The sequence below is a fragment of the Lactobacillus kefiranofaciens genome, from assembly GCF_900103655.1.
Taxonomy (GTDB): Bacteria; Bacillota; Bacilli; order Lactobacillales; family Lactobacillaceae; genus Lactobacillus; species Lactobacillus kefiranofaciens.
This window is the reverse complement of sequence record NZ_FMXC01000019.1, coordinates 1-42,001: the sequence shown is the minus strand read 5'-3', so window position 1 is coordinate 42,001 and position 42,001 is coordinate 1. Positions and strand designations below refer to the sequence as shown.

At 39.9% G+C, this 42,001-nt stretch carries 34 protein-coding genes, 2 tRNA genes, 3 pseudogenes and 1 riboswitch; of the genes and pseudogenes, 32 read left to right on the top strand and 7 right to left on the bottom strand.

What is annotated here, in order from left to right; translation table 11 throughout:
- The first annotated feature begins 587 nt into the window (after positions 1-587).
- The 3 genes from BLP58_RS07725 to BLP58_RS07715 all read left to right on the top strand — a co-directional run bounded on the left by BLP58_RS07725 (position 588) and on the right by BLP58_RS07715 (position 4,826).
- Complete coding sequence (locus BLP58_RS07725) at positions 588-1,802, top strand: SLAP domain-containing protein (RefSeq protein ID WP_013855238.1); 1,215 nt, start codon at positions 588-590, stop codon at positions 1,800-1,802.
- 70 nt (positions 1,803-1,872) lie between these two features.
- The gene (locus tag BLP58_RS07720) at positions 1,873-2,913 is read left to right on the top strand and encodes an SLAP domain-containing protein (RefSeq protein ID WP_013855239.1); all 1,041 of its coding nucleotides are present in this window, start codon (positions 1,873-1,875) and stop codon (positions 2,911-2,913) included.
- A gap of 77 nt (positions 2,914-2,990) precedes the next feature.
- Complete coding sequence (locus tag BLP58_RS07715; RefSeq protein WP_013855240.1) at positions 2,991-4,826, top strand: monovalent cation:proton antiporter family protein; 1,836 nt, start codon at positions 2,991-2,993, stop codon at positions 4,824-4,826.
- Between the two features lie 41 nt (positions 4,827-4,867).
- Here BLP58_RS07715 and BLP58_RS07710 read toward each other — a convergent pair whose 3' ends face one another.
- The 3 genes from BLP58_RS07710 to BLP58_RS07700 all read right to left on the bottom strand — a co-directional run bounded on the left by BLP58_RS07710 (position 4,868) and on the right by BLP58_RS07700 (position 7,467).
- Positions 4,868-5,833, bottom strand: a complete 966-nt coding sequence (locus BLP58_RS07710) for a Gfo/Idh/MocA family protein (RefSeq protein WP_013855241.1) — start codon at positions 5,831-5,833, stop codon at positions 4,868-4,870.
- 12 nt (positions 5,834-5,845) lie between these two features.
- Positions 5,846-6,637, bottom strand: coding sequence for a DUF6612 family protein (locus BLP58_RS07705; protein ID WP_013855242.1), 792 nt, complete (start codon positions 6,635-6,637; stop codon positions 5,846-5,848).
- Positions 6,638-6,717: 80 nt separating this feature from the next.
- The gene (locus BLP58_RS07700) at positions 6,718-7,467 is read right to left on the bottom strand and encodes a DUF6612 family protein (protein WP_013855243.1); all 750 of its coding nucleotides are present in this window, start codon (positions 7,465-7,467) and stop codon (positions 6,718-6,720) included.
- Positions 7,468-7,633: 166 nt separating this feature from the next.
- Here BLP58_RS07700 and BLP58_RS07695 point away from each other — a divergent pair, with 166 nt between their 5' ends.
- The 18 genes and pseudogenes from BLP58_RS07695 to BLP58_RS07610 all read left to right on the top strand — a co-directional run bounded on the left by BLP58_RS07695 (position 7,634) and on the right by BLP58_RS07610 (position 28,074).
- Complete coding sequence (locus BLP58_RS07695; protein ID WP_013855244.1) at positions 7,634-8,326, top strand: 2,3-diphosphoglycerate-dependent phosphoglycerate mutase; 693 nt, start codon at positions 7,634-7,636, stop codon at positions 8,324-8,326.
- Between the two features lie 211 nt (positions 8,327-8,537).
- Entirely contained in the window at positions 8,538-9,140 is a 603-nt protein-coding gene (pcp, locus tag BLP58_RS07690) for a pyroglutamyl-peptidase I (protein WP_013855245.1), read from the top strand.
- A 62-nt stretch (positions 9,141-9,202) separates the two neighbouring features.
- Positions 9,203-9,763, top strand: coding sequence for an aldose epimerase family protein (locus BLP58_RS07685; RefSeq protein ID WP_013855246.1), 561 nt, complete (start codon positions 9,203-9,205; stop codon positions 9,761-9,763).
- Between the two features lie 99 nt (positions 9,764-9,862).
- Entirely contained in the window at positions 9,863-10,969 is a 1,107-nt protein-coding gene (locus tag BLP58_RS07680; RefSeq protein WP_013855247.1) for an LCP family glycopolymer transferase, read from the top strand.
- A pseudogene (locus tag BLP58_RS07675) lies at positions 10,969-11,576 on the top strand (glycerol-3-phosphate acyltransferase). Before BLP58_RS07680 ends, BLP58_RS07675 begins: the two are co-directional and overlap by 1 nt.
- Before the next feature lie 42 nt (positions 11,577-11,618).
- Positions 11,619-14,606: an LTA synthase family protein gene (locus BLP58_RS07670; protein ID WP_025084209.1), complete on the top strand. Its 2,988-nt coding sequence runs from the start codon at positions 11,619-11,621 to the stop codon at positions 14,604-14,606.
- 260 nt (positions 14,607-14,866) lie between these two features.
- Positions 14,867-16,129, top strand: coding sequence for a tyrosine--tRNA ligase (tyrS, locus tag BLP58_RS07665; protein WP_013855249.1), 1,263 nt, complete (start codon positions 14,867-14,869; stop codon positions 16,127-16,129).
- A gap of 394 nt (positions 16,130-16,523) precedes the next feature.
- Complete coding sequence (locus tag BLP58_RS07660; protein ID WP_025084210.1) at positions 16,524-16,880, top strand: hypothetical protein; 357 nt, start codon at positions 16,524-16,526, stop codon at positions 16,878-16,880.
- A gap of 119 nt (positions 16,881-16,999) precedes the next feature.
- Positions 17,000-17,072: transfer RNA gene (locus BLP58_RS07655), tRNA-Thr, on the top strand.
- A gap of 59 nt (positions 17,073-17,131) precedes the next feature.
- Positions 17,132-18,445 carry a C1 family peptidase gene (locus BLP58_RS07650; protein ID WP_013855251.1) on the top strand — a complete coding sequence of 438 codons (1,314 nt, stop codon included), beginning with the start codon at positions 17,132-17,134 and terminating at the stop codon, positions 18,443-18,445.
- A complete protein-coding gene (locus tag BLP58_RS07645; RefSeq protein WP_013855252.1) occupies positions 18,445-19,098 on the top strand; it encodes an HD domain-containing protein in 654 nt (217 codons plus the stop codon). Before BLP58_RS07650 ends, BLP58_RS07645 begins: the two co-directional genes overlap by 1 nt.
- A gap of 170 nt (positions 19,099-19,268) precedes the next feature.
- Positions 19,269-20,900: a peptide ABC transporter substrate-binding protein gene (locus BLP58_RS07640; RefSeq protein WP_013855253.1), complete on the top strand. Its 1,632-nt coding sequence runs from the start codon at positions 19,269-19,271 to the stop codon at positions 20,898-20,900.
- 75 nt (positions 20,901-20,975) lie between these two features.
- Positions 20,976-22,610: a peptide ABC transporter substrate-binding protein gene (locus BLP58_RS07635; RefSeq protein ID WP_013855254.1), complete on the top strand. Its 1,635-nt coding sequence runs from the start codon at positions 20,976-20,978 to the stop codon at positions 22,608-22,610.
- A 150-nt stretch (positions 22,611-22,760) separates the two neighbouring features.
- Positions 22,761-23,903 (top strand): IMP dehydrogenase, encoded by a 1,143-nt coding sequence (guaB, locus tag BLP58_RS07630; RefSeq protein ID WP_013855256.1) that lies wholly within the window; start codon positions 22,761-22,763, stop codon positions 23,901-23,903.
- Positions 23,904-24,071: 168 nt separating this feature from the next.
- The gene (gene opp3b / locus BLP58_RS07625) at positions 24,072-25,001 is read left to right on the top strand and encodes an oligopeptide ABC transporter permease (RefSeq protein WP_025084211.1); all 930 of its coding nucleotides are present in this window, start codon (positions 24,072-24,074) and stop codon (positions 24,999-25,001) included.
- Positions 25,002-25,009: 8 nt separating this feature from the next.
- Positions 25,010-26,041: an ABC transporter permease gene (locus BLP58_RS07620; RefSeq protein ID WP_013855258.1), complete on the top strand. Its 1,032-nt coding sequence runs from the start codon at positions 25,010-25,012 to the stop codon at positions 26,039-26,041.
- A gap of 15 nt (positions 26,042-26,056) precedes the next feature.
- Complete coding sequence (locus tag BLP58_RS07615) at positions 26,057-27,112, top strand: ABC transporter ATP-binding protein (RefSeq protein WP_013855259.1); 1,056 nt, start codon at positions 26,057-26,059, stop codon at positions 27,110-27,112.
- Between the two features lie 20 nt (positions 27,113-27,132).
- A complete protein-coding gene (locus BLP58_RS07610; RefSeq protein WP_013855260.1) occupies positions 27,133-28,074 on the top strand; it encodes an ABC transporter ATP-binding protein in 942 nt (313 codons plus the stop codon).
- An 81-nt stretch (positions 28,075-28,155) separates the two neighbouring features.
- Here the strand turns inward: BLP58_RS07610 and BLP58_RS07605 are convergent, their stop codons facing one another.
- Together BLP58_RS07605 and BLP58_RS07600 are read right to left on the bottom strand one after the other, a co-directional pair.
- Positions 28,156-29,472 (bottom strand): C1 family peptidase, encoded by a 1,317-nt coding sequence (locus BLP58_RS07605; protein WP_013855261.1) that lies wholly within the window; start codon positions 29,470-29,472, stop codon positions 28,156-28,158.
- A 139-nt stretch (positions 29,473-29,611) separates the two neighbouring features.
- Complete coding sequence (locus BLP58_RS07600) at positions 29,612-30,037, bottom strand: Hsp20/alpha crystallin family protein (protein WP_013855262.1); 426 nt, start codon at positions 30,035-30,037, stop codon at positions 29,612-29,614.
- A 221-nt stretch (positions 30,038-30,258) separates the two neighbouring features.
- Here BLP58_RS07600 and greA point away from each other — a divergent pair, with 221 nt between their 5' ends.
- Both greA and BLP58_RS07590 read left to right on the top strand, forming a co-directional pair.
- On the top strand, positions 30,259-30,720 hold the full coding sequence (greA, locus tag BLP58_RS07595; protein WP_013855263.1) for a transcription elongation factor GreA: 462 nt from the start codon (positions 30,259-30,261) through the stop codon (positions 30,718-30,720).
- A 78-nt stretch (positions 30,721-30,798) separates the two neighbouring features.
- Complete coding sequence (locus tag BLP58_RS07590) at positions 30,799-31,461, top strand: CPBP family intramembrane glutamic endopeptidase (RefSeq protein ID WP_013855264.1); 663 nt, start codon at positions 30,799-30,801, stop codon at positions 31,459-31,461.
- Positions 31,462-31,521: 60 nt separating this feature from the next.
- On the opposite strand, the gene BLP58_RS07585 is transcribed toward BLP58_RS07590, so the two are convergent.
- Both BLP58_RS07585 and BLP58_RS07580 read right to left on the bottom strand, forming a co-directional pair.
- A tRNA-Gly gene (locus BLP58_RS07585) sits at positions 31,522-31,592 on the bottom strand.
- Between the two features lie 42 nt (positions 31,593-31,634).
- Positions 31,635-32,231, bottom strand: a complete 597-nt coding sequence (locus BLP58_RS07580; RefSeq protein WP_013855265.1) for an SOS response-associated peptidase family protein — start codon at positions 32,229-32,231, stop codon at positions 31,635-31,637.
- A 118-nt stretch (positions 32,232-32,349) separates the two neighbouring features.
- Between BLP58_RS07580 and trpS the strand changes: the two genes are divergently transcribed.
- The 9 genes and pseudogenes from trpS to BLP58_RS11925 form a co-directional block, all read left to right on the top strand.
- Positions 32,350-33,372, top strand: coding sequence for a tryptophan--tRNA ligase (trpS, locus tag BLP58_RS07575; protein WP_013855266.1), 1,023 nt, complete (start codon positions 32,350-32,352; stop codon positions 33,370-33,372).
- Positions 33,373-33,392: 20 nt separating this feature from the next.
- Positions 33,393-33,872 (top strand): deoxycytidylate deaminase, encoded by a 480-nt coding sequence (locus tag BLP58_RS07570; protein WP_013855267.1) that lies wholly within the window; start codon positions 33,393-33,395, stop codon positions 33,870-33,872.
- Positions 33,829-34,470: a TPM domain-containing protein gene (locus tag BLP58_RS07565; protein WP_013855268.1), complete on the top strand. Its 642-nt coding sequence runs from the start codon at positions 33,829-33,831 to the stop codon at positions 34,468-34,470. Before BLP58_RS07570 ends, BLP58_RS07565 begins: the two co-directional genes overlap by 44 nt.
- 51 nt (positions 34,471-34,521) lie before the next feature.
- A riboswitch (M-box (ykoK) riboswitch) is annotated at positions 34,522-34,685 on the top strand.
- Between the two features lie 83 nt (positions 34,686-34,768).
- On the top strand, positions 34,769-37,432 hold the full coding sequence (gene mgtA, locus BLP58_RS07560) for a magnesium-translocating P-type ATPase (RefSeq protein WP_056956887.1): 2,664 nt from the start codon (positions 34,769-34,771) through the stop codon (positions 37,430-37,432).
- 97 nt (positions 37,433-37,529) lie between these two features.
- Positions 37,530-39,506 carry a methionine--tRNA ligase gene (gene metG, locus BLP58_RS07555; RefSeq protein WP_013855271.1) on the top strand — a complete coding sequence of 659 codons (1,977 nt, stop codon included), beginning with the start codon at positions 37,530-37,532 and terminating at the stop codon, positions 39,504-39,506.
- Positions 39,506-40,275, top strand: a pseudogene (locus BLP58_RS07550) (TatD family hydrolase). Before metG ends, BLP58_RS07550 begins: the two are co-directional and overlap by 1 nt.
- Positions 40,262-40,828: a ribonuclease M5 gene (rnmV, locus tag BLP58_RS07545; RefSeq protein ID WP_013855273.1), complete on the top strand. Its 567-nt coding sequence runs from the start codon at positions 40,262-40,264 to the stop codon at positions 40,826-40,828. The pseudogene BLP58_RS07550 and the gene rnmV overlap by 14 nt, the downstream one beginning before the upstream one ends.
- Positions 40,818-41,702 carry a 16S rRNA (adenine(1518)-N(6)/adenine(1519)-N(6))-dimethyltransferase RsmA gene (rsmA, locus tag BLP58_RS07540; RefSeq protein WP_013855274.1) on the top strand — a complete coding sequence of 295 codons (885 nt, stop codon included), beginning with the start codon at positions 40,818-40,820 and terminating at the stop codon, positions 41,700-41,702. Before rnmV ends, rsmA begins: the two co-directional genes overlap by 11 nt.
- Before the next feature lie 139 nt (positions 41,703-41,841).
- A pseudogene (locus BLP58_RS11925) lies at positions 41,842-42,001 on the top strand (ISLre2 family transposase); the annotation flags it as partial.

Genomic DNA, 42,001 nt, shown 5'->3' with positions numbered 1-42,001 from the left:
GGATATTAACGGAGCCTTGCAGATAATCAGAAAAGTATTCCCTAAATTTTCATTAGATGAAGGGATAGCGGATGCAGTGTTGCATCCAGTCAAATGGTCGCCTCTCATTTGAGCGTCCACTTGACAAACGAAAATAGCTTGGCGGCTGGCTTTAGCTGGGTTGACGCTGTTGTAAAGTTGTCCTTATAGCTTCGGTTATCATCATAGATAAACGGAGTGTTTTAAAAAGGTTGACGGCAGATATTGGCTAAAAAAAGTTGCATTCTTAGGAAAATAGGGTCATTTGAAGCAAAATGACTGTATTGACCTAATATTTTCTAACATTCCTCATTTCTTAGTTTTGACTACTGAAGCAGCCCCTCTATTATTTATTACGCAAAAAAGACCTATTTTTTTCTTTAGATTTAAACTCTTCCAAATTTTTCTTTCAAAATCAGTTCTCTATTTTCAGAATTACAAAAATATGCATTTTCACATAAAAATGCAGTAATAGGAATATTACTTTTTGCCTACAAATACGCTAGAAAGCTTGTTTAACGCGGAATTCGCATATACAATAGAAAGTGTTATATTTAGGAGGAAAATTCATGAAGAAGAGACTTTTGACTAGCATTGCTTGTGCAGCAGTGTTGACTTCCACTGTGCTGCCAGCTGCTAATTATGTTGTTCAGCCTCAAAGCCAAAAGGTTTCTGCGGCGACTTTGGATCAGAATGCTTTCTTGAAAAAAGCCGCTAAACAAGCTGAAAAAGCTGCTAAGAAATATGGTACATATCCATCAGTAATGATTGCTCAAGCCATTGTTGAATCTGGCTGGGGTCAATCAGGCTTAGCCGTTAATACCAACAATCTTTTTGGTGTGAAGGCTGATGCCAGCTGGGTTGAACCAACTTACTCTGCCAGAACTCGCGAAGAGAAGAATGGCAAGAGCTATTACATTAACGCCAAGTTTAGAAAATATAATTCTTTTGAAGAATCATTCGAAGATAATGGTAAGAAGTTGCGTGAAGGCGTATCCTGGCAACCATTACGCTACAAGGGTGCTTGGATTGAAAATGCCAACACTTACGCTGAAGCAACTAAGTCTCTTACTGGAACTTATGCGACAGCCAGCAACTATGATGTTGCCCTTAATTCCAGAATTACCAGCCACAATCTGAACAAGTACGATCCAGTGATTTCTAGAACCGCTAAGAACTACACAGTAAGCAAGTCTGGTTCTACTTACAACTGGCCAACTGATCACTCAATTGCCAAGGCAATTGGCTCTGTAAAGGCTGGCGAGAAGGTCATTGTTACTAAGACCATCACTTACCGCAACGGTTCAACCAGAATGTACATTAACGGCAAGGGTTGGATCAACGGTACTTCTTTAGGTCACAGCACTAAGACTACCGAACCAATCACTCAGGCACCTAAGGGCGCAGCCAAGGTAGAGAAGAACTTAATGCACAATGCTTATGTTTATAACGAAAAGGGCAAGCGTGTTAAGGGCAAGATGTACAAGGTCAGCGATGACGAAGGCAGCAAGTTGATTGCTACCTACGGCACCAAGACCATTAACAAGAAGATCTACTACCGTGTGGGTGAGAATGAATACATCGCTGCCGGCAATATTGACGGTACCTTGAGATTCTTGAAGCACAATGCTTATGTCTATAACCAATTTGGCAATCGTGACAACAACTTGAAGCACAAGAAGAACCAGCAACTCGCAACTTACGGCAGTGCTGTGAAGATTAACGGCAAGAAGTACTACAGAATCGGTATTCGTCAATACGTCAAGAAGTCGAACTTCATGTAACATAAGGAGGGCCTTACGTGAACATAAAAAAACCTCTATTACCTTAATTACAATAATTAGTCTATTAGGAGTGGCGTTTAATTTTAAAATTGATCACGTTCAGGCCGCTTCAATTAATTCCATCGCTAAGAAGTACAAGTATAGTGGGGTAACCTATCTATACAAGATGCTTAAGCTAGAAGGGATTAAGTATAATAAATTCCCTGGAGTTGAATATCAAAGTGGCAAGCCTGAGGGCATCGTCGTGCATGAGACCGATGACCCAGGTGCTACCGCCCATGATGAGGCAATTTATTTCAACCGGGAATGGATGAACATCAATGCTTACGTGCATGCCTTTGTTGATAGCAAGCAAGTTATCCAGATGCGGTCACCTGACAGGGGTACTTGGGGAGCTGGTCCTCAAGCTAACGATCGTTTCATTCAGATTGAGCTGTGTGAAGAAGATAGTCGGGATGCTTTTGCTAAGTCGATCAACAATGACGCAATCTATATTGCCAAATTGCTCCATCGTTATGATCTGAAGCCTGACAATGCCTGCGAAGATGGCGAAGGGACAATCTGGTCGCACCATGCGGTTAGCACCTTCTTAGGTGGCACTGACCACGTTGACCCTGATGGCTATTTTGCCAAGTGGGGCTACAGCATGGATCAGTTCTATTCCTTGATTAAGTATTACTATGACTTGCAAGACAAGAATAGTGACAAGAAGACCAAGGATCCGAACAAGACTAAGGAAGAATTGCCGGTAGTTCAAGGTGCGGTTACTCTCGGCCATGACGCTTATGTCTATAACAGCAAGGGCAAACGGACTAAGACGCTCAAGAAGGCTGGCAGTCCGGTAGTGGTTCGCGGCTACAAGTTGATCAACAAGAAGAAGTACTACGAGATTGGCAAGAACCAGTACGTTGTAGCTTCTAACATTGACGCAACCGCTAGAGTCGTGAACAAAGATACCTACTTACGCACGCGCTTAGGCCGCATCGAAAAAGAGAATCTTGTTAAGAAGGGCAGGCGAGTATTAACTTACGGCAGTCAAATCAAGATTAAAGGTCAAAAGTACTATGCATTGAATGCTACACAATATGTGTTGGCCAGTGACATTGATTAATCAGAATGCGTCTTATTCTAAATAATAGGAATAGGACGTATTTTTTTGTATAATTGCACTGATGAAAGGGGAGTATAATGGCACAATTATCGCTATTTTTAGTCGTCTTATTAGCATTGGTGATACCAATCTTGATGGCGCGTTTTCAAATTAGTAATGTTCCAACCGCTGTGGCCGAGATCATTGTCGGCATTATCATGGGGTCCAGCGGTTTTAATCTGGTTTCTGCAACCCATGATTTAACTTTTTTGTCGAATCTGGGTGTGATCTTGCTGATGTTTCTGTCAGGGATGGAGATCAATTTTGATTTATTAACTAGGAAGAATAATCCTAAGGGAAAGTCGCAGTCGGGGAAGACGGTCGATCCGTTAAAGACTGCGGTAACGGCATTTATTAGCATTGTGGTAACAGCCGTGGTACTGGCTTTCGTCTTGAAGCTAGTTGGCCTCTTCAGCGAGGTAATGCTAGCTGCGATTATCTTAATGACCGTGGCCCTTGGAGTAGTTATCGCGACCTTAAAGGAAAAGGATATTCTAGGGCGGCCGATTGGGCAAACAATTTTGCTTACCGCCGTCATGGGCGAAGTTATTCCGTTGATGTTATTAACAATTTATGCCTCAATTAATGGAGGCAACGAGGAACAACTGTGGCTGATTATCTTGCTATTCATCGCTGCTATTTTTTTATTGCGGCGCTTCAAGCAGCCATATTTGTGGTTTGCCAAGGTGACGAAAGCCACGACGCAGCTGGATATTCGATTAGCCTTTTTCCTTATTTTTGCTTTAGTGACAGTCGCTGAAAGTGTGGGTGCCGAAAATATCTTGGGTGCCTTTTTAGCCGGTATGGTGATGAAACTGTTAGAGCCCAGTGAATCAACCAAGGACAAGTTGACCTCGATTGGCTACGGCTTCTTTATTCCAATTTTCTTCATTATGACTGGCGTTGGCTTGAACTTGCGGTCATTATTTGCTCATCCAGCATCCTTAATGCTCTTACCGGTCTTGGTAATCTTTTTGTTCTTAGCAAAAGTGCCAGTAGTCTTGGTGTATATGAAATATTTCTGCAAGAGAAATGCCTTTGCTGGTGGATTTTTGACTGCAACAACGATTACGATTGTTTTGCCAACTTTGCAAGTAGCCCGCAAACTGCACGCGATTACTTCTACACAGTCAGATGCTTTTATTCTGGCAGCGGTTATTGTTTGCATCCTTAGTCCGATTGTCTTTAACAAGAATTTTGTCTTGACTAAGGAAGACAAGATCAAGAAGCGGGTTGTAATTATTGGTGCAAATGTCTTCACGGTACCCGTAGCGCATGATTTGCATGCTAATTGGTACTCAGTCAAGATGTTTACTGATAAGAAGGACCAATATGAGACTTATGATAGCCGCGTGAAGAATTTAACCTTTTTGCCAGATCTGAAGCAAGCAACCTTGGAAAAGGCTGGTGCCTTTGATTGTGATATCTTGGTAGCCTCTAACCATGCCGATGAAGACAATATCAAGATTGCTAAGATTGCTAAGTATGAAGGCGTAAATCGCGTGATTGCGCGGTTAAGCGAAGTGACGAGCGATACTTTAGCTGAACTTAAGGCAAAAGGTATTGAGATCTTCAACTTTACCAATGTTCATGCTGCCTTGATGCGGGCGATGATTGAGTCGCCAACGGTTTACCGAATCATGACGGATACCAAAAATGTGCTGTATTCTGTTCAGGTGAAGAACACGTCTTATACGGGACGGCAGTTAATGGATCTGGAATTCATTGATCAGATTACGGTTAGTCGTATTCGTCGTGGGGATGAATGGTTGACGCCGCATGGTAATACAGTGATTGAACCAAACGACATTTTAGTCTTCTCAGGTGAATTCAAGGCCGCTGATCGTGTGCGCGACTTGTTAAGTTGTGGATAGAAAATAAAAACACCCAGGAATTATTTCCCGGGTGTTAATTTTTATTCCATTGAATTCCGTGCTGCTACTAAAATTTGCATAGTTTCTAGCGTATTAACGAAGGCCGCGTCAGCTTTACGCGTGTCATGTTGATCAATCATTTGGCTAAAAGCGTTGAATTCACTAGCCATTCGGTGCGGATATTTGTTTAAGTTGTAACGCTTAGGTTGCTGGTTACGCATTTCGATCGTGAGGTTATCCAGCGTTCCGGTTGAGCCATCGAAGTAGATGCTGCCTTTTTCTCCTTCGATAAAGGAGCGTGGCGTTACGTAGCTATCTTTGCTGGCGGTGAGGGATGCCTGCTTGTCGTTATAAGAAAGATGCAAGGTACCAGAAGTATCAACGCCTTTTTGCATATTGGCATAATACTTCGCTTCATCGGGCAAGCCAAATAGTGCTGCTGCCAGGTGAATGTTATAGATATTCAGATCCATCAAGGCACCACCGTCTTTTTTAGGATCAAAGACTGGGGCAATTTCACCTTTTAAAAAGGCGTCATAACGGCTAGAATATTGCGTGTAATTCAAGTTTACGATGTGAATCGGCGCGATCTTAGGCAACTCTTCTTGAATACGTTTGAAATTCTCTAAATAGAGATTGGTAATTGCTTCAACGATGATTAAATCATGCTCGTCAGCAATTTGTTTTAATTTCTTGGCTTGATCTACGCTTAAGACAAAAGGCTTTTCACAGATAACATTTTTGCCATGCTCTAATGCGGCTTTGGCTACTTCATAATGCAAGAAGTTTGGCACTGCCACATAGACTGTGTCAACAGCAGGATCTGCCATCATCTTTTCATTATCTGTATAAACTTTTTGAATATTATATTTTTTAGCTAATTCCTGGGCAATATGTTCACTACGCTTGGTAGTTGAGATTGCTGCTAATTCTAAGTTGTTAATTTGATCAGCGGTAGTTAAAAAATCGTGAACGATCATGCCACTGCCGACAATTCCTAATTTCATTATTTTAAAACCTTATTTCTTTTTGTTAGTAATTGGTAAATCCTTGGCATTCGTAGCATCTGATGGAACTTTTAAGAAGTCGTGGCTGCCGAAGTTGCCGTAGCTTTGTCCAACCTTAACGTGCATTAATTTACCTAATTTCATGTTGATGAAGACGGTGAAGGTAGATAATTTATCATTCTTAACGACTGCCTTAACCGACATGTCTTGATATTTGCCTAGCTTTTGAATTTGCTTGAAGACTTTGGCCTGAGCCGTGCTTTGTGGAGTAGTGTTAAAGATTGGCGCAGCGGCTTTCTTCATCAGCTTCTTATCTGTCAATTTAGCGGTAAGAGTGTAAGTTCCCTTATTGCGCTTCAGCTTGTAGGCGTCGACCAGTTTCTCACTTGGGTTGGTAATTAAGTGATTGTTCATGATGGCGTCTGTTAAGTCAGCGTAATTATGCCCAGTTAATTTTTCTAGGTCGGCCTTGTACCAAGTGTCTTGGCCATTGATATAGACGTTGTTTAAATTAACCCATTCTTCACTAGAGCGAGTTTTGCCCTTGCTAGTAGTTTGATTAGTGATGTGATAAACGGTTGAGTCACCACCAAAGTTCGTGTTGGCTAAGGCCACTTGCTTTGACGTATCAGTGCCTAAAGTAACAGACTGAATTACTTGTCCGCTCTTGAAGTTCTGTTTAACTTTTTTAACAACCTGGGTCTTAGTTAAAGCCGGCTTAGCTTTTTTCTGTTGCTTGCTGCAGCCACCTAATAAGAATAAAGCGGCTAAAGAAATACCAATAAGTGTTTTTTTGAATTTCATAATTTTTCTCCTATATTTTGCTATGTCCATTATAACGAAAAGTCCGATCCCATTGACAGAATCGGGCTTATTTTGGTTAATTATTTTTTGTCTAGCTTGCCTAAATCAACAGCAGATTTCTTAATATTATTAGGAACAGATAGCTGTTTAATCTGATTGATTTGGTCGGCATTCATGGTGAAGGTCTTAATCTTGCCATCGTCTTTATAGGTGGAAGCAACTTTCACATTGTTAACGCTGTAATTGTGATCGACATCGATCTTGATATTATGCTTAATTGGCTTGACGTCATCTAAGTCAATACCAATTAGAGAAGTAATGGCAGAGTCTGAAATAATGGCATTCCAGATTTTCTTGCTGTTGCCTTGGTAGATTAAAACATAATTGGTGCCGGCCCGCTTAACCTTAAAGATTTTAGCAATGTCGGTAAAGGGCACGAGCATATTGTTTAAGTTGTCTGTAATTACAGAATAAGAGCTGTTCTTACTGAGCTTGGTCTTGAACCAGCGATTGGTGCTAGTTCCCTTCATTTGAATATAATTATTCTTGCCTTCAATCCACATCTTGTAGTGATTTCCCGTCGTTGAGACGTTAGTGTAGACCACCGTGGGATTTTTAACATATTGTGCCTCGGCTTTTTGCATTATCTTACCGCTGCTTTTTTCCGCCCAATTGGCATGCATGGACTTGAATTTGGTCTTTTGCGCGTTGGTTAGGATAGTTTTAGCAGAAGGCAACGTATTTTGCTTCTTTTGACTTGAATGAGCACACCCTGCCAAAAATAGAGCCAAGAAACCGACTAACGCAACTAAAAATTTTTTATTTTTCATTTTTACCACTTCTTGTATTAGATATTTCTGTTCTAAATTAGCACAAAAAAGCAAATAATGGAAAGATAGTTCAAATTTTGCTGTTTTTTTGCTCATATCTCTATGAAAAAAACGGTGAAATGTGTAAAATATGGATGAAACATTGAATATTAAAAGGAGATATTTCATGTCAAAATTAGTTTTAATTCGTCACGGACAAAGTGAATGGAACCTTTCAAACCAATTTACTGGTTGGGTTGACGTTAACCTTTCAGAAAAAGGTGTTGAAGAAGCTAAGAAGGCTGGTCGTTTAATCAAGGAACACGGTCTTGAATTTGATCAAGCTTACACTTCATTATTAACTCGTGCTATCAAGACTTTGCACTACGCATTGGAAGAAAGTGGCCAACTTTGGATTCCAGAAATGAAGACCTGGAGACTTAACGAACGTCACTACGGTGCTTTACAAGGTTTGAACAAGAAGAAGACTGCTGAAAAGTACGGTGATGAACAAGTTCACATTTGGCGTCGTTCATACGATATTTTGCCACCAGCTATTGATGATGACAACGAATTCAGTCAAGCACATGACCGTCGTTACGCAAACTTGGACCCACACATCGTGCCTAAGTGCGAAAACTTGCATGTATGTCTTGACCGTGTAATGCCATTCTGGGAAGATCACATTGCTCCAGACTTACTTGACGGCAAGAACGTAATTATCGCAGCTCACGGTAACTCACTTCGTGCTTTGACCAAGTACATCGAAAACATTTCTGACGACGACATCATGAACCTTGAAATGAAGACCGGTGAACCAGTTGTTTACACCTTCGACGAGAACTTAGATGTTGTTAAGAAGGAAAAGTTAGACGACTAATTAAATATAGTAGTTATTCACACTAAAAGAACTTCGATTAATTTCGAAGTTTTTTTGTACAGAAAAAAGACGTCCATTCAGGACGTCCTAATCTGTCAACTTGCTCCAAAAACTATAATTCTAAATTTTTATTTTCATAATTTTGGAACAAGTCTATTATATTATAAATAAAGAAATTCTGCCATTTTTTTCTAAGAAAGAAGCTAGAAAAATGAAAATTTTAGTTACTGGATTCGATCCATTTGGCGGTGAAAAGGTTAATCCTGCGATTGAGGCAGTGAAGAAATTACCGGATGCAATCGATGGAAATGAAATTATTAAGCTAGAAGTTCCTACTATTTTTTACCAAAGCGCGCAAGTGGTTAAAGCCAAAATCGAGCAGGAAAAGCCAGATATGGTAATCAATGTGGGTCAAGCCGGTGGCCGGAGCGCGATTACGCCAGAAAGAATCGCCATTAACTTTCAAGCTGGCTCTACGCCTGATAATTCGGGCAAGGGACCAAAAGAAGGCAAAATTGAAACAGACGGTGCAGACGGCTATTTTACTCAATTGCCGATTAAACAGATGGTAACCGCGATTCGTCAAGTAGGCATTCCAGCCATGGTATCTAATTCCGCGGGCACTTATGTCTGCAATCACTTATTCTATGAAGTGCAATACATGCGCGTGCACGAGTTCCCTGATTTGAAAGCAGGTTTCATTCACATCCCGTTTTTGCCTAATCAAGTTAAGAATGGTCGCCGGCCTTCAATGAGTTTGAACGATATGGTTACCGGCTTGACTGCAGCTATTAAGGAAGCAATTCATGACTAAAAATTGACAGTTACCCCTTGTAAGTGCTATTTTTGTCGTAAGAGTAAAGTTGGGAGAAAAATATGCAAACAATTGATAATTCTCTCTTGCAAGTCTCTATTGACGAGAATGGGGCCCGGATGGCTCATCTTGTGTCTGAAAGCGATAATTATGATTATCTCAATGATCAAGAGGCAAAAGAGGGTATGGCAATTGCTTTTCCAGTGATTGATGGCGACAACAACTGGGCCAGCAAGCTGCCTTGGACAGTCGTTGATAAGGGCGATACGCGAGTGAGTTTGACTTTAATTGATACGCCGGAGAGCTATCAGAGTTTTCCCTATCATTTTGAAGTAATGACGACCTATTCCTTGGAGGGGAATCAGGTGAAGGTATCCTTTTATCTCAAGAATTCTTCACATAAGGAGTTGCCATTTTCCTTAGGCTTTGTTTTTCCAATTGCTTGGTCAAGCCAAAGCAGCGTGAATAAAATTAGCTTAATTGGTGAAGAGCATGCAATTGATGTGGCTTCGACTGATTTTAAGCTGAATGCAGAGGATGGCAAGGTTACTGCTTTTACGAATAAGGTTGAATTAGAGGCTGAAAAAATCCGCGAATTTGTTTTAACCTTGACTTTAAAGTAAAAATTAGTAACGATTTTAATAAGATATTGAAAGCAGGTCAGCGATGATTTGCTTTTTTTGTTATAATACACTCAATGTGAATTTACATAGGAATAATTTATGAGAAGTAGAAGAGAAGAAAGAGAAGCACATCCGAGTGCAACTCGAGTGCAAAACCATCAATATAAAAATCATCATGTATGGGCATGGGTGACAGGCGTTATTGCTTTAATTGCGGTAATTGCAGTGGCTGGCTACTTCGCCTCAATTTATTTCAAGACGAAAAAGGCCGTTGATCAGACCTATGATCCCCATAACGCAGTCAAGACGACCGGTGAATTCAATGGCAAAAAGCGTTTTGCCGTTTTACTAATGGGGACAGACACGGGAGCCTTGAAGAGAACGGAGAAGCGCGGACGAACGGATACCATGATTCTGGCTGTCGTTAATCCGGCCAAGAAGCATTATACCTTGGTCTCGATTCTGCGAGATACGATGGCGCAGATGATTGGTGAGACGCCGACTAGAATTGAGAAGATCAATGCCGCTTATGAACTAGGCGGAGCTAAGATGTCAATGGCTTCGGTTTCTGAGTTAATCAATGTGCCGATCAAGTATTACGCTGTCGTTAATATGGGCGGAATCATGAAGATGATTCGCTATGTTGGCGGAATTAATATTCGACCAACTCTGAGTTTTGAATATGGCGGCTATGTCTTTAAAAAAGGTAAACTGATGCATATGGGAGGAGCCGCAGCGTTGGCTTACTCTAGAATGCGTTATGACGATCCTAGGGGCGATTATGGCCGTCAAGAGCGTCAACGTCAGGTAATTATTACTTTGATTAAAAAAGCCGTCTCAGTCAGTTCTTTATCGAATCTAGACTCGATCTTAACCTCTGTTTCCAGCAACGTGCGGACTAATTTGCCGTTTAGTGCTTTACAACAGATTGCCATGAATTATCGTGGCTGCGCCGATCATTCCTCAAGTGATTACCTGCACGGCTATAATGCGATGATCAAGGATGCGGCTTACCAAGTGCAGCCAACTAGCGAATTGCAGCGTATTTCTAATTTAGTGCGGACAGAATTAGACTTGCCTGAGGCCAAGGTTGATAATAATGAAACTTATCAAAATAAGCGAAATGAAGCTAATGGCTTTAGTTTTAAGAGCAGCAAGACGCAAAAATATCATATTTATGACTATACCGAGGCAGGCGATAATTAATGGATCAGTTGTATTCCACAATCATTGGCTATGTCTTTAGGAACTTTTTGACTGCTATGGTCGTGGGGAAGATTTTCTTAAAGATCAACCCCACTGAATATGGCTCCCATAATCCAGGGACGGCTAATATGGGTGCCGTCTTTGGCAAAAAATGGGGAATCATGACCTGTATAGGCGATTTACTGAAGAGTTTGATTGCCTTGTTTATTTTGTCTTCCCGGCGCATATTAATATTGCCTTTGCTGGCTTAGGCTTAATTTTAGGCCATTGCTTCCCCATTTGGGATCACTTTAAGGGAGGCAAAGGCGTAGCGGTAGAAGCCCAAGTCGCGGTCTTTTATGATTGGCGCGGGGGTTTTACTACTTTACTGATTGCTTTAGTCTTGACTGCAATCATGCAAAATTTGACGATTCCGCCTTTAGTGTTTATGCTGTTATTCAGTGTTGATGAATTTTTGCATAGCCAAGAGGCAGGGATTGTCTTTATGGTGATTACTTTAATCATGATCTTTAAGTTCTGGCACGATATCGTTGATTTTTTTACTGGACGCGGTAAGAAGGTCGATATTCTGCTTTCAATTAAGAGAAAGTTAGGGATCAAGAATTGAGTAATAGCAAAAAAAATTTTAGTAAGGACATAGAACTAGAAAATGAGTGAGACTAACAAGAAAAAGACACTGAATGTTCTCCAGATTATTTGTTTAATCGTGGCGGCATTCTTCATACTAGTGCAAATGTTCTCATGGGGTAAAACCTTTGGCAGATTGCCACTGAGTACCTTGATGAGATATATTCCGGGATTATTGGGTCGCAGCACAATGGTGCTAGTACCAATGGTCTTTGGGGCTGTCTACAGTAAAAAGAAGGTTCATCCAACTGAAGCCTTCAGATTCTGGATGATGGCAGTAGTGACACTAGTAGTTTTGTATTTGGTTAACTTCTTTAAGCGACCAGGCAGCTTCAATATGTGGAAGCTCTGGGGTATATTTTTCCCAGTTTTAACCAGTACATCCGTATTACTAGCCGGCTTGATTTTTAGTATGCTGGCTCAACCATATATATATGAATTGCAGCACCGCATCACTACTAAGCAAAACCTAATGCTGCTAAGTGTATTAACTGTAGTGGGCTTTGCTACCAGTGCGGGTACGATGATCTTCAATTACTCTATTTATGGTGTTTATTTGATTCTTTACTTTGCTTGGGGGATGTTTTTAGCTAACGTCAAGATTCCTAGGAAGGTATTTAACTGGTCAATTTTCGCTGGAATCGTGTCATTCTTTGTAATGTTCATCGGTGTGCCCGGCTTCAACGGCGTATATTGGTACCAGCGTTTATCTGGCCATAGTGGCGTTTACTCCTGGGCCCCTAAGTTCTTGAGTAATATTACATCACCATTTCTATTTTTAATGGTGTTAGCTGCTTTCTTGATCTTTAGAAAGGTCATTGTTAGCTATAGCGCTAAAGAAATGCGCTTCTTTATCCCGATCATTATCTTTATGGATGCACCAATTATTGGTGGTTTCGTTAAGTCATTCCGCTTCACTGGTAGTGCTGGTTTTAATAAATTCTTGATGATCATTATTATGATGATTGTCGCTTTTGGCTTGTACTATTTGTATCAGCGCTATTTGTTCAGAATTAAGCCAGTTAAGCGTGCGGTTGATTTCTTCAACAAGCACAACAATTTGGCCGAGATTGTAGTTGATCTATGGGACAACTTCACTAAGTGGGCAGTTGAGAATAGAGTAAGACTGCTTACCTGGGGTTGGTTCTATGTACTGAGTTTTGCATCATTCTTGATTGAATCAGATAACTTGCGAATTCAGATAACGACTGCGACAGACATTAACGCCGTAATCTTCCTGTTGGGAACTAGATTCTTTGCAATTATCTTAACGGCGATCTTCTTAGACGCCATGTTTGCGATCTTCTACTTTATTACGACGCGTTATTGGATCTCAACTATTCTGGTCAGCGTAATTACGATTGGTTGGGCTATTGCCAACAAGATCAAATTAAACCTTCGTGGTGAACCAATTTACCCAACTGAAATCGATGAAATCGTTAACTGGAAGACTTTGTTGCCGATGGTCGGTCAAAAGACCGTCATTATGATCGCTGTTGCTTTGGTCATTGTGATTGCCTTGACTGTCTTCTTAGAAGTGAAGTTTCCAATTAAGAAGAAGGGTTCATGGAAGCGACGCGGTATCTGGGCATTGCTCAGTTTGCTATTATTCATGACGCCAATGCGCTTTAACCATGATGGTGGAATAATCTATCACATTAACCGTGGTTTTGATAATAAGCAATCATTCAGAAACCCTGAACGTGATATTCAAATTAATGGTCCATTGTTGAACTTCCTGAACTACTTCGACTTGCAGATTATGAACAAACCAGCTAACTACTCACAATCTACAATCAAGCATTTGGATGACAAGTACAGTAAGTTAGCAGACCAAATTAACAAGACTAGAAAGAACACCTTAAAGGATCAAACGATTGTCTACAACTTGAGTGAAAGTTTTGTTGATCCATATACTTTCCCAACAATTAAGATTGATCCAAAGGTACCAAATCCAGTTAAGTTTATTCAATCAATGAAGAATAGATCTACTTACGGTAGCATGCTTAGTGCAGGTTACGGTGGTGGTACTGCCAACATGGAATGGGAGACTTTGACTGGCTTCAACATGGGGATGTTCACGTCAACCTTGACGCCATATGTTCAGATCGTACCTAACTACGACTTCTACCCAACCATCGGGATGGACTTTAGCTACAAGTCAGCCGTTCACCCATTCATTGGTACTTACTACTCAAGAGTAGAGGATTACAAGAGATTTAAGTTTAACAAGTTCGTTTATGATGGTTCTAAGTACAAGATTATTGACCAAAAGAAGCTGGGCAAGAGTACTTACAACTCTGACTACACTACTTATACTAATGGTTTGAAACAAATCAACAGCATGAAGGGTGGTCAATTCATTAACTTGATCTCTATTCAAAACCACATGCCTTACAACAACTGGTATCCAAATAATGAATACATGGGCAAGGTGTCTGGTCAACTCTTCAATACTGCTGCTGTTCGTGAACAGATGGCAACTTACATCAAGGGTACGCAATACACCGATAAGGCAGTTAAGCAATTCATCGGCAAGATCGACAAGATTAAGAAGCCAATTACGGTTGTCTTCTATGGTGACCACTACCCAAGTATCTTGTCACAGAACTACACTGCCAAGTATCCTGTTCAAATGCACTCAACGCGCTACTTCATTTACTCCAATAAGTACGCTAGAGACCATGGTGCTAAGAGCAAGTTGACGCACAATACTAACTACGTCAACACCAGTGATTTCACTGCCATGATGCTAGAGCAGACTAATTCTAAGGTCACTCCTTACCAAGCATTGTTGACTGAAGTACATCAGAAGTTGCCGGCAATTACCATTAACTTCAATGGTGACAAAGGCTTCCAATTAGTTGACCAAAAGGGTCATTTCGTAGATCCAAAGAAATTGACTTCAGAACAGCAAGCACTTTTGAACGATTACGAAATGGTTCAATACGATATGACGGCAGGTCAAGCTTATGGCTTGAAGGCTAAAGGCTTCTACAGCAATAATTAAAATTATAGTTGACTAAATCAATTTTTCTCGTTAATATCGTAATTAACAAATAAGTAGCAAATCGGCTCAGCGTTCAGAGAACTAGCGGTAGGTGTGAGCTAGGCAGGCCGATCTTGACGAAATACGATTAGGATAGTTCCTTTATCAACTGTAATAAGATGCCAATTTGGCATGAACGTGGGTGGTACCACGGCTAAAAGATGATAATTAGTCGTCCCTTGATCGATAGGATCAAGGGACGTTTTTTATTGGAGGAAATTATGGCAAAATTTGATATTTTAGAAGACTTAAAATGGCGCGGTGCCATTAATCAAGAAACCGATGAAGAAGGTTTGCGCAAGTACTTAGTTGAACACGATGACTTAGCTTTGTACTGTGGTACTGACCCAACCGGTGACTCACTGCACATTGGTCACCTGATTCCGTTTATGATTTTGAAGAGATTTCAAATGGCTGGCTACCACCCAGTAATTTTAATCGGTGGTGGTACTGGTTCAATTGGTGACCCATCAGGTCGTAAGACTGAACGAGTTTTGCAAACTGCTGCTCAAGTTAAGCACAATGAAGAATGCTTAACTAACCAAATGAAGAAGCTATTTGGTACAGAAAACTTTGAAATTAAAAACAACGCGGAATGGCTAGGCAAGCTTAACTTGATCGATTTCTTGCGCGACTACGGCAAGTTCTTCCAAGTTAACAACATGATCAATAAGGATGTTGTTGCTAGCCGTCTGGAGAATGGTATTTCATTTACTGAATTTACTTACCAAATTTTGCAAGCCATTGACTTTTACCACTTGAACAAGGATAACGGTGTTCAATTGCAAATTGGTGGTAGTGACCAATGGGGCAATATTACTGCCGGAATCGATTTAATTCACAAACTTAAAGGTGCAGATCGTCCAGCCTTTGGTTTGACTATTCCTTTGATGCTTAAAGCAGATGGTACCAAGTTTGGCAAGTCAGCTGGTGGTGCCGTTTGGCTTGACCCTGAAAAGACTAGTCCTTACGAATTCTACCAATTCTGGATCAATCAAGATGACCGCGACGTGGTTAAGTACCTGAAGTACTTCACCTTCCTTAGCCGGGAAGAGATTGAAGACCTGGCTGAAAAGACTAAGAAGGAACCTTGGAAGCGTGCCGCTCAAAAGCGTTTGGCCGAAGAAGTTACTAAGTTCGTTCATGGTGAAGCTGGCTTAAAGGAAGCACAAATGATTACCGATGCATTGTTCTCAGGCAATATCAAGAACTTATCGGTAACGCAAATTGAACAAGGCTTGAAGAATGCTCCGAGCGCTGAAGCTGGTAGTGAAGAGAAGAACCTGGTTGATTTCTTAGTTGACACCAAGATTGAACCTTCTAAGCGTCAAGCACGTGAAGATATCAAGAACGGTGCGATTTACGTAAACGGTGATCGTGAACAGAGCGTAGACTTTGATGTAGATCCATCCAGTGCATTTGATGGTAAGTACGTCATTATCCGTAAAGGTAAGAGAAAGTATACTTTAGTCACGATCAAATAGATATGAAAAAGAAGCTGAGAGGCTTCTTTTTTTGTAATTAAATGTAACTATACGATTTTTAAGTAATACATAGATGCTTAAAAGCTTAAAAAAATCTAATTGAAGCATAAAATTAATAATTTGTTATTTAATATTGTGCATTAATAGCCCCTAAATGTAGTGTTGATTATTTCACAAATTCACATTAATACTATATGATTTGAATATAGTTAACTTTATCACTGGTATAATATCCTTGTATATAATTGACGGATATTGGTATAGAGCTAGTCACTAAAATCTATCTTTTTAAAGAAAAGCTGTGAAAGTAATCACAATCCTGCTTACTTTTAGATAAAAGATGTTATAGTAAAGGTGGATCGAGGAAATAAGTAAATAGAAAGAGGTTATTAAAATGTTAGAATCAAGAAAAGTTTTAAAGGTTGTTTCAAGTTTAGTAATCGGTTTAAGTTTAGTTGGAATTTGCACTTGTGGTGTGCAAGCAACTTCATTCAACGCCTCAAAATTGGGAACTGCTGAAGTTGCTCCAACTAGACCATCAATTAAGAAAGGCGATAAGCTTTTCGTAGTTGTTAAAGACACGAAGAATCAAAAAGTCGCTGTTTACAACAAGAACGCTAAGAAAACCGGCAAGAAAGTTGCTATGGGCTCAACTTACACAGCAAAAGCTGTTAAGAAAGTCAACAAGAAAAAGATCATTAGAATTAGCAAGAAGCAATGGTTGAACAGCAAGGATGTTGTTAAGAACTAAATAACTTAAGAGTTAATAATCTCTAACTATTTATTATTTCTGGACTCTTGGATTAGGAAAAATAAAAGGGCAAAGATATTCGAAATGAATGTCTTCGCCTTTTTTGATACAATAAAGACGCCGCTTTAGCTCAATAGGTAGAGCACCGCCGTGGTAAGGAGGAGGTTCCCAGTTCAAACCTGGGAAGCGGCTTAAAAATAATGCTAAAATGACAGTAACATTTGAATGATGATTACGAGAAAGGAAATCCTATGAAGCACGAACTTACAATGGCAGAAATTGTCCAATTTAAGCAAGATTATGAACAGAAGCCGCAAAACCGCGTGGCGGAATTAGCAGTCGTTAACAACGGCGTTCAAAAGGCCAGCTTTAACACTGAAGGCGTTAGAAAATTAAACCGCACGTTTTCAATTGAAATTCCCACAGACAATGTAACGGATCAGAAGCAATCAGGTCGTTGCTGGTTATTTGCAGCCTTAAATACTTTGCGTCATGGCTTTGCTAAAAAATATAATGCCAAGAACTTTACTTTTTCACAAAACTATCTCTTCTTCTGGGATAGAATCGAAAGAGCAAACATCTTCTTCGACAATATTTTAAATACTGCAGATAAGCCATTAGACGACAGAACAGTGCATTCTTATATGCAAGGCCCTGACACCGATGGTGGACAATGGGCCATGGCTATTTCATTGGTAAGAAAATATGGCTTGGTGCCAACCTACGCTCAAGATGAAAGCTTTACTGCCAACAACACTGCGGCTTTCAACCGAGCTTTGAACATAAAGCTGCGTGAAGATGGTTTAGTTTTACGTAAATTAGCTCAAGCTGGCAAGACTGATAAAATTGAAGAAAAGCGGCAAGAATTCTTAAGCGAAGTTTATCGCATGGCCGTGATTGCCTTTGGTGAACCTGTCCAAAAGTTTGACTTGGAATTTAAGGATGATGATGGCAAGTATCATTTTGATGGCAACTTAACGCCATTGGACTTTTTCCACAATTACTTTACCGATGATCTGGATGACTACATTGTTTTGTTCAATGCACCTGATCATGAATTCGATAAATTGTATGCCTTGCCATTTGAAGACAATGTCGAAGGCGGTACGCCAGTTCACTTTTTGAATACTGAAATCGACAACTTGAAGCAAGCCGCAATCAAGCAGCTTGAAGCCGGTGAGACCATTTGGTTTGGTTGTGATGTAGGCAAAGATAGTGATCGCCAAAAGGGTATTTTGTCTAAAGGACTTTATCAAACTGACGCAATTTTTGATATTGAAACTAAGCTCGATAAGAAGGCCCGTTTGCAAACCGGTGCATCTGGTTCAACTCATGCTATGACTTTAGTCGGCGTTGATGTAGTTGACGGCAAGCCGCGTCAATGGAAAATTGAAAATTCTTGGGGCAGTAAGGTTGGCGAAAAAGGCTACTTCGTGATGGACGACGATTGGTTCAATGAATATCTCTTTAAGGTAGTAGTTAAGAAGCAATACATCCCAGAAAAATTAGTTAAAATTTGGAATGGCGAAGCTACCCCAGTAGAAGCATGGGACTCAATGGCATAATGAATATCAGTCAGGTTATTGCATTTACTAAAAATCATTTAAAAGATGAGAAAACAGGTCATGATTTTTATCATGGCGAACGCGTTGCCAAGTTAGCTACTAAAATGTATCTAGCCGATCATGACTCAGCTCATGAGGATAGCCGTGAAGTGGCGATTATTAAAAGTGCGGGTTATTTGCATGACACGATTGATGAAAAAATTTGCGCTGATCCAGAAAAAGTAGTTGAAGAGATCAAAGATCTTTTGCCTCAGGTGGGCTTTAATGATCTTGAAGTCTGGGATATTTTATTTACCATTCAGCACATGTCTTTTTCCGCCAATATTGAGCATCATTATCACTTGCCCTTGTCTGGTCAATATGTGCAAGACGCCGATCGTTTGGAAAGTCTTGGTGCAATTGGCATCGCGCGTGCTTTTACCTATGGTGGCAAGCATGGCAATAAGATCTATGATCCTAAGATTAAGCCGGCTAAATTAGTGAGTCATGATCAGTATCGTACTCATGTAGAAACTACGATTAATCATTTTTATGAGAAGCTTTTTCATTTAATTAATTATATGAACACGCCAGCGGCTAAAAAAGAAGCACAGCGAAGGACAGATTACATGAAAAACTTTGTTCAAGAGTTTATGGATGAGTGGAATGTTTAAAATAATTTAATATTTAATAAGCCTTGATGCAGTAGCATTGGGGCTTATTTTTTTATTTAAAAATTAAAAATATAATTAAAATAAACTTGAAAAATGATTTTTGATCATATATACTTATAAACAACTTAAGAAATTCTATTAATTTTATCATAAACGAGAGGAGCAATAATATGAAGTTTACCAAGTTATTTGCTGCAGGAGCAACAGTCTTAATCGCTGGCTCCACGTTAGCAGCTTGTGGTGGCAATAGTAATAATTCGTCTAGTTCATCAAGTTCATCCAAGAAGACGATTAATTGGATGGATTCAGCTGAAATTCCAACTATGGATATTTCTAAGGCAACAGATGTAACTAGTTTTAACCAATTAGGTAACGTTGAAGAAGGCTTGTACCGTTTGGGCAAGAATTCTAAAGTTGAAAACGCCTTGGCAACCAGTACCAAAGTTTCTAACGACGGCAAGACTTGGACTTTCACTTTGCGTCCATCTAAGTGGTCCAATGGTGACAAGTTAACTGCTAAGGACTTTGTTTATTCCTGGCGTAGAACAGTTAACCCTAAGACGGCTTCACAATATGCCTACTTATTTGAAGGAATTCACAACGCATCTAAGATTTCTGCAGGCAAGGCCCCAGTTAATAGCCTAGGTATTAAGGCTGTGGGCGACGATAAGTTGGTCGTAACTTTGGATAAGCGAATTCCATACTTCAAGTTGTTAATGGGCTTCCCATTATTCTTCCCACAGAACCAAAAGGTAGTTGAAGCGAATGGTTCTAAGTATGGTACTTCATCTAAGACTACTGCTTTCAACGGCCCGTTCGTTCAAAAGGGCTGGACTGGTTCTAACTTGTCATGGAAGCTTGAAAAGAACAAGAATTATTGGGACAAGAAGAATGTTAAGCTTAATGCAATTAACTACAGCGTACAAAAGACGCCTTCAACAGCGTACAACTTGTACCAATCAAACAAGCTTGATGCAACTATCTTAGACGCACAACAAACTAAGAACTTGAAGCACAATGCAGGCTACACATTGCGCGATACGGCTGCAACATTCTATATTCAATACAACCAAAAGAGAAAGATCTTTAAAAACGAAAACTTGCGTAAAGCTATTTCAATGTCAATTAACAGAAAGGCTTTAGCTAATGCGTTAGGTGGTTCTAACACTCCAGCAGATAGTTTAACTTCTAAGGGTGTTGTTAACCATGATGGCAAGGATTGGTCTGAAGTAGTTGGCGATAAGGAAAGTGCTTCTTACAACCCAACTGATGCTAAGAAGCTTTACAAGAAGGCCTTAAAGGAGTTAGGCGTGAAGAGCGTTTCCTTCTCAATCTTGTCAGATGATACCGACTCAGGTCAAAAGACTACTGAAACTCTTCAAAGTCAATTAGAAGAAAACTTGAAGGGTATGAAGGTTTCAGTATCTAACGTTCCATTCAAGACTCGTCTGAACCGTTCAACTAATGGTAACTTCGATATGGTTATCTCAGGTTGGTCAGCCGATTTCGCCGACCCAATTTCATTCGTTGACTTGTTTACCAGCAAGAACGTTAACAACAATGGTAAGTGGAGCAACGCTCAATACGATAAGCTGATTGCTGATTCTAAGACTACTGCTGACACTACTAAGCGTTGGAATGATTTGGAAAAGGCTGAAAAGATCTTGCTTAACGAAGAAGGAATCGCACCTCTTTACTACAAGACTGAAGCTTGGCTTGTACGTCCAGACATCAAGGGAATCGTTTACAACGGTGCCGGTTTGAACTACAACTTCAAGAGTGCCTACGTATCAGGTAACTAGATAAGTTAATTGTTCTTTGAAAAAGAGTAGCCGCAAGTAAAGGCTGCTCTTTTTTGCACCCAAGGGGGTATTAAAATGAATAAATTTCATAAATTGATGGCTGCTAGCGTAACAGTTGTGGCTGCAGGAACATTAGCTGCTTGTGGCAATAATAGCAATAGTTCATCCAGTGGCACTAAAAAGACATTAAACTGGATGGATAAAACTGAAATTGAAGGAATGGACTTGTCTAAGGTTACTGATGCGACAAGTTTTACCCAGTTGAACAATACGATGGAGGGTCTGTATCGTCTGGGTAAAAATGCTAAGGTCAAGCCAGGCCTAGCTACTAAGACAACTACCAGTAAGGATGGCAAGACTTGGACCTTCATCTTGCGTCAAAATGATAAGTGGTCAAATGGTGATCCCGTAACTGCCCAGGATTTCGTTTATTCCTGGCGCAGAACGGTTACCCCAAATACAGGTTCGCAATATTCATACTTGTTCTCAGGCGTGAAAAACGCGGATGCCATCGTGGCTGGCAAGAAGAAGCCAACTACGCTAGGCGTCAAGGCTATAGGTAAAGATAAGCTGGTTGTCACTTTGGATAAGCGAATTCCATATTTCAAGCTGTTGATGGGCTTCCCATTATTCTTCCCACAAAACCAAAAGACGGTGGAGAAATACGGCAAGAGCTATGGTACTTCTTCTAAGACGACGGTTTATAATGGACCATTTGTCCAAAAAGGCTGGACTGGTTCCAACCTCTCTTGGAAATTGCAGAAGAACAAGCATTACTGGGATAAGAAGAACGTAAAACTCGATACGATTAACTTCAGCGTCCAAAAGACGCCTTCAACTGACTACAACCTGTACCAAGCAGGCAAGTTGGATGCAGCCTTGCTTGGCCCGCAAGCTTCTAAGCAGTTAAAGCACCAAAAGGGCTATACCTTGAGAAAGACTGCTTCAACTATTTACTTAGAGATGGACCAAAAGAAGAAGCCATTTAGCAATGAAAACTTCAGAAAGGCTATTTCTCTAGCAGTTAACCGGAAAGAATTGGCTAATTCCGTTGGTGGGGCCGCAGAACCTGCAGACACTCTTTCTCCAGAAAACATGACAGAAGTTAATGGTAAAGACTACACTGACCTAGTAAGAGGAACTGCTACTAAGAAGTTCAACACTTACAATAAGCAGCAGGCTCAAGCATACTGGAAGAAAGCCCAAAAGGAATTAGGTACCAAGAGTGAGTGCAGCTTCGCTATCTTGACTTACGATGACGATGCTTCTAAGAAGGGCGGCGAATTCTTGCAGAGTGCAATTGAATCAGCCCTAAAGGGTGTTGACGTCAAGGTTCAAAGCATTCCGAAGAAGACTGCTTTGGGTCACGCAGGTAATGGCGATTACGATGTCTTCCTTATGGGTTGGACCGCCGACTTCTCAGATCCAATTTCATTCTTAGACTTGAATATGACTCATAATTTTCAAAATTGGGAAAAGTACTCAGATTCTACTTATGATAAGCTTGTTGCAGAATCTAAGGTAACTCCAAGTGAGGCTAAGCGTTGGGACAGTTTAGTTAAGGCTGAACAAAGAATTATTGATACGCAAGGCGTTACTCCTTTGTATCACCCAGAAGAAGCTTGGATGGTTCGCTCCAGCGTTAAAAACGTGGTTTACAACGGTGCTGGTGCTCCATACAACTTCAAAGAAGCTTATGTCGAAAACTAATAAACAACAATTAATCATTCATGAATCTCCTCTCTTAAGTGAAAAGCAGGCTGAAAAAATCAGTCTGCTTTTTAATTTTTCCTTGAAAAATAGTTGCTTTGCTAGTAAAGTATAGCTAATAAATTTTTTGAATGAGAAAAGGAGAGCTCTATGTCTAATTGGAATACCAAATTTGCCAAAAAAGGTTTAACCTTCGACGATGTTTTATTAATTCCAGCAGAAAGTCATGTTCTACCTAATGAAGTTGATTTAAGCACTAAGCTGGCTGACAATATTAAGTTAAATATTCCATTGATCAGTGCTGGCATGGATACCGTTACTGAGGGAGCAATGGCAATTGCGATGGCTCTCCAAGGCGGACTGGGCGTGGTACACAAGAATATGTCCATTCAAGCTCAAGCTAGCGAAGTAGCTAATGTGAAGAGCGTGATCGTTCCAAGTAATGCCTCTAAGGCTACCGTAGATGACCAAAATAGATTGCTCTGTGCTGCAGCAGTTGGTGTAACTAGCGATACTTTTGAAAGAGCAGAAGCATTGCTAGAAGCCGGTGCGGATGCAATCGTAATTGATACCGCGCATGGTCATTCAGCTGGCGTTTTGCACAAGATTAAAGAAATTCGCGATCATTTTCCTAATCAAACTTTAATTGCTGGTAACGTGGCTACTGGGGATGCAACGCGTGCATTATTCGATGCCGGCGTTGATGTAGTTAAAGTTGGGATTGGCCCTGGTTCAATTTGTACTACTAGAATCGTGGCCGGTGTTGGTGTTCCGCAAATTACCGCAATTTATGATGCTGCTACAGCTGCACGCGAATACCACAAGCCAATTATTGCCGATGGTGGGATTAAATATTCAGGCGATGTAGTTAAGGCTTTAGCCGCTGGTGGCAATGCCGTAATGCTCGGTAGCATGTTGAGTGGCACTACGGAAACTCCTGGCGACATTTTTGAAGATAATGGCAAGAAGTATAAGAGCTACCGTGGTATGGGTTCTGTTGGTGCAATGGCCCAAGCACATGGCTCAAGCGATCGTTATTTCCAAGGTGGCGTTAATGAAGCCAACAAGCTGGTTCCTGAAGGAATTGAAGCTCGGGTAGAATACAAGGGTGACGTTTCCGACGTTGTCTTCCAGATTGATGGTGGTCTTCGTTCAGGTATGGGTTACTGTGGTGCTGCCAACATTCCTGAATTGATTGAAAAGGCCCAATTTGTACAAATTACTAATGCGGGCTTACGTGAATCACATCCACATGACGTGCAAATGACTAAGCTAGCTCCTAACTACAAGTAAAAGCAATACACATATAATTTAATTAAAAAATAAGAGGGAAGATCAAACTTTTCTCTTATTTTTTAATTTTTATTTGCTTTAGACTAGATATTTTTTAATCTTTTGGTATAATTAAAGCAACATTAAAATTAGAATATAAAACAAAAGGAAAATGAGGGAGCAATTAATATGGCTAGATACCTATTAAAACGTATATTTTACATGATCCTCACTTTGTTTATTGTAGCCACGGTGACTTTCTTTCTAATGAAGTCAATGCCTGGTTCACCTTATGCTAACGAAGCGAAGATGACATTAACTCAGCAACATATTATGAACGAACAATATGGTTTGAATAAACCAGTTTGGGAACAATACTTGATCTACATTGCTGGGATGCTGCATGGCGACTTTGGTACTTCATTCCAATATAGCAATCAACCCGTAGCTTCGTTGATTGGTGCTCGTTTGGGTGCTTCGGTTCAATTGGGGCTGCAAGCATTAATTCTTGGGGTGGTCCTCGGCGTGATTGTTGGTGCAATTGCCGCTGTTAAGCAAGGTACCTGGGCTGATTCAACTGCTACCGTAATTTCAATTATTGGTAAGTCAGTTCCTAACTTCGTTTTAGCCGTATTGCTTCAATATTATATTGGTCTTAAATTAGGCTGGTTCCCTTTAGCTGGTTGGGGACAGTTCTCTCAAACAATTATGCCAACAATTGCTCTTTCGGTAGGGCCATTTGCGGAAACAGCACGGTTTATCAGGACTAGTATGGTCGATAACTTAAGTAGTGACTACATCGAATTGGGTAAGGCTAAAGGTTTAAGCAAGACCGAAGTAATTAGAAAGCACGCAATGCGTAATTCGATGATTCCTTTAGTTACTTTAATCGGACCTTATGCAGTAGCCTTAATGACTGGTTCAATGGTTATTGAAAATATCTTTAATATTCCTGGAATCGGTGAACAATTCGTTAAGTCAATTTTGACCAATGATTATCCAACGATCATGGGAATTACGATGGTCTACTGTATTGGATTAATTGTCATTTTGTTGATTACCGATATAGTTTACGGATTGATTGATCCAAGAATTAGATTAGATGAAAGCGAGGCTTAGAAGACGATATGACTGAAGAAAATTTAACCCTTCCGGCAGATGCCTTTGAACCTTTACCAAAAGATGAAGCTCAAGATAACGAAAATATTGCGGGCCCATCATTATCATTTGGACAAAACGTTTGGCTTCGTTTTAAACAAAGAAAAGCCGCAGTCATTTCTGCAATTATCGTTATCTTGATGATTGTAGTCGCTTTCGGTTCGACACCATTCATCAATAAAAGTACCCTGGTTAAATCACATCCGCAATACGCCAATTTGCCAGCAAAAGTGCCAGGCTTGAGTGCAGTTAATGGCTTGAACGGTAAGATTAAGCAAAATGGTAAATGGGTTGATGCCTATGCCGAAAATAATGTTCCTAAAGACAAATACTTTTTAGCCGGGACTGACTACTTAGGTCGTTCGCTGGGTCAGAGAATTATTTATGGTACTAAGATTTCTTTAATTGTTGCCTTAGTTGCTGCCTTGTTTGACTTAACTATCGGGGTTATGTACGGAATAGTGTCCGGCTGGAAAGGCGGGGGAGTCGATAACGTGATGCAACGGATTATCGAAATTATCTCCTCCGTACCTAACTTGATTATTGTAGTTTTGATGTTGGTTAAATTGAAGCCAGGGATTACCTCAATCATTTTGGCTATTGCAATTTCTAGTTGGACAACGATGGCGCGGCAGGTCAGAGCAGAGACCTTGAGTTTGAAGAATGAAGAATACGTTTTAGCTGCCCGTTCTTTGGGTGAATCACCCTGGAAGATCGCTTGGAAACACTTGGTTCCGAACCTTTCAAGTATTATTATCATTCAAACGATGTATACTATTCCAACGGCCATCTTCTTCGAAGCTTTCTTAAGTTTCATTGGTATCGGTATTTCAGCTCCAGAAACTTCATTGGGTGTCTTGCTTAACGAAGGACAAAAGAATTTCCAATTCTTACCATACCAAATGTGGTACCCAGCAATCGTTTTATGTATCTTAATGATTGCCTTTAACTTGTTGGGTGATGGTTTACGTGATGCCTTTGACCCAAGAGGACAAAGATAGAAAGGACTAACCTAAATGCCAGAAGAAAGAGTTTTAGATGTTAAAAATTTAAAAATTGATTTTCACACTTACGCTGGTGAGGTTAAGGCAATTCGTGATGTGTCCTTTCACTTAAATAAAGGTGAAACGTTAGCCATTGTAGGCGAATCAGGTTCAGGGAAATCAGTTACTACCCGTAGTATTATTGGGCTTTTAGCTAGAAATGCCCAAATTGAGGGTGGTGAGATTAATTTTCATGGTAAGAATTTGCTAGATTTGCCTGAAAAAGAAATGCAAAAAATTCGGGGTAATGAAATCTCAATGATTTTTCAGGATCCAATGACTTCACTTGACCCTACGATGAAAATTGGTCAACAAATTGCTGAACCGTTAATTAAGCATAAAGGTGTTTCCAAAAAGAAGGCTTGGGCAAAGGCTTTGGAAATGATGAAGGCAGTTGGGATTCCTAACGCTGAGGAACGAATCAATGAGTATCCTCACCAGTTCTCAGGTGGGATGAGACAAAGAATCGTGATCGCAATTGCCTTGATTTGTGAGCCAGAAATTTTATTGGCTGATGAGCCAACTACCGCTTTAGACGTAACTGTTCAAGCAGAAATTTTGGACTTAATGAAAGATTTGCAAAAGCGGGTTAAGACCTCAATTATTTTCATTACGCATGATTTGGGTGTGGTTGCTGGAATGGCAGACCGAGTAGCTGTAATGTATGCTGGCGAATTTTTGGAATTCGGCAGCGTAGATGAAATCTTTTATGATCCGCAACATCCATATACTTGGGGCTTGATTAATTCTATGCCTACTCTTGATAGTGATACTTTGGAATCAATTCCAGGGACGCCGCCTAACTTGCTTGATCCGCCTAAGGGAGATCCCTTTGCTCCGAGAAATAAATATGCTATGAAAATTGATGTTGAGCAAAAGCCACCATTCTTCAAAGTAACTAATACGCATTATGCAGCAACGTGGTTGCTTGCCCCAGGTGCGCCTAAAGTTGAGCCACCAGCAGAAATTCAAAGACGTTGGAAGAAATATGATTCAATGAAACTAGATGAATTGATAAAGACTGAATAGTCGCAGCAAAGGAGATTTTTATGCCAGAACAAAAGAAAATTTTGGAAGTAAAACATCTAAAACAATACTTTAAAAATGGCCGTAATGTTACCAAGGCTGTAGACGATGTCAGTTTTGATATCTATGAAGGTGAAACCTTTGGACTAGTAGGTGAATCAGGATCAGGTAAAACCACTACCGGTCGTTCAATTTTACAATTGTATAAGCCAACTAGCGGTGAGATTATTTTTGAAGGTAAGAACGTAGAAAATTTAAAAAGTAGGGCAGATAAACTTGCTTTTACTAGGGATGCCCAAATGATTTTTCAGGATCCATATGCTTCACTTAATCCTAGAATGACCGTTGAAGATATTATCGCTGAAGGGTTAGACATTCACCATTTAGTCAATAACAAGGAAGAAAGAAGTAAGCGAGTAGAAGAGCTGCTGGAAACGGTTGGTTTGAATAAAAGCCATGCTAGTCGTTTCCCACATGAATTCTCAGGTGGTCAGCGGCAAAGAATCGGAATTGCTCGTGTGTTAGCGGTAGAGCCTAAGTTTATCGTAGCTGATGAGCCAATTTCTGCTTTGGACGTTTCAATTCAGGCACAAGTAGTTAACTTGATGATTGAATTGCAAAAGAAGCGTAATTTAACTTACTTATTTATCGCGCATGACTTGTCGATGGTTAAATTTATTTCTGATCGAATTGGGGTTATGCACTATGGTAAGTTGCTTGAAGTTGGTCCGGCCGATGATGTTTATGACCGGCCATTGCATGATTATACGAAGAGTTTAATTTCTGCAGTACCAATCCCTGATCCAGAAATTGAACGCTCAAGAACACGAATTCCATATGATGCTCAAAAAGAAGAAATGGACGGTAAAGAACGTAGCATGCATGAAATCCGTCCCGGACATTTTGTTCGTTGTAGTGAAGATGAAGTACAGCATTATGAAGAAGTAGCTGCTAGTTACGAGTAGAAATTAAAACATAAAGAAAAAGACTTAATTCAGTGATTTGAACACTAATTAAGTCTTTTAATTTGCTTTTTATTATTAAGCTTAAGCTAATGAATCCCAAGCAGGCAAGTCAGTAATTGGACCTTCCGCAAGTTCTTGTTGCTTCTTAGTCAAGTACTTCTTGTGAACAACAACTTCGTAAACATAGTCCTTGAACCAGTCATTATTCATGACGTAGAAGCCTTTAGCACCAGACTTGTCACCCCATGAGTTTTCAACCTTCCATTGACGAACATCACCGTTATCTTCATCAACACCAACTAAAGTCATGGCATGAGAAACTTGACCCACACCGGTTCTTAATCTGTCAGCCTTAGACATCTGAAGATCAACACCAAACAAGTCATCTAACTTGTAAAGGTTAGTATCAAGATAGCCGCTCTTCCGGTTCATTTGACGAAGCACATCGTTACCAAACCAAACAGCTTCACCATCTTTTAATTGAGCAATGGCAGCTGATGATAAGTATTCCATTGGTACGTTTAACAGCTTGATTCTGATTGAACCAGCAATGTTGTCTTCTGCTGGAAGACCATAGAGCTTGTCATATTCGTGATCAGGTGCGTTGGTTAAAACAACGTAGTCGTCAAAGTCAACGTCGCCTAAGTACTTGTGCAAGAATTCTAATGGGGTCAGGTTCTTGTCTAAGTGATACTTCTTATCGTCATCACGATATTCTAGGTCAAACTTCTTAGGTGGTTCACCAACGGCAATGGCGGTCATTTGGTAAACTTGGCTCAAGAATTTTTCACGAGTTTTCTTGATTTCGTCTTCCTTGCCGTATTGTTTTAATTCACGCAATACTAAAGCATCTTTCTTTAATTTGTCGCCCAAAGCAGTCGCAAAACCAGTCGTATCATTAGTGTTGAAGGTTTCAGGCATTGCGTATGAAGGAACAACACCGTATTTTTCTACTAAGGCTGCGGCCATTTGGAATTGACCACCGTCAGTACCAGCAAAATCCAAATCAGTCTTAACTTGACGTGAGTCAAGTGGCATATTGGCACTAGCCAAGATTCTGTTGTAGAACATGTTGGCCCGTTCAATCTTGTCCCAGAAGAAGTTGTAAGCTTGTGAGAAGGTGAAGTTCTTAGCCTTGTACTTTTTGCCAAAAGCGTGGCGCAAAACATTTAAGGTTGCGAATTCCCAGCAACGACCTGAGTGCTTTTGATTGGTCACATTATCGGTGTCTAATTCAGTTGAGAAGACACGGGTTAATTTGCTTTGTACGCGGTCGTTATAAGAAGCTTCGAGTACACCACTGCGTTGAGCGGCACGAGCAACGACTTGGTTTTCAGGATTCTTATTAAAATCAGCAGAGAACTTTTCTAGTTCTTGCACAGTTAATTCATGAGCCATTTAAAAATCTCCTTTATTCTTTTTAATTTTTTCTTAAATTAACTCTATTTTAAGCCAAAATAAAAGCAGGTTCAATTACTGAACTCGCTTTAGAGAATTTATCCGTCACTTATTAGATTTCTTGCAATAATCTAATAAATTAATCAATTTGGATAGAATTGCCATTATTGCCAGCAGTTTGCTTTGGTAAAGTGATGGTCAATATACCATTATCATACTTTGCATGGATGTCAGTTGCAACTACATTTGGTAATCTGTAGCTTCTTGAGATGCTGCCTTCGCTTCTCTCTTTATGAATAATGTTGCGATCTTTGTCACTAGTGTCCTTAAATGATTTTCTAGAGCCGCTAACATTTAAGACGCCATCTTTGTAGCTAACATTGATATTATTCTTGTCCATGCCAGGCATATCAATCTTGACCATGTAGTCCTTGTCGTTTTCTGCGACATCAGATTGCATAATGTTTTCAATTTCGCTGTCATCAAAGAAATTTCTTGGAAAACCAAACCAGTCGTTCATTGCGTCCATCATATCATTACGACGATTCATAATATCGTTTGCCATATAACAAAACTTCCTTTCATTTTTATTTGCTTTCTTATCTCGTAAGGACTCGTTCTCTTTTTCCTTACACTGATTATTGTAGTCGTTTGTCAGCAAAATTAAACTATTTAGCACTCAGAAGCATATAGTGTTAAATAAAGATAAAAAGATTATTAAATCAACGGTTAACTCTTGTGGATAACTTTTGTATAATAATGATCAAAGGAAGATTGTGAATTATTATGGTATATTTTCAAAAAATGACGCCGGAAGGCTATCAACAAATTAAAGATGAAATTGCGCGTTTGAAGAAGGATCGGCCAAGAAGAATTAAGATTCTGCAGGCTGCACGGGCTTTAGGTGATTTATCTGAAAATACGGAATATACGGAAGCTAAACGGGACTTAGGCCACTTGCAAAGTCGTTTGCGTTATTTAGGCAAGCAATTGAAATATGCCGAAATCGTTGAGACTGAAGATGATGGCAAGGTTAATTTAGGCAAAACCGTTGTTCTAAAGTTTGATGACGATGATGAAACTGAAGAATATAAAATTGTTGGTCGAATGGAAGCTGATCTGGCTGAAGGGAAAGTTTCCTTCGATTCGCCTTTAGGTCAAGCCATTATGAAAAAAGAAGCTGGTACTACGGTCCAGGTGGAAGCTCCAGCAGGTGCCTATCAAGTCACGATTGTAGCTGTTAAATAGGCTATGTATTCAATAAGCTGTACTTTTTTGGTATAATATGGGTTTTGTAGGGTACAATTCAGATTAGGAGTGAAGGCTTTGAATACGCCACAGTCTAGAGAAGGCAATGTTATTCGCTATGCAGTTTATCTGATCGGCTATGTGATGGTATTTGCAGTAGTGAAATTAGTCACCAGGAAGTCGCCGCTGCGTATATGGGACTTGATTTTATTCGGCCTAATTACAGCAATGATTTTACTTTTTTACATATATCGTTTTAATCGTGAGCAGCGCTTTTTCTCGCGTGATTTTCAATTGCCTTGGCTGGGCAATATGTCGACAGTTGTCTTGCTTACTTTAGTAATCACGGCCACGCGAATTTCACTCTCATATCTACAGGCGTATCACGCGATTAGCTATTATGACTTTGAGTTAATTTATTTAAAAAATGAATCAAACAATATGTTTTGGTTCCTAATTGTGGCTCAAGGAATTATCTTGCCGATCTTGCATGAATTTTTAGCAACTGGATTTTTGTTTAATTATGCTTTTCGCACTAATACCAAAAAGGCAGCAATCTTGGGGATAATCGTGTCAGGGGTTATTTTCAGCGTGTTGAATTTTCAGAGTTCGCCCTTGCTGCTAGCAGTAGAAGCCGTGTATGGCATGCTGTATGCGTGGAGCTATCTTTATACGCAAACCATTTGGATGCCAATGTACCTAGCTATTGTCAGTGGTGTGTTAACTGTAATTATGATTTAAAAATTAGACAAGCAAAAAGGATGAGAAAATTAATTCTCATCCTTTTATTTTTGTAAAAAAAGCGGATAGCGTGAATCGAACCCGCATCTACAGCTTGGGAAGCTGTCGTTCTACCATTTAACTATACCCGCAATACAAATTCTATTTTATCATGCTTTAGCTAAAGAAACCAATTATTTTTTTGCTTGTTTTTGAACAGTTAAGTGAATATTTTGTCGATCAATTAAGCTAGTGAAGTTTTGGAAAAGCCAGCGACGTAATTCATTAGGCTCAATGACCAGGGGCATTCGATTATGGATTGGTCGCATGTCCTGGTTAGGATCAGTAGTTACCATGGCAAAATTGTTTTGATCATAGATTCCTGCAATCAATGTAATGGGATTCTCGGTTTTAAAACCGTAGCGTTCATGATACTTTCTGCCGTTTGATGCTTGGTATGTCTTTTTAGCATATTCAAAGAATTCGCTGGTCAAGATAATGCAGCGCTGTTTAGCAAAAGACTGGTCCCACATTGAAGGCTTAGCTTCATAAAAACGCTCAATTCTGGCATTAAACAAAGGCTTATGCTCATCAACCGGGCTAGGATAACCCCAATTTTTATTGATTAATTGCAATTGATTATTTTGAAAAAGCAAAACAGGTGCCGTCTGATTGGGGAAGATGTCTTTAGCTTCTACATCAATTTTTGGTTCAACTAATGGCAAGGCTAAATCTTGCTTAAGATATTTTTGAATTTGTTTTAGGTCAGGTAGACGAAACTGGTTACACATAAGGGAATCCTTTCTTTGCTGGTAGTTTAATAGTAGCCTATTTTTTGTTAAAATTAAGTGATTAAACGACTTTATAATGAAAAAATAAGAATTTATTAGATAGAGAAGAGCAAAATTTATGGCAAAAGAAATTTTATTAACGGGAGATCGTCCTACTGGTAAGCTCCACATTGGACATTATATTGGCTCCTTAAAGAATCGAGTAAAATTACAAAATTCAGGTAAATACGATCCTTATATCATGATCGCGGATACGCAGGCTTTAACCGATAATGCCCGCAATCCTGAAAAGATTCGCAATTCTTTAGTTCAAGTAGCATTAGACTATTTGGCCGTTGGTCTTGACCCAGAAAAATCAACGATCTATGTTCAATCCCAAATCCCAGCTTTGTTTGAATTAACTGCTTACTACATGGACTTAGTAACGGTTGCACGTTTGGAAAGAAATCCAACCGTTAAGACTGAAATTAAGCAAAAGGATTTCAAGGATTCTATTCCTGTTGGCTTTTTGAACTATCCAGTTTCTCAAGCAGCTGATATTACTGCATTTAAGGCGACTGTTATTCCAGTTGGGGATGATCAAGAGCCAATGCTGGAACAAACACGTGAAATTGTCAGAACCTTCAATCGAGTTTACAAGACCGACGTTTTAGTAGGACCTAAGGGCTACTTCCCACCTAAGGGTCAAGGTCGTCTGCCAGGTCTTGATGGCAACGCTAAGATGTCCAAATCATTAGGCAATTGCATTTACTTATCAGACGATGCCAAGACCGTTCAAAAGAAAGTTATGTCTATGTTCACTGATCCTGACCACGTTCATGTAGAAGATCCAGGCAAGGTAGAAGGCAACACTGTCTTCACTTATCTCGATGTCTTTGATCCAGATAAGGACAAGGTAGCTGAACTTAAGGCCGAATACCAAAAGGGCGGCTTAGGTGATGTAAAGATCAAGCGCTATTTGAATAAGGTTTTAGAAGCAGAACTAGCACCAATTCGTGAACGCCGTGAGAAGTTTGCTCAAGATGAAGATGCAGTTTATGAAATGCTCTTAGAAGGCTCAAAGAAGGCCAACCAAGTTGCTAACGCTACTTTAGAGCAAGTTCGTGATGCGATTGGTTTGAACTATTTTAAGAATAGATAAGATCGAGTTGAGGTAAAGTCATGCATGATCGAATTCCTTGGAAACAATATTTTATGATGCAAGCCTTGGTGATTGCCCAGCGGTCTACCTGTAATCGAGCTTTAGTGGGGAGCGTCTTAGTAAAGGGCAATCGCATTATCGGTACGGGCTATAATGGTTCCGTTTCCGGGCAGCCGCATTGCGATGATGTTGGTCACCAAATGGTGGATGGTCACTGTGTAAGAACAATTCATTCAGAAATGAATGCAATTATTCAATGTGCCAAGTTTGGCGTTTCTACAGAAAATACCGAGATCTACGTCACGCATTTTCCTTGTTATAATTGCTGCAAGTCATTATTGCAAGCAGGCGTGAAAGAGATCAATTATTATTTTGATTATCGTGACAATCCTCTGGCAATGCAGCTGCTTCATGATTGTGGGGTACCATATGAACAAATTAAGATCGATCGCAAATATGTGGAAAGCCTGGCTCATAAACTTGAAGAAGACGAAAATTAGTCTACTTTGGCTGGTTGGCTTAGTAGCAGTATTTTTAACTACTACTGGTTTTATCCAGGACAATATTGAAGATAATCTCCACTTATTAAATAAAGAGACTAAGACATTAATTACCGAAAAGAATAATCGTTACTTTCAAACTAAAGAGCAGCCACAGATCACGGTGATCACGGTTAAGCGTTTGAACAAGCTAACACCGAAGGCATTAGATCACTCTAAACGTAGTGTTTTTATTGTAGTAGGACAAAAGGGCAAAAAGCGCAATGTGCAAATTTTTTCTACTAAAGATTTGCATGGTGCCTTTACGGCTGATACCAGAGCCAATATTTTGCGTGCTGAAGTTAATAAATTGCGCAGCAATAATAAAAATACTTTTAATGAAGGCTTGCGTTTTGTCTTTCGCGCTTGTGCTACCCGGGTTGACCAGCAATATCAATATGCATTGGACAAATATGATTTAACTAGTGCGGAACAAAATAAGATTTCGCATCCGCATAGCGTAGCCTTACCTATTGCCTTGGCACTAGCATTTTTAATCATGGGGATCGTCTATGTGCTAAAGAAATTTGGTCACCGCAATATATCTTCACCTAAATAACGGCTTGACTTATTGTGGCTTAATCCTTACACTTTTTATAGATATAGTTAGCGAAAAAACTGTTAGGTGAGACTCCTATGTGAACACACGCTATCGCCCAGAAACATCCAGAGATGCCAACGGGTTAAATAGGTGTCGTCGATTTAAGGCGAGATCCAGATAGCTAGCATGTGCTTACGTCACGTAGTGTTAAAACTGAACGATGAGTATGACAAAGCCTTGTTTGGCGTTGAGTCACCTGCAGTAATAGCAGGTGGCTTTTTTGTTTGCTTGTCAATCTGAATGAGAGGGGCAAAGAATGTTAAAAGCAGCTAGTAAAAAGCGTTTGAATGTCGACATTCGTAGAATTCAACAGATTGCTCGTGAATCGCGTAGTGAGACGCTAGCGAGGTTGCAAGCTAGTGCAGAAGGGCTTTCCACCAATAAGGCTGAAGAAAATAGAAAAGAATATGGCAAAAACGAGATAAGAAACAATGTTAACGCGTCGAAATGGCGCTTATTCTGGGAATCAATCGCTACGCCATTTACAGTAGTGCTGATTATCTTGACGTTGGCCACTTTGTTTACCAGTTATATCTTAGTGCCGCAAGGCGATAACGTAGATACAGTCATTGTCATGGCAGTCCTATTGATTATTTCAGTAGTGGTTAATTTTGTTCAAAAAATTAGAATTGCCAAAGTTACGGAAAAATTGCTTGATATGGTTTCAGTCACTACTAACATTCGTCGTGATGGCGACAACGTGGAACTGCCTACCGATGAGGTTGTAGTAGGAGACGTGATTAACCTGTCGGCTGGTGATATGATCCCAGCGGATATGAAGTTATTGACGAGTAAAGACCTCTTCTGTTCTTCTAGTTATCTAGATGGTGATCCTGAGCCTGCCGAAAAAATGGCTAACGTAGCCCTGAAGCCGAAAATGTTGGCTGATTATCTGAATTATCCCAATATTTTATATGAGGGTACAACGGTCGTCTCTGGGTCTGGCAGTGGCATCATCTTTGCTGTAGGCAACAACATCGTTTTTGGCAAAAAAGTACAAGAAATTTCCCGCAAAAAGGTGAAAACTACTTTATTCGATCGTGAAATGAAGCAGTTAGCGAAGATTTTGATTATTGCAACCGCAATTTTAGTGCCACTATTATTTATTATTAATGGTCTTACTAAAGGAGATTGGGGTGAAAGTCTCGTCTTCGCTTTGGCTGCTGCCGTGGGATTAACGCCGGAAGTTTTGCCAATTATCGTGAATAGCAACTTGAAAAAGGGTGCGCTTGAAATGTCTAAGCAAGGTGCCATGGTGAAGCAATTGAATGCTATTCAGAATCTAGGTTCGACCGATGTCTTTTGTATTGATAAGACAGGAACATTGACACAGAATCAGGTTGTATTAGAGCGACACTATGATCTTGATATGGATGAAACGCCACGAATTTTGAAATTCTCATATTTGAATGCGTATTATCAAACGGGCATGAAGGGCTTAATTGATAAGGCGGTCATTGACGCGGCTGGAGATGAATTAGATGTCAATGAAATTCAGCGTGACTATAACAAGATCGATGAGATTCCATTTGACTATACTCGTAAAAGAATGAGCGTCGTGGTTGTCGATAATGATGAGCATCACGGTCAGCACTTATTGGTAACTAAAGGTGCGGCAGAAGGGATGCTTGATATTTCTAGCAAGATTGAACTAAATGGTAAAACTGAAGATCTAACTGCAGCTTGGCGCAAGAAAATTTTAAATCAGATTAATGAATTAAATGATGATGGTCTGCGCGTATTATTAATCGGTTATAAGCTTAATCCTGCTCCTGTGGGAGAATTTTCTGCTAAAGATGAAACTGATTTAACGATCATCGGTTATTTGGCTTACCTGGATCCACCTAAAGAAAGTACCAAAGAAGCTCTTCAGGAGCTGAAAAACGATAATGTGAATGTCAAAATCTTTACCGGTGACAATGAAGCCGTTACGCGTGCAGTTGCCTTACAAGTTGGCTTAAATGTCGATACGGTGTATGACGGTCAACAAATTGAGGCAGCTACGCCGAATGAATTGGCCGAAATTGTAGAGAAATGTGATATTTTCGTGCGTCTAACACCAGAGTTGCGGACTAAGATTATCAATGCCTTGAAGCAAAATGGTCATACCGTTGGCTATATGGGCAATGGCAATAAGGACGCTTTGGCGATGAATGTTGCTGATGTGATGATCACGTCGAATAACGCGGTAGATATCATTAAGGAGTCCGCGGATATTGTCTTTGAGCAGAAGGACTTACAACTGCTTGAAGAAATGATCATCATGGGGAGGAAGGTCTTTTCCAATACGATGAAGTATATCAAGACCTTCTTAGTAACTGATTTTGGCAGCATGATTGCAATGGTGGTGTCATCTCTGATTTTGCCATTTTTGCCATTATTGCCTTTGCAGCTATTAATCCTAAATCTGTTATATAGTATCAGTTGTTTAGCGATTCCATTTGATAGCGTGTCAAAGAACTATGTCAAAAAGCCGCAAAAGTGGTCAATTAAAAAGTGGCCTAAATTTGTGTTGAACTTTGGCCCAATTCCGGCGATTATTGACTTTATTGCAATGGCGGGGATGTTTTATTGGTTTTGCCCTAATCTAGTAGGAACTAATTATCATCATTGGGTCTTTGTATCATTATTTTATTCAGGAATTTTTGTAGAATCGCTGTGGACGCGGTCAATGGTAATTCATGTTTTGCGTGATGAGAGATTTCCATTCTTTAAACAGCGCGCCACACCGCTTGTTTTTTTGGTCACGTTGGCTTTAGCCTTATTTGGCAGTGCATTGCCTTCTTCTAATATAGGTCCTAATCTAGGATTAATGCAGCTACCGTTAAGTTTTTCATTGTTTGTGGTGGTTTTGGAAATTATTTATGTTTTACTGACAACCGTGGTGAAAAAGTTATATTTGAAAAAAGAAAAATTTTAATTAAAGAAGGAATTAGCTTTATTTGGGTCAATTCCTTTTTAGATTTCATGGTAAGATAGAATAGATATTTTAGACGAATAAAGGAGTATGACAATTAATGGCTGATAAAGATACTTTTTATATTACAACCCCAATTTACTATCCCTCTGGTAGATTAACTATCGGTAATGCTTATACGACAATTGCAGCTGACACCATGGCCCGCTACAAACGCAGTCAAGGCTATGATACCTTCTTCTTGACTGGTACTGACGAGCACGGCTTGAAGATTGAGCAAAAGGCCGAAGCACAAGGCATCAAGCCACAAGAATTCGTAGATAAGATGGCTGCTTCTTATAAGAAATTATGGAAGAGTCTGGATATTTCTTACGACAAGTTCATTAGAACTACGGATAAGCAACATGTGGTAGCTGTCCAAAAGATTTTTGAAAAACTTTTAAAACAAGGTGATATTTACTTAGGCGAATACACTGGCTGGTACTCAGTTGAAGATGAAGAATACTTCACTGAATCCCAATTAGCTGAAGTTTACAAGGATGATGATGGAAACGTCATCGGTGGTAAGGCACCAAGTGGTCATGACGTGCGCTTGGTTAAGGAACCATCCTACTTCTTCAAGATGAGCAAGTATGCCGATCGTTTGGTTGAATACTACAAGGAACATCCTGACTTTATCTTGCCTCATTCCCGTGAAAATGAAATGATCAACAACTTTATTAAGCCAGGCTTGGAAGACCTTTCCGTAACGCGGACCACGGTTGACTGGGGTATTCCTGTGCCAAGCGATCCTAAGCACGTGGTTTATGTTTGGATTGATGCTTTGTCCAACTATATTACTGCTTTAGGTTATGGTTCAGATGATGATTCATTATTCAAGAAGTACTGGCCTGCTGATGTTCACTTGGTAGGTAAGGAAATCGTTCGCTTCCACACTATTTATTGGCCAATTATGTTGATGGCATTAGGTTTGCCACTTCCTAAGCATATCATCGGCCATGGTTGGGTATTGATGAAAGATGGCAAGATGTCCAAATCTAAAGGCAACGCTGTTTACCCAGAATCATTGACGAGCCGCTACGGGGTTGACCCACTGCGCTATTACTTAATGCGTGCTCTTCCTTTTGGTGCTGATGGAATCTTTACGCCAGAAGACTTTATTGAAAGAATCAATTATGATTTGGCTAACGACTTGGGCAATTTGTTAAACCGTACTGTTTCCATGATCAACCAATATCAAGATGGTCATGTTGCTGCTACTGCTATTGCGCAGGATGAATTTGGCGAAGATTTACAAAATACTGCAGCTAGCGTCATTAATGATTACAGAGAGTACATGGACTCATTGCACTTTTCACACGCTTTAGATAGTATTTGGAAATTGGTAAGTCGTGCTAATAAGTACATTGATGAAACTACCCCTTGGGTATTGAACAAGGAAGGCAAGACTGAAGAGCTTTCTCGCGTAATGTCTAACTTAGCGGAAAGCTTACGTTTAATTGCCGTGATGATTGCGCCGGTAATGACTGAGACTGCTCCTAAGATGTTCTATCAACTGGGCTTAAACTGGGGTGATCACGAGCAAAGAAAGTTGGCCTTTGGTGACTTTGCCTGGAATGTTAAGGTAGTGGAAAAGCCAAAGCCAATCTTCCCAAGACTTAAGGCTGAAGAAGAAGTTAAATACATTAAAGACGAAATGGCTAAGGCTAAACCAAAGAAGACTACTAGAAGCGAGCAAAAGAAGGGTAAAGAAATTACCATTGATGATTTTGATAAGGTTAAGATTCAAGTGGGTCAAATCTTGTCAGTAGAACCTGTTCAAGGCTCAAAGAAATTGCTCATGTTCAAATTGGACTTTGGCGATGGCAAGGAACGTCAAATTTTAAGTGGTATCCGCAAGTTTTATCCAGATGCTAGCGAATTGCTTGATAAGAAAGTTTTGGCTGTTACTAACTTAAAGCCACGGAAGATGTTAGGACACTTGAGTGAAGGCATGCTTTTATCTAGTGAAAAGAATGGCGAGATCAAGTTGGCTATTGTCGGTGATGAGCATGCAGTTGGAGCTGAATTAGGTTAATGGAGATTATTGACAATCATACTCATTTAAATGATGAACCTTTTCGCGGTAAAGAGCAGTATTATCTTGTCCGAGCTAAAGCTTTAGGCGTGACCAAAGTGATTTGTGCTGGTCAAGATCCTGACTTTAATCAGCGGGCAGTTGATTTAGCACAAAAATTCGATAATGTTTACGCAATGGTAGGCTACTGTCCTGATGTCGCTAAGGACTACGATCAAAAGGCTGAAGATGAGTTGATTAAGCAATTAAAGATGCCAAAAGTCGTTGCCATGGGTGAGATTGGCCTGGATTATTATTGGGATGAATCTCCGCGTGACGTGCAGCGAGAAGTATTTGCTCGCCAGATTGAAGTGGCACATGACTTGAAGATGCCGGTTGATATCCATACCAGAGATGCATTTCCAGATTGCTATGACATTTTGAAAAACAGTAATCTAGAGTATGGCGCTATTTTGCATAGTTTTAATGGTGGTGTTGATTGGCTGAATAAGTTCCTTAATTTGAATGTCTACTTCTCATATTCGGGCGTAGTTTCCTTTACTAAGGCTATTGAAGTGCATGAGAGCGCCAAGGCTGCGCCACTTGATCGAATTCTAGTAGAGACTGATGCGCCCCATATTTAACGCCTAAGCCATATCGTGGTCGGCAAAATGAAACGGGTTACGTGCGATATGTGGCTGAAGCTATTGCTAAATTGAGAGATATTCCACTTGCGGAAGTTGCAGATGCTACATATAAGAATACAGTGAGAGTTTATGGGCTTGAATAAAAAGAATTTTGATGCGGTAATCGTTGTCGAGGGAAAAGACGATACTATCCGTTTAAAGCAGTTTTTCCCTGGAATTGAAACGATTGAAACTAATGGTTCAGCCGTTTCAGATAAAGTGTTGGCACAGATTAAAAAACTAAGTAAAACAAGACAAATTATTGTCTTTACCGATCCGGATTTTAACGGTGAGCGTATTAGAAGAATTGTGACGAACGCTGTGCCTAATGCTAAGCAAGCCTTTATCACGCGCAAAGAAGGCGAGCCTCATAAAAAGGGTAGCTTAGGCGTAGAACATGCTTCAAAGGAAGCATTAACTAGAGCCTTAGGCGATTTGCATGAAGTTGAGCCACAAAAGAGTGATTTAACCGAAGACGCGTACCGCAATTTGGGTCTAGCTGGTGGCAGTGGTTCGCGCAAGTTGCGTGAACAAGTAGGAATTAAACTAAGTGTTGGTTACGGTAATTCCAAGCAGTTTTATAACCGTTTGCATACCTTTGGCATTTCGCTTAATGAATTGAGAGTGGCAGTGAAGGAGGCAAAGGATGGCAAATAATATTCCAATTGGTTCCCCTGTTAGAACGCAAGCAATTATTAATCGTTACTTCGTTAAAGCTAAGAAAAATTTAGGGCAGAACTTTTTGGTTGATCAAGCGGCTATTTTAGGTATCGTACAAGCAGCAGATATTCAGCCGAATGATCAAGTTATTGAAATCGGCCCAGGAATTGGTTCATTAACTGAGCAATTGCTTTTAGCTGGAGCCAAAGTTTTCGCTTATGAGGTAGACGACAGCTTGCCTGAAATTTTGCAAAATGAATTGCCCCCCAAAATTGACAATCAACCGTTAAGCCAACGCTTTAAATTGCTGCTGAAAGATGTTTTGAAGGCTAATTTTAAAGAGGATTTGGCAGGCTTCTTTGATCTGAAAAAGCCAATTAAGGTAGTGGCTAATTTGCCGTACTACATTACGACGCCAATTATTTTTGCTTTAGCCGAGTCAGATCTGCACTTTGCTAGTTTGACCTTAATGATGCAAAAAGAAGTTGCGGAAAGATTAGAAGCTAGTCCTGGCAATAAAGAATATGGTCCATTAACAATTTCTGTTCAAACAGAAATGAAGGTAAACCTGGCTCTGCAGGTAAGTCATAATTCATTCATGCCACGGCCCAAGGTAGACTCTAGCGTAGTTGTCTTAACTCCGCTTAAAGATAAGCCTGTGATTGGTAATCGACAGCATTTCGTTTGGGTAGTTAAGATGTGCTTTGCACAAAGAAGAAAGACGCTGAACAACAACTTGAAGGCATTAGTTCCTGATAATACGACAAGAGAGGCCCTAATTAAGGAATTAGGCGTTGATCCACGGATTCGCCCGGAAGATTTAACAATTAAACAATTTATTAAAATTGCTAGAAATGTACATAGGAAGTAGTGCTAAGTGTATAATTTTTTGCGGTAAGTTGAATAATTAATTAAAAAAGCTCAAGTCCTTTGAATTTAGACTTGAGCTCAAACAAAAAGACCAGTAGTCTGATGTTAAGAACAAAAAACACATTAGAAGCTGGTCTTTTATGGAATCTATTATAACTGATATCGTGAAAATTATTAAGTCTGAAAATAATGTTATTGCTCGTGAAAAGGCATTAATGTGCTACTTCTTTGGTTTGATTAGAGAATTAATAAAATTAGCACTAGAAGAAGTTGATGCCGGCTTAGTTGAAGAAACTAAAA

What these genes read in the sequence shown, in the direction of transcription:
- rsmA (WP_013855274.1), top strand. Translation starts at nt 40,818, where the DNA reads ATGGCAAATAATATTCCAATTGGTTCCCCTGTTAGAACGCAAGCAATT.
- BLP58_RS07580 (WP_013855265.1), bottom strand. Translation starts at nt 32,231, where the DNA reads ATGTGTAACCAGTTTCGTCTACCTGACCTAAAACAAATTCAAAAATAT.
- BLP58_RS07615 (WP_013855259.1), top strand. Translation starts at nt 26,057, where the DNA reads ATGCCAGAAGAAAGAGTTTTAGATGTTAAAAATTTAAAAATTGATTTT.
- BLP58_RS07605 (WP_013855261.1), bottom strand. Translation starts at nt 29,472, where the DNA reads ATGGCTCATGAATTAACTGTGCAAGAACTAGAAAAGTTCTCTGCTGAT.
- metG (WP_013855271.1), top strand. Translation starts at nt 37,530, where the DNA reads ATGGCTGATAAAGATACTTTTTATATTACAACCCCAATTTACTATCCC.
- trpS (WP_013855266.1), top strand. Translation starts at nt 32,350, where the DNA reads ATGGCAAAAGAAATTTTATTAACGGGAGATCGTCCTACTGGTAAGCTC.
- BLP58_RS07570 (WP_013855267.1), top strand. Translation starts at nt 33,393, where the DNA reads ATGCATGATCGAATTCCTTGGAAACAATATTTTATGATGCAAGCCTTG.
- BLP58_RS07565 (WP_013855268.1), top strand. Translation starts at nt 33,829, where the DNA reads ATGTGGAAAGCCTGGCTCATAAACTTGAAGAAGACGAAAATTAGTCTA.
- opp3b (WP_025084211.1), top strand. Translation starts at nt 24,072, where the DNA reads ATGGCTAGATACCTATTAAAACGTATATTTTACATGATCCTCACTTTG.
- BLP58_RS07650 (WP_013855251.1), top strand. Translation starts at nt 17,132, where the DNA reads ATGAAGCACGAACTTACAATGGCAGAAATTGTCCAATTTAAGCAAGAT.
- BLP58_RS07725 (WP_013855238.1), top strand. Translation starts at nt 588, where the DNA reads ATGAAGAAGAGACTTTTGACTAGCATTGCTTGTGCAGCAGTGTTGACT.
- BLP58_RS07715 (WP_013855240.1), top strand. Translation starts at nt 2,991, where the DNA reads ATGGCACAATTATCGCTATTTTTAGTCGTCTTATTAGCATTGGTGATA.
- greA (WP_013855263.1), top strand. Translation starts at nt 30,259, where the DNA reads ATGGTATATTTTCAAAAAATGACGCCGGAAGGCTATCAACAAATTAAA.
- BLP58_RS07645 (WP_013855252.1), top strand. Translation starts at nt 18,445, where the DNA reads ATGAATATCAGTCAGGTTATTGCATTTACTAAAAATCATTTAAAAGAT.
- BLP58_RS07695 (WP_013855244.1), top strand. Translation starts at nt 7,634, where the DNA reads ATGTCAAAATTAGTTTTAATTCGTCACGGACAAAGTGAATGGAACCTT.
- pcp (WP_013855245.1), top strand. Translation starts at nt 8,538, where the DNA reads ATGAAAATTTTAGTTACTGGATTCGATCCATTTGGCGGTGAAAAGGTT.
- rnmV (WP_013855273.1), top strand. Translation starts at nt 40,262, where the DNA reads ATGGGCTTGAATAAAAAGAATTTTGATGCGGTAATCGTTGTCGAGGGA.
- guaB (WP_013855256.1), top strand. Translation starts at nt 22,761, where the DNA reads ATGTCTAATTGGAATACCAAATTTGCCAAAAAAGGTTTAACCTTCGAC.
- BLP58_RS07660 (WP_025084210.1), top strand. Translation starts at nt 16,524, where the DNA reads ATGTTAGAATCAAGAAAAGTTTTAAAGGTTGTTTCAAGTTTAGTAATC.
- BLP58_RS07620 (WP_013855258.1), top strand. Translation starts at nt 25,010, where the DNA reads ATGACTGAAGAAAATTTAACCCTTCCGGCAGATGCCTTTGAACCTTTA.
- BLP58_RS07640 (WP_013855253.1), top strand. Translation starts at nt 19,269, where the DNA reads ATGAAGTTTACCAAGTTATTTGCTGCAGGAGCAACAGTCTTAATCGCT.
- BLP58_RS07700 (WP_013855243.1), bottom strand. Translation starts at nt 7,467, where the DNA reads ATGAAAAATAAAAAATTTTTAGTTGCGTTAGTCGGTTTCTTGGCTCTA.
- BLP58_RS07710 (WP_013855241.1), bottom strand. Translation starts at nt 5,833, where the DNA reads ATGAAATTAGGAATTGTCGGCAGTGGCATGATCGTTCACGATTTTTTA.
- BLP58_RS07705 (WP_013855242.1), bottom strand. Translation starts at nt 6,637, where the DNA reads ATGAAATTCAAAAAAACACTTATTGGTATTTCTTTAGCCGCTTTATTC.
- BLP58_RS07610 (WP_013855260.1), top strand. Translation starts at nt 27,133, where the DNA reads ATGCCAGAACAAAAGAAAATTTTGGAAGTAAAACATCTAAAACAATAC.
- BLP58_RS07680 (WP_013855247.1), top strand. Translation starts at nt 9,863, where the DNA reads ATGAGAAGTAGAAGAGAAGAAAGAGAAGCACATCCGAGTGCAACTCGA.
- BLP58_RS07635 (WP_013855254.1), top strand. Translation starts at nt 20,976, where the DNA reads ATGAATAAATTTCATAAATTGATGGCTGCTAGCGTAACAGTTGTGGCT.
- BLP58_RS07685 (WP_013855246.1), top strand. Translation starts at nt 9,203, where the DNA reads ATGCAAACAATTGATAATTCTCTCTTGCAAGTCTCTATTGACGAGAAT.
- BLP58_RS07600 (WP_013855262.1), bottom strand. Translation starts at nt 30,037, where the DNA reads ATGGCAAACGATATTATGAATCGTCGTAATGATATGATGGACGCAATG.
- BLP58_RS07670 (WP_025084209.1), top strand. Translation starts at nt 11,619, where the DNA reads ATGAGTGAGACTAACAAGAAAAAGACACTGAATGTTCTCCAGATTATT.
- tyrS (WP_013855249.1), top strand. Translation starts at nt 14,867, where the DNA reads ATGGCAAAATTTGATATTTTAGAAGACTTAAAATGGCGCGGTGCCATT.
- mgtA (WP_056956887.1), top strand. Translation starts at nt 34,769, where the DNA reads ATGTTAAAAGCAGCTAGTAAAAAGCGTTTGAATGTCGACATTCGTAGA.